Raw genomic sequence first — 50,054 nt, 5'->3', positions numbered from 1 at the left:
AACCGGCATCCCTGCCGGTTTACCCCCCAAATCCCTGTCGAATTCCGGCCAGCGTGTTTGACGGGGCGCCTGAGATCAAAAGCAAGATCAACAGCGGCTCGCTTTGCATCGTGGTTACCGTGGTTGCTACAGTGTTGTGCAGATAATTATGCCCATCGGAGCAAGCCCCCTCCCACATTGAAATGCGATCAACTGTGGGAGGGGGCTTGCCCCCGATGAGGCCCTGCCAGCCTGCACAAAATCCCCAGCCATAAAAAAGCCCCGAACCAGTCGGGGCTTTTTCATTTATTGCTGATGCTTAGCGCGGGAACGCAGGCGGGTTGACCCCAGCCATGTCTTCCATCACGCGAACCACCTGGCAGCTGTAGCCGAACTCGTTGTCGTACCACACGTACAGGACAACGCGGTTGTCTTGGCTGATGGTCGCTTCCGCGTCCACCACACCGGCGTGGCGCGAGCCAACGAAGTCGGTGGAAACCACTTCCTGGGAATTAACGAAGTCGATTTGCTTGTGCAGATCGGAGTGCAGCGCCATGTAGCGCAGGTACTCGTTCATCTCTTCGCGGGTGGCGGCTTTCTCAAGGTTCAGGTTGAGGATGGCCATCGACACGTTCGGCGTCGGTACACGGATCGCGTTACCGGTCAGCTTGCCGGCCAGCTCAGGCAGGGCCTTGGCAGCAGCGGTGGCAGCACCGGTCTCGGTGATCACCATGTTCAACGCGGCGCTACGACCACGACGATCGCCCTTGTGGAAATTGTCGATCAGGTTCTGGTCGTTGGTGTACGAGTGAACGGTTTCGACGTGGCCGTTGACGATGCCGAACTTGTCATTCACTGCCTTCAGCACCGGCACGATGGCGTTGGTGGTGCAGGAAGCGGCGGAGACGATCTTGTCGTCAGCAGTGATTTCAGCGTGGTTGATGCCGTGAACGATGTTCTTCAGCTTGCCTTTGCCAGGCGCGGTGAGGACAACGCGATCGACACCCGGGCAGGCCAAGTGCTGGCCCAGGCCTTCGGCGTCACGCCATACGCCGGTGTTATCCACCAGCAAGGCGTCCTTGATGCCGTACTGGGTGTAATCCACCTCGGACGGGTTCTTCGCGTAGATCACCTGGATCAGGTTACCGTTGGCGGTAATGGTGTTGTTTTCTTCGTCGATGACGATGGTGCCGTTGAACGGACCGTGTACCGAATCGCGGCGCAGCAGGCTGGCACGCTTGGTCAGGTCGTTCTCGGCGCCTTTGCGCACCACGATGGCACGCAGGCGTAGGCCGTCGCCGCCACCGGTTTTTTCGATCAGGATGCGCGCCAGCAGGCGGCCGATACGACCGAAGCCGTACAGCACGACGTCGGTGCCTTTACGGGCCGCGGCGTTTTGCTGGCCGACCACATCGGCCATCTCTTCACGCACGAACTGCTCGGCGGTACGGCCGGCGCCTTCTTTGCGGAATTTGTAGGCCAGCTTGCCCAGGTCTACCGAGGCCGCGCCGAGCTTGAGCTCGCTCATGGCTTTGAGCAGTGGGAATGTTTCGTGGACGGAGAGTTCGCTGTCGTCGGCGGAACGGTGACGCGCAAAGCGGTGGGCTTTGAGAATCGCGATGACAGACTGGTTGATCAGGCTGCGGCCATAGATCGAGCTCACCACATTGTTATTGCGGTACAGCTGACCGATAAGCGGGATCATCGCTTCTGCGAGTGCTTCACGGTCGATCCATTCACCAAGACACTGGTCGGGCTTCTGAGTCACGGGAACCTTCCACATGTAGGGGCTGAAAAAAGGGGCTACATTATGCCGCCCGACCGTCCTCGGAGCAATGCGCGTCCTACAACAAAAACCCCTTGCCAAAAAATACCGCCGCGCTGCAGCCCAGTAAATACGCGGGTTCCAGAAAGCCAATCATTGGGGACGCAGACCAACTTGTCCGTAACCCTCCTAAACAATCGCGCATTTCGGCACTACATATTGAGTCAAAACACGCCATTGTTTGTCTTAGCCACTACATTTCCTACAAACCGTAATAGGCTCAGTCAGAAACTGACAGGCGGCACCTTGGGCCGTTACAATTACCGACTTTGTCGCAACGCTTGGAGCTCAACCTTCCGTGCCCGTTCTGCGTCTACCGCTTCTCCCTGCCGCGGCAGGTAAACAGCACTGGGGCAACCTGCCCGGTGCCGCCCTGAGCCTGGCCATCGCCGAGGCTGCCAGCGCAGCCAAGCGCTTTACCCTGCTGCTCACCGCCGACAGCCAAAGCGCCGAACGGTTGGAGCAGGAGCTGAGCTTCTTCGCCCCCGATTTGCCGGTGCTGCATTTCCCCGACTGGGAAACCCTGCCCTACGACCTGTTCTCGCCGCACCAGGACATCATTTCCCAGCGCATCGCCAGCCTGTACCGCCTGCCGGAACTGGCCCACGGCGTGCTGGTGGTGCCGATCACCACTGCGTTGCATCGCCTGGCGCCGACCAAGTTCCTGCTGGGCAGCAGCCTGGTCCTGGATATTGGCCAGAAGCTCGACGTCGAGCAGATGCGCACACGCCTGGAAGCCAGCGGCTACCGCTGCGTCGACACCGTGTACGAACACGGTGAGTTCGCAGTGCGCGGGGCCCTGATCGACCTGTTCCCGATGGGCAGCAAACTGCCGTACCGCATCGACCTGTTCGATGACGAGATCGAGACCCTGCGCACCTTCGATCCGGAAAACCAGCGATCCATCGACAAAGTCGACTCGATCAAGCTGCTGCCTGCGCGGGAATTTCCATTACAGAAAGATGCGGTCACGCGCTTCAAGGCGCGCTTCCGTGAGCGCTTCGACGTCGACTTCCGTCGCTGTCCGATCTTCCAGGACTTGAGCAGTGGGATTACACCGGCCGGTATCGAGTACTACCTGCCGCTGTTCTTCGACGAAACCTCCACCCTGTTCGACTACCTGCCACAGGACACCCAAGTGTTCTCGCTGCCGGGTATCGAGCAAGCAGCGGAAAACTTCTGGAACGACGTGCGTAACCGTTACGAAGAACGCCGCGTCGATCCCTCCCGTCCGTTATTACCGCCCGCCGAGCTGTTCCTGCCGGTGGAAGACTGCTTTGCCCGTCTTAAAAACTGGCCCCGCGTGGTCGCCAGCCAACAGGATGTGGACGCCGGCAGCGGCCGCGAGCGCTTCCCGGCGGGCACACTGCCGGACCTGGCAATCCAGGCCAAAGCCACACAACCGCTGGAAGCGCTGTCCAACTTCCTCGGCGACTTCCCTGGCCGCGTGCTGTTTACCGCCGAGTCCGCCGGGCGCCGTGAAGTGCTGCTGGAGCTGCTCGAACGCCTGAAGCTGCGACCGAAAACCGTCGACAGCTGGCCGGACTTCGTCAAGAGCAAAGAACGCTTGGCGATCACCATCGCGCCGCTGGATGAAGGCCTGCTGCTGGACGACCCGGCCCTGGCGCTGATCGCCGAGAGCCCGCTGTTCGGGCAGCGCGTGATGCAACGCCGTCGCCGCGAAAAACGCGCAGACGCCAACAACGACGCGGTGATCAAGAACCTCACCGAACTGCGCGAAGGCGCGCCGGTGGTGCATATCGACCACGGCGTCGGACGCTACCTGGGCCTGCAGACCCTGGAGATCGATAACCAGGCCGCCGAATTCCTCACCATGGAATACGCCGAGGGCGCCAAGCTCTACGTGCCGGTGGCCAGCCTGCACCTGATCGCCCGTTACACCGGCAGCGACGATGCCCTGGCACCGCTGCACCGCCTGGGCTCCGAGACTTGGCAGAAAGCCAAGCGCAAAGCCGCCGAACAGGTGCGCGACGTCGCCGCCGAACTGCTCGACATCTATGCACGCCGCGCCGCACGCGAAGGTTATGCGTTCGCCGACCCGAAAGCCGACTACGCGACCTTCAGCGCCGGTTTCGCCTTTGAAGAAACTCCCGACCAGCAAACCACCATCGAAGCGGTGCGCGCCGACATGCTCGCGCCCAAGCCGATGGACCGCCTGGTATGCGGCGACGTCGGCTTCGGCAAGACCGAAGTGGCGATGCGCGCGGCTTTCATTGCAGTGCATGGCGGCAAGCAAGTGGCGATCCTGGTGCCCACCACCCTGCTCGCCCAGCAGCACTACAACAGCTTCCGCGACCGCTTTGCCGACTGGCCGGTGACCGTGGAAGTGATGAGCCGCTTCAAGTCGGCCAAGGAAGTGAATGCAGCCATCGCCGATTTGGCCGAAGGCAAGATCGACATCGTGATCGGCACGCACAAGCTGCTGTCGGACGATGTGAAGATCAAGAACCTGGGCCTGGTAATCATCGACGAAGAACACCGTTTTGGCGTGCGCCAGAAGGAACAACTCAAGGCCCTGCGCAGCGAGGTCGACATTCTGACCCTCACTGCCACGCCGATTCCGCGCACGCTGAACATGGCGGTGTCGGGCATGCGCGACCTGTCGATCATCGCCACGCCACCGGCGCGTCGCTTGTCGGTGCGCACCTTCGTGATGGAGCAAAACAAAAGCACGGTGAAAGAAGCGCTGCTGCGAGAACTGCTGCGCGGCGGGCAGGTGTACTACCTGCACAACGACGTGAAGACCATCGAGAAGTGCGCCGCCGACCTCGCCGAACTGGTACCGGAAGCGCGCATTGCCATCGGCCACGGACAGATGCGCGAGCGCGATCTCGAACAGGTGATGAGCGACTTCTACCACAAGCGCTTCAACGTGTTGATCGCCTCTACCATCATCGAGACCGGCATCGACGTGCCGAGCGCCAACACCATCATCATCGAGCGCGCCGACAAGTTTGGCCTGGCGCAGCTGCACCAGTTGCGCGGCCGGGTCGGGCGCAGTCACCACCAGGCGTATGCGTATTTGCTCACGCCACCGCGCCAGCAGATCACTTCCGACGCGGAAAAGCGCCTGGAAGCCATCGCCAACACCCAGGACCTGGGCGCCGGTTTTGTGCTGGCCACCAACGACCTGGAAATCCGTGGTGCCGGCGAACTGCTGGGCGACGGCCAGAGCGGGCAGATCCAGGCGGTCGGTTTCACCCTGTATATGGAAATGCTTGAACGCGCGGTGAAAGCGATCCGCAAGGGTGAGCAACCGAATCTTGATCAACCGCTGGGCGGTGGCCCGGAAATCAACCTGCGCTTGCCGGCGCTGATCCCCGAAGACTACCTGCCGGACGTGCATGCGCGGCTGATCCTGTACAAACGCATCGCCTCGGCCACCGACGAAGAAGGCCTCAAGGACCTGCAAGTGGAGATGATCGACCGCTTCGGCCTGCTGCCGGAACCGACCAAGAACCTGGTGCGCCTGACCCTACTCAAATTGCAGGCCGAGCAGCTGGGGATCAAGAAGGTCGATGCCGGGCCGCAGGGTGGGCGCATCGAGTTCGAAGCGCAGACGCCGGTGGACCCGTTGGTGCTGATCAGGCTGATCCAGGGCCAGCCCAACCGCTACAAGTTCGAAGGGGCTACGCTGTTCAAGTTCATGGTGCCGATGGAACGTGCCGAAGAACGCTTTAATACATTGGAGGCGTTGTTCGAACGCCTCATCCCGAAATCTGCTTGAAGGACGCCCCAATGCGCCTGTTCCGCATTTTGAGCCTGTTGTTGGTGGTCGTGGCACCTACGGCGTTTGCCGACAGCCCGTACCAGGTGGAAATGATCCTGGTGCGCCAGAACGCCGAGCCGGTGATCAACAGCCGCGCCGCGCCGGAAAACTGGGATGCTGGCGCAGCGCGTCTGGGCGATAAACTGAGCCCGCCGCGCTTGTCCAACATTGTCGATAAGTTGCGTGCCGACTCCTCCTACACGGTGCTGTTGCACAAGGCGTGGGAACAGAACCTGGGGGAGCAGCCGGCCAAAGTCGCAATCTCTGACGGCCAGGAGCAGTTTGGTCAGTTTCCTATCGAGGGTGTTTTGAGCCTGCAACTGGGTCGCTTCACGGACATCGACGCGGACTTTTGGATCAACACGTTCGACAGTAATGGCAGCGTGATCGCCAGCGAACACTTCGCCCAGAAGGACGTGCGCACCAAGAACAACCAGCTCAACTACCTGGACGGCGGCCACTTGGCGCTGTTGATCAAGATCACCTCGTTGACCGCCAAGCCACCCAGCGCACCACCGCCCGATATCCAGGACTGATCCAGCGCCATGCCCCTGACGTCGTCGCTGACCAAACCCCTGGCCCCTTCATGGGCCAATCGCTTCAAAGAGCAAAGTCTGGAGCGCGGGCGCCGTTATGCCCTGGAGAACCGGGTGCGCATCGTCGAATGCGGCGACAGCACCATCGTCGCCAGTTGCGAAGGCTCGGGCGGCAACGTTTATCGGCAGACCATCTCACTGCGCGAGTCGGCCAAGGGCACGCTGATCCTGGTGGACAGCCGCTGTACCTGCCCGGTGCACACCAACTGCAAACACATCGCGGCGGTGCTGCTCAAAGTCCAGGAAACTCTGGCCTACCCGGCCGCTGCACAGGATGCCGAGCTGCTGGAAAAACTCCAGGCTGTACTGGAAAACCGCGTGGCGTTGCCGCAGGTGGTCATGGAGGATGTAGTGCCCGTGCCGCGCTTGTGGCTGGCCAGTGTCGAGTTCAGTGCCTTTGAACCGCGCAATGGCAAGATGCAGCGCTACATCCAGCACCGTGCGGCGCTGTCGTTCAACTACTTGGGCAACTATGTCAGCGGGCAGAAAAACGCCGACATCATCGTGCGCCAGGACACCCAGAGCCTGCGGATCAAGCGGCATCCGGAGCTGGAACAGCCGTACCGCGAACAACTGCGCCTGCTCGGCTTCAAGATCGCCACACGCCAGAGCAAAGCCTTGCCGGAAAGCGCTGGCGAGTTGTTCGAGATGGTCAATGACAGCGCGTGGCTCAACTTCACCCTCAACGCATCACCCACCTTACGGGCCGAGGGCTGGGAGCTGCAGATCGATGAGGACTTCGGCTTCGACCTGAGCACCGTCGATGACTGGTACGCCACCGTCGATGACGGGCCGGAGCGCGATTGGTTCGACTTGGAGCTGGGCATTATCGTCAACGGCGAGCGGCTGAGCCTGCTGCCGATCCTGCTGAACCTGATGCGTTCCCACACCGAGATCCTCAACCCGGAAAAACTCGCACGCCGTCGCGATGAAGAACTGATCCTGGTAAACATTCCCGGCCTGCCCAACGGCGGCCATGGCCCGCTGCAAGTGGCGCTGCCTTACGGCCGGCTGAAACCGGTGCTGGCGACCCTCGGCGAGTTCTACTTGCAGGAAGCCGGCACCACCACGCTGCGCCTGGCCAAGGCCGATGCGATTCGCTTGAACCCGCTCGAAGACCTGCCGCTGCAATGGGAAGGTGGCGAGAAGATACGCAACTTCGCCCAGCGCCTGCGGGATATCAAGGATTTCACCTGCGTAGCGCCGGAAGGGTTGAACGCGACGTTACGCCCGTACCAGCTGGAAGGCTTGAGCTGGATGCAGTCACTGCGCCAGCTCGATGTAGGCGGGATACTTGCGGATGACATGGGCCTGGGTAAAACCCTGCAAACCTTGGCGCATATTCTCACTGAAAAAATCGCCGGGCGCCTGGATCGGCCCTGCATGGTGGTGATGCCCACCAGCTTGATTCCCAATTGGCTCGATGAGGCGGCGCACTTCACCCCACAGCTCAAGGTACTGGCGCTGTATGGCGCGACACGTAAGAAACATTTTGCCAACCTGAACGACTACGACCTGCTGCTGACCACCTACGCGCTGCTGCCCAAGGACATCGAACAGCTCGCGGCGCTGCCCCTGCATGTGCTGATCCTGGATGAAGCGCAGTACATCAAGAACCCTTCCAGCAAAGCGGCCCAGGCGGCGCGCGAGTTGAATGCGCGGCAACGCTTGTGCCTCAGCGGCACGCCACTGGAAAACCACTTGGGTGAGCTGTGGTCGTTGTTTCATTTCCTCCTGCCGGGCTGGCTGGGCGACGTGAAAAGCTTCAACCGCGATTACCGCGTGCCCATCGAAAAGCGCGCCAGCGATGTACGATTGCAGCACCTCAACGGCCGGATAAAACCCTTCCTGCTGCGCCGCACCAAGGAACAGGTGGCCACGGAGTTGCCGCCCAAGACCGAGATCATCCACTGGGTCGACCTCAATGAGGCCCAGCGCGACGTGTACGAAACCATGCGCCTGGCCATGGACAAGAAGGTGCGTGACGAGATCACCCGCAAGGGTGTGGCACGCAGCCAAATCATCATTCTTGAGGCGCTGCTGAAGCTGCGCCAGGTGTGCTGCGACCTGCGCCTGGTCAACGACGCCACCCTGCCCGCCCGTGGCAGCAGCTCGGGCAAGCTCGACAGTTTGATGACGATGCTCGAGGAGCTGTTTGAAGAAGGCCGGCGGATCCTGCTGTTTTCCCAGTTCACCTCGATGCTGAGCCTGATCGAAGTCGAGCTTAAAAAGCGCGGCGTTGCCTACGCCTTGTTGACCGGCCAGACCCGCGATCGGCGCACGCCGGTGAAGGACTTCCAGAGCGGCAAGCTGCAGATTTTTCTGATCAGCCTGAAGGCCGGCGGTGTAGGCCTGAACCTGACGGAAGCCGACACGGTGATCCACTACGACCCATGGTGGAACCCGGCCACGGAGAACCAGGCCACCGACCGCGCGTATCGCATCGGGCAGGAGAAGCCGGTGTTCGTGTACAAGATGATTGCCCGAGGCACGGTGGAGGAGAAAATCCAGCACCTGCAGAAGGAAAAGTCCGATCTGGCAGCGGGCGTGCTGGATGGGCGTACTACCGGAGACTGGCAGCTGGGCAACGAGGATATTGAAGCGCTGTTTGCGCCGTTGCCCCACAAACAGGAAAAGCGCTGACTGTCAGATCGCTATCGCAGGCAAGCCAGCTCCCACAGGTGACCGCGTTTCTTCAAGATAACTGCGGTCGAATGTGGGAGCTGGCTTGCCTGCGATGGGCGCACCGCGGTTTTCAGCCGATCAACTGCGCTTCACGCAGCGCGGTAACTGCCGCCAACCAACGCGGATCCTGCTTGTAGTCCGTCGACGCAATCGCCTGTCCGCGCATGCGTGCGATTCGGGCCGATGGTTTGACCTTCATGCGCTGGGCGGCGGTCAACGCCAACTCGGCAGCCGCGCGATCATTGCACACCAGGCCCATGTCGCAACCCGCCGTCAGCGCCGCTTCGATACGGCTGGCGGCGTCGCCCACCACATGGGCCCCCGCCATCGACAAGTCATCGCTGAAAATCACCCCATCGAACTGCAACTCGCCGCGCAGGATGTCCTGCAACCAGCGGCGCGAGAAACCTGCAGGTTGGTTATCAACCTGCGGGTAGATGACGTGAGCGGGCATCACCGCCGCCAGTTGCTTGCTCAAGCGTGCGAAAGGCACCAGGTCATTGGCGCGAATCTGCTCCAGGCTGCGTTCGTCATTGGGAATCGCGACGTGGGAATCGGCCTCGGCCCAACCATGGCCCGGAAAGTGTTTACCGGTCGCGGCCATGCCCGCGCTGTTCATCCCACGGATAAAGGCACCGGCGAGCACGGCGGCGCGCTCGGGGTCGCCCTCGAAGGATCGGGTGCCGACCACGGCGCTGCGTTGATAGTCCAGATCGAGGACGGGGGCGAAACTCAGGTCCAGGCCCACGGCCAGCATTTCAGTCGCCATGATCCAGCCGCATTGCTCGGCCAGGCGTTCAGCATTGGGCTTGTCCGCCAGCGCACGCATGGCCGGCAGGCGCACAAAACCCTGGCGCAGGCGCTGTACGCGACCGCCTTCCTGGTCAACCGCCAGCAACAGGTCCGGGCGCACGGCACGAATCGCCGCGCTCAACTCCCGCACCTGGCGTGGATGCTCGATATTGCGCGCAAAAATGATCAGGCCGCCCACTTCAGGCTGGCGCAACAGGTGGCGATCCTCGGCCGTCAGCCAGGTACCGGCAACGTCGACCATCAAAGAACCTTGCAGGGCAGCAGTCATAAACCTTCCTTATAGAACGCACACAACCCGTTGCTCTCACCAGGCACAGTGAGAACAACGGGTTGCGAGTAAATAGCTGAATTCGGCATGGGCCGCTAGCTTAGCGGATGCAAGCGGCTGCGCACACCCGGGCGGGTCAAACCTTGGCGGGGGCCGGCGCGGATTTGCTGCGTGGGCGCAGCTGGGCGGCGGCCATGTCCGGGTCGCTCACGCCGGTTTCGGCGCGCATGCCGGCGGCAAGGAACGGCACCATCAGGCGCATGACCTGCTCGATAGAGGTATTCACACCGAAATCGGTTTCGGCAATGGCCCGCAACGCCTTGATCCCGGACATGCTGAACGCGGCAGCCCCCAACATGAAGTGCACACGCCAGAACAGCTCGATCGGCGGAATACGCGGGGCGGCTTCGTTGACCAGCAACATGTAGCGGCGGAAAACCTTGCCGTACATGTCTTCCAAGTAACGCCGCAGGTGGCCCTGGCTTTGACTGAACGCCAAGCCCAACAGGCGCATGAAGATCGACAGGTCGTTGCCGCTGCGGGGCTGAACCACCAGGGCTTGTTCAACGAGGATTTCCAACAGCTCTTCCAAGGTGGGNTTGGATAAGCGCTTTTTTCGAGCCGAAATGGTAATTCACTGCCGCGAGGTTGACGCCAGCCTTGCTGGTAATCAGCCGCAATGAAGTTTCAGCGAATCCTTTTTCCGCGAACAATTGCTCGGCAGCATCGAGAATGCGTTCAACGGTTTCCGACTGGGCCATGGCTACTCCGCCTGACAAACACTTGTTTGAAACATACGTTTCAGGTTGTGTCTTGTCAAGCCTGCGGGTTCGCTTTCCGGCCGGGCAGTCATGTATTTCATCGCTATTTAATCACATCCCTGGCGGTCTGTAGGCAGCGCTATCCCTGCCTTGTAGGAGGTATCCCCTATGACCGTCCAGCGGAGTGGCCAAAAAGGATGATTGCCAAGCGCAGTTCACTGTATATAATCCCAGTCACTGTATAAAAAGACAGAGCGATCAACATGCTAAAACTGACGCCACGCCAAGCTGAGATTCTGGCTTTTATCAAGCGCTGCCTCGATGACAACGGCTACCCGCCGACACGAGCGGAAATTGCGCTGGAACTGGGGTTCAAGTCCCCCAACGCCGCCGAAGAACACCTCAAGGCCCTCGCGCGCAAAGGCGCCATCGAGATGACCCCCGGTGCCTCGCGCGGCATTCGCATCCCTGGCTTCGAAGCCAAGGCCGACGAATCGACCCTGCCGATCATCGGCCGTGTCGCTGCCGGTGCGCCGATCCTGGCGCAGCAGCACGTCGAGGAATCCTGCAACATCAACCCGACCTTCTTCCATCCTCGCGCCGACTACCTGTTGCGGGTCCATGGCATGAGCATGAAGGACGTGGGCATCTTCGACGGTGACCTGCTGGCCGTCCACACCACCCGCGAAGCCCGTAATGGCCAGATCGTCGTCGCCCGTATCGGCGACGAAGTCACCGTCAAACGCTTCAAGCGTGAAGGCAGCAAGGTCTGGCTGTTGGCCGAGAACCCTGAGTTCGCTCCGATTGAAGTGAACCTGAAAGATCAGGACCTGGTGATCGAAGGCTTGAGCGTCGGCGTCATTCGCCGCTAAAGGAGGCATCATGCAGCTCGTGCACACCCCACAACACACACAACTGTCGCTGTTCGAGGCCTTCATGGCCCAACCCCTTGCGCCCATCCTCAAGGAAACGATCGAGGCGCCCTGGAGCGCCGAGCCTGAGGCGTTCAGTGAATTGTCGTTGCGCGGTGCAGCTGGGAGCTGCCTGAGCCTGTTGGCGCCGATCCTTCGCGAATTGAGCGAAGAGCAGGACGCCCGCTGGCTGACGCTGATCGCCCCGCCCGCCAGCCTGACCCAGGCCTGGCTGCGGGACGCGGGCCTCAACCGCGAACGCATCCTGCTGCTGCAACCGCGCGGCGCGCAAAGCGCCCAGCAGTTGACCTGCGAAGCCTTGCGCCTGGGCCGTAGCCACACCGTGGTGAGCTGGCTGAACCCTCTGAATGCTGCGGCCAAGCAACAGCTGATCAGCGCCGCGCGCACGGGCGATGCTCAGAGCTTGAATATTCGATTGGGATAAAAGTACGGACTTTGCGTGGGGTGTGCAGGCTTACTGTGGTTTGCAGGCTTGTTATGCTGACCGGGCTTACTGTGGTTTGCAGGCTTCTTATAGTGAGCAGGTTTGTTGTGGTGAGCGGGCTTGCCCCGCGCTGGACTGCGATGCAGTCCTAAATCGATTTAATGCGGTACATCAGGTATTCCGCGGTGCTTGGTTTTGGGGCCGCTTCGCAGCCCAGCGCGGGGCAAGCCCGCTCACCACAACAGCCCAGCTCACCACGACAAGCCCAGCCCACAACCACAAGCCCACTCACCACAACAGCCCCGCTGGCCAAAACTTGCACGCTCGTCACAGACCTCAGTGAAGAACGCGTGGCCCGTCTTCTTTCTCCGGCTCGCCTTCTGCAAGGCGACCTGCCATCTGCACACCCACGCTCAACATGGCTTTTGCCACTTCCACGTGCTGGCCCTGCAGGAACACTTTGGCGTCCTCGGAAAAATCCAGAATAACCAGAGAACCTTCGTCCTCAGCCCGGCGCAGCTCGATTCGGCCGTCGGGCAACTCAACAATTTCCAGAAAGGACGTCGGCATAAAAGTCTGTTCTCCACGAAAGGCCGGGATTATATCAGTCATCTGCCCGGCTTCGTTGAGGTTCTGAAGAGGTTTCTTTACGGCTTGATGAACGGCGCCATATGAATCCGACCAACGTTCAGCACTCGTTTAAACCTTCACGAAAGCGCAACGCCATCTTTTTCAGCTCCTGACGCCAGCCTTCCAACTCTTCGCGACTCAGAGGCTTGGGCTCTTCCTCTTCCAACGCAACCGCCACGATCAAGGGCTGGGTCACATCGCCCTTGGGCACATGGGGAACACGGGGCGGCTGAAACATATCCGCATGGGCCTTAAGCAGACGCGCGACCCAGCTGTCAGGGCTCTGGGCCATTTCCACCAACTCGGCCAGCTCAGGGATCGCCATGCTTTCCAGCACTTCACGATTCATGATCATTTCCGCACGGGGCGAACCGGCCTGGGGCAAGCGGTAGAACCCGGCGATCTCATGACACAAGCCCAGTAACGCACCATACAGGTGGAACAACGCGGCTTCACGCCCAGCCTGAACCAGCGCAATCGCGTTCATCTCCTTCCCTTCCTCGGCACGGCCAAGGGCTTCCAGGGACAAACCCGCGAAGTAAATTTTTTGATTGGTACGGGTATAGAGTTCGTTGGCCATGACGGCAATCTCCACAACGAATAAGCGTGATGCTGGCTGAACAGTGTCACGGATCGGCCGAGTGCACTGCAAGGGCAAAAAAAGGCCGCCTGTGCAGGCGGCCTTTGTCATTGGCAGATTAACCGATCAAGCGCCCTGGCGCTTATCCTCGACCTTCCACTTGCCGCCGTCGTAGAACGCTTTCCAGCCGGTAGGCTTACCGTCCACTTCGGTCTGCACGTACTGTTCCTTGGTCTTGCGGCTGTAGCGGATCACGGCTGGACGACCATCCGGGTCCTTCTTCGGCGCTTCACACAGGAAGTGGTACTTCGGATCGATCTCATCCTTGTGCGGCACGATCTCCAGCACCAGCGGTGCACGGGTCTCGCGGTTTTTCGGGAACTGGCTGGCCGCCAGGAACAACCCCGAAGCGCCGTCACGCAGGATGTAGGTGTCGTTGACCTTCTCGCACTTGAGTTCGGGCATCTTCACCGGGTCCATCTTGGGCGGCGCCGCGTCACCGCTTTTCAGCAGTTTGCGGGTGTTCTTGCACGTCGGGTTGGTGCAGCCGAAGAACTTGCCGAAACGACCGGTCTTGAGCTGCATCTCGCTGCCGCACTTGTCGCATTCCAGGCTCGGACCTTCATAGCCCTTGATGCGGTAGGTGCCTTCTTCGATCTCGTAGCCGTTGCAATCCGGGTTGTTACCGCAGATGTGCAGCTTGTGCTTCTCGTCCAGCAGGTAGGCGTCCATCGCCGTGCTGCAGATCGGGCAACGGTGCTTGCCACGCAATACCAGCGACTCGGATTCACCCTCATCGTCAGCCGCGATTTCATCGCCCGGCACCAGGTTGACGGTGGCCTTGCAGCGCTCTTTCGGCGGCAGGCTGTAGCCCGAGCAACCGAGGAAAACGCCGGTGGACGCCGTACGAATCTGCATAGGGCGGCCGCAGGTCAGGCACGGGATGTCGGTCATCACCGGCTGGTTGGCACGCATGCCGCTCTCAGGGCTTTCGGCCACTTCGAGTTTCTTCTTGAAGTCGCCGTAGAACTCGTCCAGCACGTTTTTCCAGTCGCGCTCGCCCTGGGCGACGTCATCGAGGTTCTCTTCCATACCGGCGGTAAAGCCGTAGTCCATCAGGTTGGAGAAGCTCTCGGACAGGCGCTCGGTGACGATGTCGCCCATCTTTTCCGAATAGAAACGACGGTTGTGCAACGCCACGTAGCCGCGATCCTGGATGGTGGAGATGATCGCCGCGTAGGTCGAAGGACGACCGATACCGCGTTTTTCCATCTCTTTTACCAGACTGGCTTCCGAGTAACGCGCCGGTGGCTTGGTGAAGTGCTGGGACGGGTCGAGCTTGATCAGCTTCAACGTGTCGCCCTGGGCCATGTCCGGCAGCACATCGTCATCGCCTGGCTTGGCGATCTGCGGCATCACGCGGGTGTAACCGTCGAACTTGAGGATACGGCCCTTGGCGCGCAGCTCGAAGTCGCCAGCACCCACGCTCACGGTGGTGGACAGGTATTGCGCCGGCAGCATCTGGCAGGCCAGGAACTGGCGCCAGATCAGCTCGTAGAGGCGCTCGGCGTCGCGCTCCATGCCACTGAGCTTGCTTGGCTCGGTGTTGGCGTCCGAAGGACGAATCGCTTCGTGAGCCTCCTGTGCGCCTTCCTTGCTGCTGTAGACGTTCGGCTTCTCCGGCAGGTATTTCTTGCCGAACTCGCTTTCAATGTAAGTACGCGCCATCGCGACCGCGTCCACCGACAGGTTGGTGGAGTCGGTACGCATATAGGTGATGTAGCCGGCTTCGTACAGACGCTGGGCCATCATCATGGTTTTCTTCACCCCGAAGCCCAGGCGGTTGCTCGCGGCCTGTTGCAGGGTGGAGGTGATGAACGGTGCCGATGGCTTGCTGCTGGTGGGTTTGTCTTCACGCTTGAAGATGCTGTAGCTGGACGCCTTGAGCTTTTCCAGCGCAGCCATGGCCTGGGCTTCGTTCAGCGGCTTGAAGGCCTCACCTTTCTCGCGGGCCACTTCAAAGCGCACATTGGCGCCCTTGGCGGTGCCGAGGTCGGCGTGGACTTCCCAATACTCTTCGGGGTTGAACGCACGGATCTCGCGCTCACGCTCCACCACCAGCTTTACCGCGACCGATTGCACACGGCCGGCGGACAGGCCACGGGCGATCTTGGCCCACAACAGTGGCGAGACCATGTAACCCACGACGCGGTCGAGGAAGCGACGCGCTTGCTGTGCGTTGACACGGTCGATGTCCAGTTCGCCCGGCTTGGAGAAGGCTTCCTGGATGGCTTTCTTGGTGATTTCGTTGAACACCACACGCTTGTAGCGGCTGTCGTCGCCGCCAATGGCTTCCCGCAGGTGCCAGGCAATGGCTTCCCCTTCGCGGTCCAAGTCCGTTGCGAGATAGATGGTGTCGGCATCTTTGGCGAGCCGGCGCAGCTCTTCGATGACCTTTTCCTTGCCCGGAAGGATTTCGTACTTGGCCTTCCAGCCATGATCCGGGTCCACACCCATGCGTGAGACCAGCTGCTTGCGCGCTTTCTCTTTAGGCGTGAGTACCGGACCTTCGCCCGCGGCGGCCTTGCCGCGCTTGGCGGCAGGCTCCTTGCTGGCGCTAGCCGAACCGCTGGTGGGCAGGTCTCGGATATGGCCGATACTCGACTTCACCACGTACTCGTTGCCCAAGTACTTGTTGATGGTCTTGGCCTTAGCCGGGGATTCCACAATGACCAGCGATTTGCCCATGGATCGGAAAATTCCTGAATTCGAGAAGTGAAAGGCAGTTGGCGCCTGACGCGGCAACGCTATATATAGTGGCAACAAGGTGAGGTCAAGCGCAGTATTCTGCGCGGCCTGCCGTTATTGCCCTGAAAAAAGACTGGGTTCGGCCTGCACCAAAGCAAAGCGTGGGACCTGTTCGCCGTCAACTTCGACGGTCTCCAGGAACATGCTCAATGGGCGCACCCAAAAGCCGTAATCGCCATACAGTGCTTGGTAGAACACCACTTCTTCTTCGGTCTCGGAGTGCCGCGCCACACTGAAAACGCGGTACTGCGGACCTTTATAATGCTGGTAGAGCCCTGGTTCGACTTTCATGCTCTGGCCCTCTTACAAAATTTGTTAAAAAAAAAATACAAAACCGCCAAAAAACAAAAACCGGGGCACTGGGCCCCGGCTTCCGTCAACCCAACGCTTAGATGCGTTCGAAGACGGTGGAAATGCCTTGGCCGAGACCAATGCACATGGTGGCTACCCCGAGGTTGCCGCCATTTTGCTTCATCACGTTAAGCAAAGTGCCGGAGATACGCGCACCGGAGCAACCAAATGGGTGGCCCAGGGCAATCGCGCCGCCGTGCAGGTTAACCTTCTCATTCATCTTGTCGAGCACTTTCAAATCTTTCAGCACGGGCAGGGCCTGTGCGGCGAAAGCTTCATTGAGCTCGAAGAAGTCGATATCCGAGATGGTCAGGCCCGCGCGCTTCAAGGCTTTTTGTGTGGCCGGTACTGGACCATAGCCCATGATCGCCGGGTCCACACCCGCCACTGCCATCGAACGGATCACGGCCAGCGGTTGGATACCCAGGTCCTGGGCACGCTGCGCCGACATCACGATCATGCACGAGGCACCGTCGGTGATTTGCGACGAAGTACCGGCGGTCACGGTGCCGCCCTTTGGATTGAACGCCGGCTTAAGAGCCGCCAGGCTTTCCAGGGTGGTATCCGGACGAATGGTTTCGTCGTAATCGAACAGTTTGAGGAAACCGTTCTCGTCATAACCGTTCATCGGGATGATTTCATCCTTGAACTTGCCTTCCACGGTCGCCTTGTGGGCGAGTTGGTGCGAGCGCAGGCCGAACGCATCCTGGGCTTCACGGGTAATGCCGTGCATTTTGCCGAGCATTTCCGCGGTCAGGCCCATCATGCCCGAGGCTTTTGCCGCGTACAGCGACATGTGCGGGTTAGGATCGACGCCGTGCATCATGCTGACGTGGCCCATGTGCTCCACACCGCCGACCACGAACACATCACCGTTGCCGGTCATGATTGCCTGGGCGGCAGTGTGCAGCGCGCTCATCGACGAACCGCACAGGCGGCTCACGGTCTGGCCGGCGGCGGTGTGCGGGATCTGAGTCATCAGCGACGCCATGCGCGCGATGTTCCAGCCCTGCTCCAGGGTCTGGTTGACGCAGCCCCAGATCACGTCTTCGACTTCGTTCGGGTCGACCTTGACGTTGCGCTCCAGCAACTTGCTGATCAGGTGTGCCGACATGTCTTCGGCACGGGTGTTGCGGTGCATGCCGCCCTTGGAGCGGCCCATCGGTGTGCGACCGAAGTCGACAATCACCACGTCTCTTGGATTCAAGCTCATAAATATTCTCGCTCTAGTCGTCTGGGCGCTTAACCGAAGAAGCTCTGGCCATTCTTGGCCATTTCACGCAGCTTCGCGGTCGGGTGGTACAGCGGGCCCAAATCAGCGTATTTGTCAGCCAGGGCAACGAACTCAGCCACACCGATCGAATCGATGTAACGCAGCGCACCACCACGGAATGGAGGGAAACCAATACCGTACACCAGGCCCATATCGGCTTCGGCGGCGGTCTCGACGATGCCGTCTTCCAGGCAACGCACGGTTTCCAGGCACAGGGCGATCATCATCCAGTTGATGATGTCTTCGTCGGACACCTCACGCTGTTCGTAGATGACCGGAGCCAGCACTTCGTGCACCGACGGGTCGGCCACTTTCTTCTGCTTGCCCTTCTTGTCGGCCTCGTAGGCGTAGAAACCCTTGCCGTTCTTCTGGCCCAGGCGCTTGGCCTCGTACAGCGCGTCGATCGCCGAACGGCGGTCGTCTTTCATGCGGTCCGGGAAGCCTTCAGCCATCACGTCGCGGCCGTGGTGGCCGGTGTCGATGCCGACCACGTCCATCAGGTACGCCGGGCCCATCGGCCAGCCGAATTTTTCCATGACCTTGTCGATGCGCACGAAGTCCACACCGGCGCTGACCAGCTTGGCGAAGCCGCCGAAGTACGGGAACAGCACGCGATTGACCAGGAAGCCCGGGCAGTCATTGACCACGATCGGGTTCTTGCCCATTTTCTTGGCGTAGGCAACGGTGGTGGCCACGGCTAGCTCACTGGACTTCTCGCCACGGATCACTTCGACCAGCGGCATCATGTGCACCGGGTTGAAGAAGTGCATGCCGACGAAGTTTTCCGGACGCTTGAGGGCCTTGGCCAGCAGCGAGATGGAAATGGTCGAGGTGTTGGAGGCCAGGATAGTGTCGTCTTTGACCTGGGCTTCGACTTCGGCCAGCACGGCCTGCTTGACCTTCGGGTTCTCGACTACGGCTTCAACCACCAGGTCGACATGCCCGAAATCACCGTAGGACAGCGTAGGACGAATGCCGTTAAGCACTTCAGCCATCTTCGCTGCGGTCATGCGACCTTTATCCACACGACCCACCAGCAGCTTGGCGGCTTCTGCCAGGCCTTGCTCGATACCGTGCTCGTTGATGTCTTTCATCAGGATCGGCGTGCCCTTGGACGCCGACTGATAGGCGATACCGCCGCCCATGATACCGGCGCCGAGTACGGCAGCCTGTTTCACGTCGCGGGCGATCTCGTCGTAGGCCTTGGCCTTTTTCTTCAGCTCCTGATCGTTCAGGAACAGGCCGATCAGGCTCTGGGCCGCCGAGGTTTTCGCCAGTTTGACGAAACCTGCCGCTTCCACTTCCAGGGCTTTGTCGCGACCGAAGTTCGCGGCTTTCTGGATGGTCTTGATCGCTTCAACCGGCGCCGGGTAGTTCGGCCCGGCCTGGCCAGCCACGAAACCCTTGGCGGTTTCGAACGACATCATTTGTTCGATGGCGTTGAGCTTGAGTTTTTCCAGCTTCGGCTGACGCTTGGCCTTGTAGTCAAATTCGCCGCTGATGGCGCCTTTGATCAGGTTCAGTGCGGCTTCGGCGAGTTTGTCCGGGGCAACCACAGCATCGACGGCACCGACTTTCAGCGCGTCTTCGGCACGGTTTTCCTTGCCGGCGGCGATCCACTCGATGGCGTTGTCGGCACCGATCAGGCGCGGCAGGCGCACGGTGCCGCCAAACCCTGGGTAGATGCCCAACTTGACTTCAGGCAGGCCGATCTTGGCCGTGGCCGACATGACGCGGAAGTCTGCCGCCAGGCACATTTCCAGGCCGCCGCCCAACGCGATGCCGTTGATCGCGGCGACGGTCGGTACGTTGAGGTCTTCGAAATCGCTGAAAATCTTGTTGGCTTCGAGGTTGCCAGCCACCAGCTCGGCATCGGGCAGCTTGAAGTTGTCGACGAATTCGGTGATGTCAGCGCCGACGATGAACACGTCCTTGCCGCTGGAGACGATCACGCCTTTGATCGATGCATCAGCCTTGATGGTGTCTACGGCCTGACGCAGTTCGTTCAGGGTTAGACGGTTGAACTTGTTGACGGACTCACCCTTGAGGTCGAATTTCAGTTCGACGATGCCACTTTCAAGAGCCTTAACCGTGATGGCTTTACCTTCGTAAATCATCAACTGATCTCCACGATATGGAAGCTGAACAGTACACATTGGACGCTGGCCTCTGGTTGGACACTGACAGTTGCGTCAATGCTCATGCCATTCCGCCAGGCACACCCGCCAATGCGATAGTCGGGATTCTGTATGAGTCGTCTGACAGACAAACGCTCAATTCATACGCCCGTTTGATTTGGGTACGCCACCTTCATCCAATTCCGGGCAATTGTCAATCGCTCGAAAGGCTAGGAAAAACGCGACTTTCCAGTCATTTCAGAACCCCAACGGCAAGCACTCGCCCCGTCAATATTCAAATATTCACGAAATCAATAACAGAAAATATGAGTAAAAAGGCTGTACAGAACGGGATCTGCCGCTAGGCTAGCGACAACCCTAACGCGCCTGGATGAACATCCGACGCGGGAACCCTCGATTTACCGGCCTGCCTGGCCAACTCCAGCCCGATGATGATGTCGGGCTTTTTATTGCGTGGCCGTTAAGCGAGCGCCTTGAGCAACGCATCGATATCTTTCAACACACTGGCCTCGCCCTTCTCGCCCCAATACAAGGCGATCATTTGCTTGTCAGCCTCGACTTTGTAGACGTTGGCCGGCAGCGTTGCAAAATGCGGCAACAACTTCTCATCGACGCACACTTCGCGCCACTGATTGACCCACACCCCCGGCTCCAACTGCCAGTAACTCCAGATCGCCGGGGTGCTGCCACGCCGTGGCCGGCAGTACTGCGCGCAAGGGCTCGGCGGCTCCTGCTTGAGCCAGTGCGGCCACTCCTGAGGGGCCAACTGCATGGCCAGGCCGATGCGGCGCGCTTCCATCCGCAGGGCCATGCGCCCGCTCTGATGGCGCGACGGGCGCAGCCATGCCAGAGGGCTCAGAACCACCACAAGGATTGACACCACTATCCAGACCGTCATATGTGTACTCCCGAATTTCTAGATGAGCGGATTTGACCTGACGCAACCCGATCCGCTTGAAAGCAGCCATACTGAACTTATTGCAGTCCCCTGGAGGAACGCCTCATGCCCTACCAACATATTCTGGTCGCTGTCGATCTGACCGAAGAGTGCGATCCAGTGATCAAGCGCGCGCAGGAATCTGCAATCGCCAATGGTGCCAAACTGTCGCTGGTGCATATCGTCGAGCCCATGGCCATGGCCTTTGGTGGTGACGTGCCGATGGACCTTTCCCAGTTGCAGCAACAACAATTCGACCAGGCCAAAGAGCGCCTCGACCGTTTGATTCTGAAATACCCGCACTTGAAAAAGGACGACTGCCACCTGACATACGGCCAACCGCGCCAGGAAATCCACCACTTGGCCAAGGAAGAGGCTTGCGACCTGATCGTGGTCGGCAGCCATGGCCGTCACGGCTTGGCGCTGCTACTGGGCTCTACCGCCAATGATGTATTGCACGGTGCGCCGTGCGACGTGCTGGCGGTGAAGCTGGTCAAATCCTCGTAAGCCCCTTGAAGATCAAATGTGGGTGGGGGCTTGCTCCCGATAACGGTGTTTCAGTCACCCGATGCATCAACTGACACACTGTTATCGGGAGCAAGCCCCCTCCCCCATTTTGGACTGCATTTCATATGAAAAACCCGGTGTTCATGCCAATGAACACCGGGTTTTTTAATGCACTGCAATCAATCAGGCATCCAGCTCGGCCCAACGCTCAACCAACACTTCCAGCTCGTGGTTCAACGTCTCCAGGGAGGCAATCACCTTGGCAGTTTCGGCCGCCGGGCGCAGGTAGAAACCTGCGTCAGCCATTTCCGCTTCGACCGCAGCGATCTGCTGTTCCTTGGCGTCGATATCGCCCGGCAAGGCCTCCAGCTCACGCTGCAGCTTGTAGCTGAGTTTCTTCTTGGTCGCTGGTGCAGCTTCCTGGACCGGAGCAGCAGCTTCCACGGGGGCAACCACAGCGGAGGTCAGATCGGCCTTGCCGGACTTGCTCTCAGTCACGCCCAGCAAACGCGGCGAGCCGCCCTGGCGCAGCCAGTCCTGGTAACCGCCGACGTATTCACGCACCTTGCCTTCACCTTCGAAGACCAGGGTGCTGGTGACCACGTTGTCGAGGAATGCCCGGTCGTGACTGACCATCAGCACGGTGCCGTTGAAGGTCAGCAGCACTTCTTCCAACAGCTCGAGGGTTTCCACATCGAGGTCGTTGGTCGGTTCGTCGAGTACCAGCAGGTTGGCCGGTTTGCTGAACAGCTTGGCAAGCAGCAGGCGCGCACGCTCACCACCGGACAAGGCTTTAACCGGCGTACGCGCACGTTGAGGGCTGAACAGGAAGTCGCCCAGGTAGCTGAGCACGTGGCGGCTCTGGCCGTCGATGTCGATAAAGTCGCGGCCTTCGGCGACGTTGTCGATCACGGTTTTCTCCAGGTCCAACTGGTGGCGCAGTTGGTCGAAGTAGGCCACGTCGATGCGCGTGCCCTCTTCCACGGTGCCGCTGGTCGGCTGCAGACCATTGAGCATCAGCTTGAGCAAGGTGGTCTTGCCGGTACCGTTGGCGCCGAGCAGACCGATACGGTCGCCGCGCGCCAGGACCATCGAGAAGTCCTTGATCAGGAACGGGCCGCCCGGGTGCGCGAAGCTCACGTTCTCGAGGACCATCACCTGCTTGCCCGACTTGTCGGCGGTGTCCAGCTGGATGTTGGCCTTGCCGGTGCGCTCACGACGCTCGCTGCGCTCAACGCGCAGGGCTTTCAGTGCACGTACACGGCCTTCGTTACGGGTGCGGCGCGCCTTGATGCCTTGGCGGATCCAGACTTCTTCCTGAGCCAGTTTCTTGTCGAACAACGCGTTGGCGGTCTCTTCAGCGGACAGTGCGGCCTCTTTATGCACCAGGAAGCTGGCGTAGTCGCCGTTCCAGTCGATCAGGCCGCCGCGGTCCAGTTCGAGGATGCGCGTGGCCAAGCTCTGCAGGAAAGCACGGTCGTGCGTGATAAACAGCACGGCGCCCTGGAAATCCTTGATGGCTTCTTCCAGCCAGGCGATGGCGCCGATGTCCAAGTGGTTGGTGGGTTCGTCGAGCAACAGCAGGTCGGGTTCGGAGACCAGCGCCTGGGCCAGCAGCACACGGCGACGCCAGCCGCCGGACAATTCGGCGAGGGTCTTGTCGGCCGGCAGTTGCAGGCGGCTCAAGGTGCTGTCGACCAGTTGCTGCAGGCGCCAGCCATCACGGGCTTCGAGGTCTTGCTGGACGTGCATCAGCTTGTCCAGGTCTTCTTCGGTGACACAGTTCTGCGCCAGGTGATGGTATTGCGCGAGCAACTCGCCCACGCCATCCAGGCCTTCGGCAACCACGTCGAACACAGTCCGTCCGTCGGCCACCGGCAATTCTTGCGGCAATTCGCCAATCTTGAGGCCCGGAGCGCGCCATACGGAGCCTTCATCGGGCTTCTGGTCGCCCTTGACCAGCTTCATCATGCTGGACTTGCCGGTGCCATTGCGGCCGATGATGCACACCCGCTCACCACGGGCGATCTGCCAGGACACCTTGTCCAACAACGGCATAGCGCCGAAAGCAAGGGACACATCGCTGAATTTGAGCAGGGTCATACGCTTCTCCAAAAACTGGGCGCGCATTCTACCTGAGTTGACGGTGGGATGCGGCCGGCATTTTCGCTGCCGACACGTTCTGTAGGACATTTCCAACGAACTTGAACGAACCGCCCGGCAAAGCTTTCAACGGCTGCGGGCAAAAGGCTAAGCTAGGGGCAATCAGTGTCGGCGGTGCCGGTGCTAGTCGTGATTTCTCTGCACGGACGTCTCATGCGCAGTCGCCTTTTCAACTTTTTATCTTGTCTGCTTCTTTCCGCCACCGCCGTTCAATCCGCCCAGGCCGTGGACCTCACCACCCAACGTCAATATTACGATGAAGCCAAACGGGCCCTGGCCAAGGGCGATACCGGCCCGTACATGCAATACAGCCAGGCCCTGGCCGACTACCCGCTGACGCCGTACCTGGCCTACGACGAACTGACCGCCCGCCTGAAAACCGCGAGCAACCAGGAAATCGAGCAGTTCCTTGCCAAAAACGGCGACCTGCCCCAGGCCAACTGGATGAAACTGCGCTGGTTGCGCTGGCTGGCCGAACGCGGCGACTGGCAGACCTTTGAAAAGTACTACGACGCCAAACTCAATTTCGTCGAACTGGACTGCCTGCACGGCCAGTTCCAGCTCACGCACAATCTGAAAGCCGAAGGCTACAAGACCGCCGAAAAACTCTGGATGACCGGCAAGTCCCAACCGGCGGCCTGCGATGTCACCTTCGGCCAATGGGCGGCTGACGGCCAACTCACCGAACAGAAAATCTGGGATCGCGCCAAACTCGCCGCCGAAGCGCGCAACTACGCGCTGGCCAACAGCCTGGTGAAAACCCTGTCCACCCTCGGCGCCCAAGGTCGCTTGATGGTCGACGTGGCGCAAAAGCCGGACATGCTCAGCGACCCGTCACGTTTCCTGCCGGCGACCGAGGCCATGTCCGACGCCGTGGGCCTGGGCTTGCGCCGCCTGGCACGCCAGGATCCGGACAAGGCCATGGCCCTGCTCGATGGCTACGCCAGCAGCATGCACTTCTCGCGTGACGAAAAAGTGTCGATCGCCCGCGAAATCGGCCTGACCCTGGCCAAGCGCTACGACCCGCGCGCCCTCGAGGTGATGACCAAGTACGACCCCGAATTGCGCGATAACACCGTCTCGGAATGGCGCCTGCGCCTGTTGTTGCGCCTGGCGCGCTGGGAAGATGCCTACCAACTGACCCGCAAGCTCCCACAAGACCTGGCCACCACCAACCGCTGGCGCTACTGGCAAGCCCGCAGTCTCGAACTGGCCGAGCCTAAGAACCCGCAAGCGCTGGTCCTGTACAAGCACCTGGCGCAAGAACGCGACTTCTATGGTTTCCTCGCGGCGGATCGCTCAAAGGCGCCGTACCAACTAAAGAACAAGCCCCTGCTGATGAGCCAGGCGCTGGTCAACAAAGTACGCAACACCCCCGGCGTACGGCGTGCGCTGGAGTTCTACGCGCGTGGCCAGATCGTGGATGGCCGCCGTGAGTGGTACCACGTCAGCCGTCACTTCAACCGCGACGAGATGGTCGCCCAGGCCAAGCTGGCCTACGACATGAAGTGGTACTTCCCCGCCATCCGCACCATCAGCCAGGCGCAATACTGGGACGACCTGGACATCCGCTTCCCGATGGCCCACCGCGACACCCTGGTGCGGGAAGCCAAGGTGCGCGGCCTGCACTCCAGCTGGATATTCGCGATCACCCGCCAGGAAAGCGCCTTCATGGACGACGCCCGCTCCGGCGTGGGCGCCAGCGGCCTGATGCAACTGATGCCCGGCACCGCCAAGGAAACCGCGCGCAAGTTCAGTATCCCCCTGGCCTCCCCGGCCCAGGTGCTGGACCCGGACAAAAACATCCAGCTCGGCGCCGCCTACCTGAGCCAGGTGCACAGCCAGTTCAACGGCAACCGCGTGCTCGCCTCCGCCGCCTACAACGCCGGCCCCGGCCGTGTGCGCCAGTGGCTGCGCGGCGCGGATCACCTGAGTTTCGACGTATGGGTGGAAAGCATCCCGTTCGACGAAACCCGCCAGTATGTGCAGAACGTGCTGTCTTATTCGGTGATCTACGGGCAGAAGCTCAACTCACCCCAGCCGTTGGTGGATTGGCATGAGCGGTATTTTGATGATCAGTAAGGTCTAGGCAGAGGCTGCCACACTGTTGGCGATTCCTGCCGGATGTCGAGCGGGCTTGCAAAACGGGGGTGACCCTGGATTTTTGTGGTGAGCGGGCTTGCCCCGCGCTGGAGGGCGGAGCACTCCCAATCCAGTGGCCGCATGTAGGTGACTGATAAACCGCATCGTCCGTGTTAGGGCTGCTACGCAGCCCAGCGCGGGGCAAGCCCGCTCACTACATCAGACGCCTAGTCCTCGCTTTCATCAGCACCATCACTGAACTGCAACGCCGCCAACCGCGCATACAGCGGATTGCTCGCAATCAACTGTTGATGCGTACCCACCGCCACCAGCTTGCCCTGGTCCATCACCGCAATGCGGTCAGCGTTCTTCACCGTGGCCAATCGATGGGCGATCACCAGCGTGGTGCGACCCTGCATCAATTGCGGCAGTGCTTGCTGGATCAGGTGTTCACTCTGGGCATCGAGGGCGCTGGTGGCTTCGTCGAGCAGCAGGATCGGCGCGTCCACCAGCAGCGCACGGGCGATGGCCAAGCGCTGACGTTGGCCGCCGGAGAGGCCCATGCCGCCGTCGCCGAGGTGGGTCTGGTAGCCGTCGGGCATTTGCAGGATGAAGTCATGAGCATGAGCAATGCGCGCGGCGGCTTCGACCTGTTCGGTGGTGGCCGTCGGGTTGCCGTAGCGGATGTTCTCTTCGACGCTGCCGAAAAACAGCGCCGGGCTCTGGGAGACCAAGGCGAAGTGGCGGCGCAGGTCCATGGGGTCGAGTTCGGTCAGCGGGTGGCCTTCGAGCAGGATGCGGCCTTGCTGGGGGTCGTAGAAGCGCAGCAGCAGGTCGAAAATGGTCGATTTACCGGCGCCGGATGGGCCTACAAGCGCCAGGGTTTCCCCGGGGTTGATGGTCAAATTCAAGCCGTCGATGGCGTAGCTGTCGGGACGTGAAGGGTAGGAAAAGCGCAGGTCTTGCAGTTCCATGCGGCCGCTGACCCGCTCCGGCAGTTGGACGGAGCCGTCGGCGGGCGCCTGGATGTCATTGCTCGACTGCAACAACTCGCCAATGCGCTCGGCGGCACCGGCAGCGCGTTGCAGTTCGCCGAGCACTTCGCTCAGGGTGCCGACCGCGCTGCCGACGATCAGGCTGTAGAACACAAACGCCGCCAGCTCACCGCCGGAAATCCGCCCGCTGATGACGTCCATGCCACCCACCCACAGCATCACCCCCACGGCGCCCAGCACCAGCATGATCACCAGGGTAATCAACCAGGCACGCTGGGTGATGCGTTTGCGCGCAGTGGTAAAGGCGTCTTCCACCGTTACGGCGAAGCGTTGTTCGTCCTGCACCTGGTGGTTGTACGCCTGCACGGTCTTGATCTGACCGAGGGTCTCGGACACATAACTGCCCACGTCGGCGATGCGGTCCTGGCTTTGGCGCGACAGGCTGCGCACGCGCCGGCCGAAAATCAGGATCGGCGCCAGCACCAGCGGCAGCGCCACCACCACGATACTGGTGAGCTTGGGGTTGGTGACAAACAGCAGCACGATGCCACCGATGACCATCAACGCATTGCGCAGGAACAGCGACAGCGACGAGCCGATCACCGATTGCAGCAAGGTGGTGTCGGTGGTCAGCCGCGACTGGATTTCCGAACTGCGGTTGTTCTCGTAGAAGCCCGGGTGCAGGTAAATAAGATGGTTGAACACTTGCCGACGGATATCGGCCACCACCCGCTCGCCGATCCACGACACCAGGTAAAACCGCGCAAACGTGCCCACCGCCAAGCCCAGCACCAGCACCATGAATAGGCCGATGGACTGGTTGAGCAGGTGCGGCGACTGGGTCATGAAACCCTGGTCCACCAGCAGGCGGATGCCCTGCCCCATGGACAAAGTAATACCGGCGGTAACGATGAGCGCCAACAGGGCGCCGAGTGCGTGCCAGCGGTAAGGCGCAATGAAGCGGCTGGCCAGGCGGATCGCACGGCGTTGACGGACTGAGAACATGGAGGGCATCACCTGCGCAGGGGAGATAAGTATCTACACCCAACATTGGGGGAACTTGGGCAAATAGCAATGAGTCAGGTTAATTATGCCCGCCGACGCTGATCCCTAGAGGCTATCGGTCTAACCCCTGGCTGGAAATTTGTATCGGTTTCTGGTGGACTGGGTGTTCGAACCGGTGATCCCGCAGGGAGTTGTAACAGCGTGGTCACGCGGGGGTCTTAAAGTGGGTACACAACCTGATGAGGAGACAGGCCATGACCTTGCAAAATAGCAGCGATGCCAAGATTGAAGTGATCCGCCAACCGCAGCAGTTGCCTTGCTCGTACATCGACGCTCAGGGCCGTGAAGTGCAGATCACCGAAGAGATGATCCAGCAAGCCTGCAGCGAACTGGAAGAAAAATTGGTCAAGCCTGCCCAGCAAGGCTGAAACGCCACGCTCTTTCAAACCCGGCCCAGGTGGCCGGGTTTTTTATTGGCGTTTAAATTGCCTGTGCGCCCAATGCGGACACGATACTGGCCAGGGCCGTCGACTCCCCATTGATCCGCACCTTCAAACCCTCGATCTCGCGGCGTGCGGGATAATGCTTGCGCAGCAGGTCAAACGCCTTGCGCTGCTCTTCCACCGTTCCCACAAGGCTACGACGGAAATCCGCATCATCGCGACGCGGGTCGTACACGCTGCGGCACAGGGTCGCCAATGCCCAGGCCGGGTCAGTCGATGCATTCAAGTGCACCTCGGCCAACCACGGTGGCGGCAGCAGATCACTCAACAGGATGCTCGGCGCCTGACCCAGGTGCGCACAGAACGCCTGATAGATCTGCGCCGTGCCGCGCTGTCGGCCCTCAAGGCTGTAGCCGGCGATATGCGGCGTGGCCAGCACGCACAAATCAGCCAGGTCGACGTCCACTTCGGGTTCGCCTTCCCACACGTCCAGCACCGCTTGCAGGTCTTCACGCGCCAGCAACACCTCACGCAGCGCGGCGTTGTCCACCACCGGGCCACGGCTGGCGTTGATCAGCCAGGTGCCGGGCTTGAGCTGCTCGAGGCGCTGGCGGTCGAACAGGTGCCAGGTTGAACCGTTGCCGGACTTGGTCAGCGGCGTGTGCAGGCTGATCACGTCGCATTGCTCGATGATCTGCGCCAGGCTGACGTAGTCGCCGTCCTCGGCGATCTGCCGTGGCGGGTCGCACACCAGCACATTCCAGCCCAGGCCCTTGAGCACCTTGACCAGCCGCCCGCCCACTTCACCCGCGCCCACCACACCGTAAGTACGCTGGTTGAGATCGGCGCCTTCGATCTCGGCCAGGGTCTGCAGGCTGCCCAGCACATAGTCCACCACGCCACGCGCGTTGCAGCCGGGGGCGCTGGACCACTGGATGCCGGCCTGCTTGAAGTAATCGAGGTCCAGATGGTCGGTGCCAATGGTGCAGGTGCCGACGAAGCGAACCTTGCTGCCCTCCAGCAATGCACGGTTGACGTTGGTCACCGAGCGCACCAGCAACACATCAGCCTGCTCGACCGTAGCGCGGTCGAGGGAACGGCCGGGCACGCGGCGAATCTCGCCAAATCCTTGGAAAAATGCATCGAGCAGCGGAATATTTTCGTCGGCAACAATCAGCATGGCAGGCTCCTTTGGCGGACCCGCAGTGTACAGGGATCGCAGCCCTCGCTTACAAATCGCTAACACAGGTTTTTTCCTGACCGATGCGTCAAGGCGTAGAATCCGCCGTCCTTGCGCTGCCTTCTACTGGACACCTGTACGTGAACACTGCCACCGCCACCCTCACCCGCCCCGCCCGCATCAGCCGGGAAGTGCGCGGCCTGTTGACGCTCGCCTTGCCGATCATCATCGGCCAGCTGGCCACTACGGCGATGAGCTTTGTCGATGCGGTCATGGCCGGGCGCGTCAGCCCCCAGGACCTGGCGGCCGTAGGCCTGGGCAATTCGATCTGGATCCCGGTGTACCTGCTGATGACCGGCACGCTGCTGGCCACTACGCCGAAAGTCGCCCAGCGCTACGGTGCTGGCCAGTTCAGCGAGATCGGGCCGCTGGTGCGACAGTCCTTGTGGCTGGCCGTGGTGGTCGGTATTACGGGCGCGCTGCTGTTGCTCTGCGCCGAACCGATCCTGCGTGCGATGAAGGTCGAGCCCGACCTGATCGCGCCGTCCATGGGCTACCTGCATGGCATTGCCGCCGGTATGCCGGCCATTGCGCTGTATTACGTGTTGCGCTGTTTCAGCGACGGCCTGGGCCGCACACGGCCGAGCATGGTGATGGGCCTGTGTGGCCTGGCGCTGAACATTCCGCTGAACTACATCTTCATCTACGGTCACCTCGGCCTGCCAGCCATGGGTGGCGTGGGGTGTGGCTGGGCCACGGCCATTGCGATGTGGGTGATGATGCTCGGCCTGGCCGGCTGGACCCGCTGGGGCCCGGCCTACCAGAGCAGCGAATTGTTCAAGCGCTTCGACTGGCCGCAATGGGCGGTGATCAAGCGTGTACTGGGGATTGGCCTACCGATTGGCATCGCGATTTTTGCCGAATCGAGCATTTTCGCGGTAATCGCCTTGCTGCTCGGTAGCCTGGGGGCCACGGTGGTGTCCGGCCATCAGATCGCCCTGAACGTCAGCTCGCTGGTGTTCATGATCCCCTACTCCTTGAGCATGGCCGTCACCGTGCGCGTCGGCCAGGCCCTGGGCCGTGGCGAACCGCGTGAAGCGCGTTTCGCCGCCGGTGTCGGCATGGGCACTGCGCTGGCGTATGCCTGCTTGTCTTGCAGCCTGATGCTGGTGTTTCGCGAGCAGATTGCGGCGATCTACACCCCGGACCCGGTGGTGATTCACTTGGCGTCGATGTTGATCGTGTTCTCAGCGCTGTTCCAGTTCTCCGACTCGATCCAGGTCACGGCGGCGGGCGCATTGCGTGGCTACCAGGACACGCGCGTGACCATGGTGCTGACCTTGTTCGCGTATTGGGGCGTGGGCCTGCCGGTGGGTTATGCCTTGGGCCTGACCGACTGGCTGGGCGAACCCAGCGGCCCGAGCGGTTTATGGCAAGGGCTGATCGTAGGCCTGAGCTGCGCGGCGGGGATGTTGCTGGTGCGCCTGGCGCGCAGTGCACGCCGGCGCATTCGCGCAGACAAGGCGTTGGGTTAAACGGAGTTCTTGCGGATCCAGTACAGGTACGTACCGGCCTGCTCCTGCTGATCCACCAGTTCGTGGTCCAGGAACACGCAGAACTTGGGAATATCGCGGCGCGTGGACGGGTCGGTCGCGATCACCTTGAGCAAACCACCGGGCGGCAGGTCGCGGATGTGCTGGTGCAGCATCATGACCGGTTCCGGGCAGTTGAGGCCGGTGGCGTCGAGGGTGCCGTCTACAGGCATTTCTTCTGGATGACTCATACTTCACTCCTGAAACAGACCCGCTCTACTGTGGGAGCGGGCTTGCCCGCGATGACGGGGGCACATTCAACATAGATATCGACCGTTATACCGCTATCGCAGGCCAGCCAGCGCCCACATTTGAGCGGTGATCGCCCTAGACTCAGCGGGCCTTGGTTTTCTTTGCTGTTTCCAGCCGACGCAAATGGCAAGTCACTTCCTCACGGTCGTGATACAGCTGCTTGCAGCCAATCTCCACACGAATACCACGCGCCTTGAAGCCCTCTTCGATACGCTCCAGCAAGCGTTTCACTTCGGCGTAACGCTGTTTCATCGGCAACTTGAGGTTCACCACCGCCTCGCGGCAATGCCCCTCGCCGATCCAGGTTTCCAGCAGCGCGGCGTTACGCGCCGGTTTCTCGACGATATCGCAGACCATCCAGTCCACCGGCTGCTTGGGCACGAAGGTGAAGCCGTCGGCCATCAAGTGTTGGACCAGGCCGGTGTCCATCAGGCTTTCGGCCATGGGGCCGTTGTCGATGGCGGTTACCAGCATGCCACGGTTGACCAGTTGCCAGGTCCAACCCCCCGGCGCTGCGCCGAGGTCGACGCCGGTCATGTCGCCGTGCAGGCGCTCGTCCCACTGGTCGCGGGGAATGAAGTGGTGCCAGGCCTCTTCCAGCTTGAGGGTAGAACGGCTGGGCGCATCCCGTGGGAATTTCAGGCGCGGGATGCCCATCGGCCACATGGCCGAGTTGTTCGACTCGGCCAGCCCCATGAACACTTCGCGGCCGCTCTTGAAGGTCAGCAGCAGGCGCGGCTTGCTCGGGTCATCGACCAACTTGCCGGCGTTCAGCAAGGCTTTGCGCAGGTGCACTTCGAACTTCTTGCAGAAGTTCGACAGTTCCTTGCCATCGTTGGTGTCCACCATCTCCAGCCACAGGCTGCCGCACACCGGGAATTCGCGCAGGTGGGCGAGGATCACGCTGATGCGGTCGGTTTCCGGCAGGTCGATGAATACCCCGCGCGCCCATTGCCGCGGGAAGATCAGCTCGGCAAAACGCTGGCCGTGCATCAGGCGCTGGGCGCCGTCTTCTTCGGTGCAGACAAATTCGGCGCAGGCGCTGCCGGTCTTGGCCTTGGCGTAGCCGGAAACGTTCAGGCGCGCGGCGTGCTCCGCGATCTCGGAACAGACTTCGCCTTCAAAACCTGGGCGGCAGTGCATAAAAAGGGTGTTCATTGAATCTCCTGGCAACTGGCTTGCGCTATCGCAAAGCCTGTCATGAAAACGCGCGCATGATAGCTGAGTTCGGAACCTTGGTTCTGTCCATAGAGTCCAGTAATTAGCCAGCTACTGAAAACAGGGCTAGTTTGAAAGCTCTGCTCGTCCCGTCAGGTCCGTAGCCGTGCGGACCATAAGGAGTCATGTAATGTCATCCCTTGATAGCCTGAGAACCCTTAAAACCCTGCAAATCGACGACAAGACCTATCACTACTTCAGCTTGCCCGAAGCCGCCAAGAGCCTGGGTGACCTGGATAAACTGCCGATGTCCCTCAAGGTGCTGCTGGAAAACCTGCTGCGCTGGGAAGACAACAAGACCGTCACCGGCGCCGACCTCAAGGCCATCGCCGCCTGGCTCAAAGAGCGCCAGTCCGACCGCGAGATCCAGTACCGCCCGGCCCGGGTATTGATGCAAGACTTTACCGGCGTTCCCGCCGTGGTCGACCTGGCCGCCATGCGCGCCGCCGTGGCCAAGGCCGGGGGCGACCCGCAGCGCATCAACCCGCTCTCCCCCGTGGACTTGGTGATCGACCACTCGGTGATGGTCGACAAATTCGGCAACGCCGATGCCTTCGAGCAAAACGTCGACATCGAGATGCAGCGCAACGGCGAACGCTACGCCTTCCTGCGCTGGGGCCAGAGCGCCTTCGACAACTTCAGCGTGGTGCCGCCGGGCACCGGCATTTGCCACCAGGTCAACCTCGAATACCTCGGCCGCACGGTCTGGACCAAAGACGAAGACGGCCGCACCTATGCCTTCCCGGACACCTTGGTCGGCACCGACTCCCACACCACCATGATCAACGGCCTCGGCGTACTCGGCTGGGGCGTGGGCGGTATCGAGGCGGAGGCGGCGATGCTCGGCCAGCCGGTGTCGATGCTGATCCCGGAAGTGATCGGCTTCAAGCTCACCGGCAAATTGAAAGAAGGCATCACCGCCACCGACCTGGTGCTGACCGTGACCCAGATGCTGCGTAAAAAAGGCGTGGTGGGTAAGTTCGTCGAATTCTACGGCGACGGCCTCGCGGACCTGCCGCTGGCCGACCGTGCCACCATCGCCAACATGGCCCCGGAATATGGCGCCACCTGCGGCTTTTTCCCAGTGGATGAAGTGACGTTGGACTACCTGCGCCTGTCCGGCCGTCCGGCAGAAACCGTGAAGTTGGTAGAGGCTTACACCAAGGCCCAAGGCCTGTGGCGCAACGCCGGCCAAGAACCGGTGTTCACCGACAGCCTGGCCCTCGACATGGGCAGTGTCGAAGCCAGCCTGGCCGGGCCGAAACGCCCGCAGGACCGTGTGTCCCTGCCGAATGTCGGCCAAGCGTTCAGCGACTTTCTCGACCTGCAATTCAAACCCGCCAACAAGGAGGAAGGTCGCCTCGAAAGCGAAGGCGGCGGCGGGGTTGCCGTGGGCAATGCCGACCTGGTGGGCGAAACCGACTACGAATACGACGGCCAGACCTATCGCCTGAAAAACGGCGCGGTGGTGATCGCCGCGATCACCTCCTGCACCAACACCTCCAACCCCAGCGTGATGATGGCGGCCGGGCTGGTGGCGAAAAAGGCCGTGGAAAAGGGCCTGACCCGCAAGCCCTGGGTGAAAACCTCATTGGCACCCGGCTCCAAAGTGGTCACCGACTACTACAAGGCAGCGGGCCTCACCCAGTACCTGGACAAACTTGGCTTCGACCTCGTGGGTTATGGCTGCACCACCTGTATCGGCAACTCAGGGCCGTTGCCCGAGCCGATCGAAAAGGCCATCCAGAAAGCCGACCTTGCCGTGGCGTCGGTGCTGTCCGGCAACCGCAACTTCGAAGGCCGCGTGCACCCGCTGGTGAAAACCAACTGGCTGGCTTCTCCGCCGCTGGTGGTGGCTTACGCTCTGGCGGGCACCGTACGCATCGATATCAGCAGCGAGCCGCTGGGTAACGATCAGGACGGCAACCCGGTTTACCTCAAGGACATCTGGCCTAGCAGCAAAGAGATCGCCGACGCGGTGGCCCAAGTCAGCACCGGCATGTTCCACAAGGAATACGCCGAGGTGTTTGCCGGTGACGAACAGTGGCAAGCCATTGAAGTGCCGCAAGCCGCCACCTACGTGTGGCAGAAGGACTCCACCTACATCCAGCACCCGCCGTTCTTCGATGACATCGCAGGTCCCTTGCCAGTCATCAAGGACGTCCGAGGCGCCAACGTGCTGGCCCTGCTGGGCGATTCGGTCACCACCGACCACATCTCCCCCGCCGGCAATATCAAGACCGACAGCCCCGCCGGCCGCTACCTGCGCGAGCAAGGCGTGGAGCCACGCGACTTCAACTCCTACGGCTCGCGCCGTGGTAACCATGAAGTGATGATGCGCGGCACCTTTGCCAATATCCGTATCCGCAATGAAATGCTCGGCGGCGAAGAAGGTGGTAATACGCTGTACATCCCCACCGGGGAGAAAATGCCGATCTACGATGCGGCGATGAAATACCAGGCTTCGGGCACGCCGCTGGTGGTGATTGCCGGCCAGGAATACGGCACCGGTTCCAGCCGTGACTGGGCGGCCAAGGGCACCAACTTGCTGGGCGTCAAGGCGGTGATTGCCGAGAGTTTCGAGCGGATTCACCGCTCCAACCTGGTAGGCATGGGCGTGCTGCCGTTGCAATTCAAGCTGGATCAGAACCGCACGTCGCTCAAGCTGACCGGCAAGGAGAGGATCGACATTCTCGGCCTGACCGACGTAGAGATCACCCCGCGCATGAACCTGACGCTGGTGATTACACGGGAGGATGGCAGCAGCGAGAAAGTCGAGGTGCTGTGCCGGATCGATACGCTGAATGAAGTGGAGTACTTCAAGGCGGGCGGGATTCTGCACTATGTGCTGCGCCAACTGATCGCATCTTAAGAGCACCGCAAAACCAATGTGGGAGGGGGCAAGCCCCCTCCCACATTTTGACCGCGTTTAACCTTTCAGATCAGCCGAACAGCCACTTCCACAGCAGTACCAAGACAACTACAGCCAGCACCGGCCGCGCAATGCGGTAGGCCTTCGGGTGCTTGCGCTTCCACTGCTTGACCACACCACTGAACTTGTCGCTGAAGGTCTTGCTCCAGGCGTACGCCTGGTTGATCCCGCCAACGCGCTCGTCATCCAGGTTCTGCGGTGCCGTCGCGCGGCCCAATTGCTTGCTGACCCAACGGTTGATACGGGTCATCACGCGATTGCTCAGCGGCCGTTCAATGTCACAGAACAGAATCACACGGGTCTGCTCGGTTTCGTTCTTGACCCAGTGCACGTAGGTCTCGTCGAACATCACGTCCTCACCGTCGCGCCAGGCGTACACCTGGCCGTCGACGAAAATGCGACAGTCGTCGGAGTTCGGCGTGGACAGGCCCAGGTGGTACCGCAGGGAACCGGCAAACGGATCGCGATGCGGGTTCAGGTGGCTGCCGCCCGGCAACAGCGCGAACATCGCGCCCTTGACGTTGGGAATGCTGCTCACCAGCGCGACGGTTTTCGGGCACAGGGCCTCGGCCGATGGCAGGGGTTTGTCGTACCACTTGAGGTAGAAACGCTTCCAGCCCTTCTTGAAGAACGAACCGAAGCCGGCATCGTTGTTCTTTTCCGCCGCGCGGATGTAACCCTCGTCGAACAGGTGCATGGCCTCTTCGCGGATCACTTCCCAGTTGTCCTTGAGCACATCCAGTTCCGGGAACTTGCTGCGGTCCAAGTACGGCTTGGACGGCACGGCCGAAAACAGGTACATCAAGGCGTTATACGGGGCGAACAGCGCCGAATGGTTGACGAACTGGCGCAACATCGGCAAACGCGCCTTGCCGCGCAGGTGCACATACAGCGTGCTGCCGATAAACAACGCCAGTACCGACAGCTTGGCGGCCAAAGAAAAGGTCATGCAGCAACTCCTGGAAATAATCGCCTGGCCAACAGCAGACGTAGCAGCCGGCCATGATAAACAGTTGGGCCATTATGCAGAAGGCCTAGCTTAGCAACGCTGATTCACATCAACCGATGACTGTGGTGAGCGGCTTTGTTGTAGTGAGCGGGCTTGTCGAATCGTCGCACCGCCCGCGCTGGGCTGCGAAGCGGCCCCAATAAGGCCACCGCATTTCTCCAGCGATAAACGCGGTGACGGGTGTAAGGGCTGCTTCGCAGCCCAGCGCGGGGCAAGCCCGCTCACCACAACAAGCCCACTCACCACAACAGGCCCACTCACCACAGTCAGCCTAATCACCACAGGACATGCATCAAGCCTGGTTTTCTTGTTCGGTAAACAAATCGCTGAACAGCATGCTGGACAGGTAGCGCTCACCGGAGTCCGGCAGGATCACCACGATGGTCTTGCCTTGCATTTCCGGCTTCTCGGCCAGGCGCACCGCCACGGCCATGGCGGCGCCGCAGGAAATACCGCACAAAATCCCCTCTTCCTGCATCAGGCGCAGGGCCATGGCCTTGGATTCGTCGTCGGTCACCAATTCAACGCGGTCGATTATCGACAAGTCCAGGTTCTTCGGCACGAAACCGGCGCCAATGCCCTGGATCTTGTGCGGGCTGGNCTCTCCGCCCGCCAGCGCCTGGGTGATCACCGGCGAGACAACCGGCTCGACGGCCACCGACAGGATCGGCTTGCCCGCGATGTTCTTGATATAGCGCGATACGCCGGTAATGGTACCGCCCGTCCCCACGCCCGCGACCAGCACGTCCACGGCGCCATCGGTGTCGTTCCAGATTTCCGGGCCGGTGGTTTTCTCGTGGATCGCCGGGTTGGCCGGGTTTTCGAACTGGCCCGGCATAAAGTAGATCGCCGGGTCGCCAGCCACAATTTCAGCGGCCTTGGCGATGGCACCGGGCATGCCCTTGGCCGGCTCGGTCAGCACCAGCTCGGCGCCGAGGGCCTTGAGGACCTTGCGCCGCTCGATGCTCATGGACGCCGGCATGGTCAACAGCAGCTTGTAGCCACGGGCGGCAGCGACAAACGCCAGGCCGATGCCGGTGTTGCCGGAAGTGGGTTCGACAATGGTCATGCCGGGCTTGAGTTTGCCGGTGCTTTCGGCATCCCAGATCATGTTTGCGCCAATGCGGCACTTCACCGAGTAGCCCGGGTTGCGCCCTTCGATCTTGGCCAGGATGGTCACGCCGCGCGGTGCGATGCGGTTGATCTGCACCAGGGGCGTGTTACCGATGGAGTGCGCGTTGTCTGCAAAGATACGGCTCATAACGGGTCCTATTGCTCGATTTCCGGAAGGCCCCAAGGGTATGCCTCAGGCTCGGAGGCGTCCAGTCGGCGGAACGTTGCGGCGCTCCCGGCAGTCCATGCCCTATACGGACAGAGGACCCTCCCCATGAAACGTCGCTACAGTTGGCCGCTATGGACCGTCGCCGGGCTGGTGGTGGTGCTGGTTGCCGTGAACATTGCGCTGCCCTACCTGGTGCGCAATTACCTGAATGAAAAGCTCGCCGACATGGGCGATTACCGCGGCCAGGTGGCCGATGTGGACCTGGCCCTATGGCGCGGCGCCTACCGGATCAACGGCCTGCAAATCGTCAAAGTGGACGGCAAGGTGCCCGTCCCGTTCGTCAAGGCGCCGCTGATCGAGTTCGCCGTGAGCTGGCATTCGCTGTGGTACGACCATGCGGTGGTGGCCGAGGGGCACTTTGTAAGACCGGAGATCAACTTCGTCGACGGCGGGGCCAACAAACAGGCGTCCCAGACCGGTAAAGGCACCGACTGGCAGGAACAGCTGAGCAAACTGCTGCCGATCACCTTGAACGAGGTGCGTATCGAAGAGGGCAAGATCGCCTTTCATAACTTCAGTTCCAAGCCCCAGGTCAACATCAACGCCACGGACGTCAACGCGAGCTTCTTCAACCTGACCAATGTGGTCGACGTCAAAGGCAAGCGTGACGCGCGCTTTGAAGGCAAGGCGTTGCTGCAAGGCCAGGCGCCGCTGGAGGCCACCGCCACCTTTGACCCATTGAGCGACTTCGAAGAGTTCGAATTCCGTTTCCGCGCCAAAGACTTGCAGTTAAAGCGCATGAATGACTTCGCCTCGGCCTACGGCAAGTTCGATTTCAAGGCCGGCACGGGCGACGTGGTCATTGAAGCCCAAGCCGAAAAAGGCCAGTTGACCGGCTACATCAAGCCGTTGCTGCGGGATGTAGAAGTGTTCGACTGGAAACAAGACGTGGAAAACAAAGACAAGAACATCTTCCGCTCCATCTGGGAGGCCGTGGTCGGCGCCAGTGAGACCGTGCTGAAAAACCAGAGCAAGAACCAGTTCGCCACCCGCGTGGAGCTCAGTGGCAGCGTGCATCAGCAAAATGTCAGCGCGTTCTCGGCGTTTTTGGCGATTTTGCGCAACGGGTTTATCCAGGCCTTCAATGCGCGTTATGAACAACCCAAGCCCTCGGCGGATTGAAGGTGACCGGTCATTCAGAGACTGAATAATCCGCCTGCGTTCACAGTCGCCGGGGCCGCGCGGTATAGTCCGGGCATTGATGAATTCGAGGAATGACTGATGAAGTTCGAAGGCACCCAGGCCTACGTTGCCACCGATGACCTGAAACTGGCCGTCAACGCCGCCATCACCCTGGAGCGGCCACTGCTGGTCAAGGGCGAGCCCGGCACCGGCAAGACCATGCTCGCCGAGCAACTGGCCGAATCCTTCGGCGCCAGGCTGATCACCTGGCACATCAAGTCCACCACCAAGGCGCATCAGGGCCTGTACGAGTACGACGCGGTCAGCCGCCTGCGCGACTCGCAGCTGGGCGTGGACAAGGTGCACGACGTGCGCAATTACCTGAAGAAGGGCAAGCTCTGGGAAGCCTTCGAGTCCGAGGAGCGGGTGATCCTGCTGATCGATGAAATCGACAAGGCCGACATCGAGTTCCCCAATGACCTGCTGCAAGAACTCGACAAGATGGAGTTCTACGTCTACGAAATCGACGAGACCATCAAGGCCAAGAAACGCCCGATCATCATCATTACCTCTAACAACGAAAAAGAGCTGCCGGACGCGTTCCTGCGCCGCTGCTTTTTCCACTATATCGCCTTCCCCGACCGCGCCACCCTGCAAAAGATCGTGGATGTGCACTACCCCGACATCAAGAAAGACCTGGTCAGCGAAGCCCTCGACGTGTTCTTCGACGTACGCAAGGTGCCGGGCCTGAAGAAAAAGCCCTCCACTTCCGAACTGGTCGACTGGCTCAAGCTGCTGATGGCCGACAATATCGGCGAAGCCGTGCTGCGCGAGCGCGACCCGACCAAGGCCATCCCGCCGCTGGCCGGTGCCTTGGTGAAGAACGAGCAAGACGTGCAGTTGCTGGAGCGTCTGGCGTTCATGAGCCGTCGCGGTAATCGCTGATGTTGCTCAACCTGTTCAATGAAATGCGGGCCGCCAAGGTGCCGGTGTCGGTGCGCGAGCTGCTCGACTTGATCAACGCGCTCAAGCAACGCGTGACCTTCGCCGACATGGACGAGTTCTACTACTTGTCCCGGGCGATCCTGGTCAAGGACGAGCGGCACTACGACAAGTTCGACCGGGCCTTCGGCGCCTACTTCAACGGCCTGGAAAAACTCGACGACCACTTGCAGGCGCTGATTCCCGAGGACTGGCTGCGCAAAGAGTTCGAACGCTCGCTGACCGATGAGGAGCGCGCGCAGATCCAGTCCCTCGGCGGCCTGGACAAGCTGATCGAGGAATTCAAGAAACGCCTGGAAGAACAGAAGGAACGTCACGCCGGCGGTAACAAGTGGATTGGCACTGGCGGCACCAGCCCGTTTGGCTCCGGGGGTTACAACCCGGAAGGCATCCGCGTCGGCGATGCCGGCAAGCGCCAGGGCAAGGCCGTGAAGGTCTGGGACCAGCGCGAGTACAAGAACCTCGACGATCAGGTCGAACTGGGCACGCGCAATATCAAGATCGCCCTGCGCCGCCTGCGCAAGTTTGCGCGCCAGGGTGCGGCGGAAGAGCTGGATATCGACGGCACCATCGACCACACCGCCCGCGACGCCGGTTTGCTGAATATCCAGATGCGCCCGGAGCGGCGCAACACCATCAAGCTGCTGTTGCTGTTCGATATCGGCGGCTCGATGGATGCCCACGTGAAGATCTGCGAAGAGCTGTTCTCGGCGTGCAAGACCGAGTTCAAGCACCTGGAGTACTTCTACTTCCATAACTTTGTGTACGAGTCGGTGTGGAAGAACAACCAGCGCCGCACCTCGGAACGCACCTCGACCCAGGACCTGCTGCACAAGTACGGCGCCGACTACAAAGTGATCTTTATCGGCGATGCGTCGATGGCGCCGTATGAAATCACCCAGGCGGGCGGCAGTGTCGAGCACTGGAACGAAGAGCCGGGGTATGTGTGGATGCAGCGCTTCATGGCCAAGTACAAGAAGCTGATCTGGATTAACCCGTACCCGAAGGACACGTGGGGGTATACGGCGTCGACGGGGATTGTGCGGGAGTTGGTGGAGGATCAGATGTATCCGCTGACATTGCGCGGGCTGGAAGAAGGGATGCGCTTTCTCTCCAAATAAACGCCGCCCGCAATAATGCAGGAAATCTAATGTGGGAGGGGGCAAGCCCCCTCCCACATTTTAAATGCGGTGTTATGCAAATCGGCGCAAATACTCGATGTGCTGCCGATGCGCCGTCTCCTGCACCACTGGCGTCAACCTGACCTTCTCCCCCGGCAAGCACTGCGCCAGCCGTGCCAGCGACAACGGCGTCAACGCCCCCAGGCGCGGATAGCCGCCAATGGTCTGCCGGTCATTGAGCAACACAATCGGCTGCCCATCCGGCGGCACCTGGATCGCGCCCAACGGAATCCCCTCGGAAATCAGCGAAGGCCCTTGGTACTGCAACGGCGTGCCCAGCAAGCGCATGCCCATGCGGTCGGCGCGGCTGTCGAGGACCCATTCGGTGTTGAACGCATCGAACAGGCTCTGGCCGCTGAACTGGCCGATCTGTGCGCCGACGATCACGTCCAGGGGCGCCTTGGCCGGCAACGTCTGCGCGCTCAGCACTTTCATCGCACCGCCGGTACCGGAATAAGCCAAACGCCCGCCTTCGGCCAGCGCCTTGCCGAAACCGTCCAGCCCGCCCAATTCCTCACGCACAACGGTGGCGCAACTGCCGAGCACCTCCGGCGCATCAAACCCGCCGGGCGCCGCCAGGTAGGCACGCGCGCCGCTGAACGGCTGGGTGAAACGCAGGCGTTGGCCCTTTTGCAGGATAAAACTGCGGCCGGGGCTGATGGCGCGTTCGTCGATATAGGCGCCCAGGTCAGCACCGGCCAGGGCCAGCAGGCAATACTCCTCGGCCTGCACGGTAAAGCCGCCCAAGGTGATTTCCACCACTGGCGCGTCCAGCGCGTTGCCCAGCAGCCAGTTGGCCCAGGACATCGACACCCAATCCAGCGCCCCGCCCTGGGTCACGCCCAAATGGCGCACACCAAAGCGACCGGCGTCCTGCAACAGGCACAGCGGCGTGCTGGCCTCGATGATCAAGCAGCTCATGCCTGCGCCTCCAACGGCGTGTCGTCGCCACCCAATGTGAGGAATTCAGCGCGGTCGACCGCCTCAAAGCGCACGGTGTCGCCCGGTTGCATCAGGCTGTAGCCCTCACGCTCGCGGTCGAAGAGTTTGGCCGGCGTGCGCCCGATCAGGTTCCAGCCACCTGGCGACACCACCGGGTAGGCGGCGGTTTGCCGTTCGGCGATGCCGACGCTGCCGGCCGCCACGCGTTTGCGAGGGGTGTTGAGGCGCGGGGTGGCAAGAATTTCATCCACCAGGCCCATAAAGGCAAAGCCGGGGGCGAAGCCGAGGGCAAACACCTGGTATTCGTGGGCACTGTGACGGCGAATCACGTCGTCGATGGCCAGGCCGCTGCGCTGGCTGAGCAAGGTCAATTCCGGGCCGACGCTCAGGTCGTACCACACCGGCAGCACATGACACTGGCCGCTGCCCTGGGCCTGCGGCTGCAGGTCGGTGAGGGCCAGGTCGATCAGCTCCCGTGCCTGGGCCGGACTCACTGCGCTGAGGTCGTAATGCACCATCAAGGTGGTGTAGGACGGCACCAAGTCGACCAAGGCGGCGCCAAAACCGCTGCGCAAGCGTTGGGTCGCCGCCAGCATCCACGGCATGTTGGTTTCGGCGATTGCATCAAACAGGCGCACCATCAGGCAGTCGATGGCCACCACTTCAATCCGTGGCTTCATGCTGGCTTCAATGCCTCGCGGATGCGCTGCACCGCCGCGACCGAGCTGGCGTTGTCACCGTGTACGCACAGCGTATTGGCCTGCAGCACCAGTGGGCTGCCGTCGCTGGCGATCAGCGCTTCGCCGCGGGAAATGGTCAGGGCTTGCTGCACGATGGTGTCGGAATCGTGGTGCACGGCACCGGGTAGTTGACGCGAGACCAGGTGCCCCTTGTTGTCGTAGGCGCGGTCGGCGAAGGCTTCGAACCACAGGGTTACACCGTATTCGTCGCCCAGGGCCTGGGCCGCGCTGTTGTCGCGGGTGGCGAGCAGCATCAGCGGCAGTTCGCCGTAGGCCGCCACGGCCTGGATCACCGCGCGCAATTGGGCCGGGTTGGCCATCATGTCGTTGTACATCGCGCCGTGGGGTTTGACGTAGCTGACACACCCACCTTGGGCCCGGCAAATACCGTCGAGCGCACCTATCTGATAGTGCAACAGGTCCTGGATTTCCTGGGGGGTGTAGGCCATGGAGCGGCGACCGAAACCTTGCAGGTCCTGATACGCCGGGTGCGCGCCGACTTGCACGCCATGCTTGAGCGCCAGGCTGACGGTCTTGCGCATGATGCTCGGGTCGCCGGCGTGAAAGCCACAGGCCACGTTGGCGCAATCAATGAACGGCATGACCTCGGCGTCCAGACCCATGGTCCAGTTACCAAAGCTTTCGCCGATGTCGCAATTCAGTAAAAGTCGGCTCACGGTCTGTCGCTCCTGTAGGCTTTATTTTTTTGTAGTGTGGGATTTTTTACACAGAACTCGCAACTTGTCCTGACACCCCAACGGCGCTTATCGTGGAATGGCTCGATTTTTGGCGCTGGCCCGGTACGGCGTCCAACTAATAAAAACCGATCCATGCATAAGAAAAAGTTGATCCCATGAATTTGAAGTTCCTCGAAACCTTCGTCTGGGTGGCCAAGCTCAAGAGTTTCCGCCTGACCGCCGAGAAGTTGTTCACCACCCAGGCGTCGATCTCCAGCCGCATCGCGGTGCTGGAAAGCGAGCTGGGGGTGAAGCTGTTTCTGCGCGATTCGCGTGGCGTGAGCCTGACCCCGGAAGGCTTGAAGGTGCTCGACTACGCCGAGCAGATGATGGTGACCATGCAGGGCTTGAAGCAGTCCCTGGAGACCACCAGCAGTAAGGTCGGGCGCATTCGGATCGGCGCCATGGACACGGTGATCCACACCTGGCTCAGCCCACTGGTGGCGGAACTGATGGACCATTTCCCGTTGGTGGAAATCGAATTGGTCGCCGATACCGCGCTTAACCTCAGCGATCAGCTGCAAAAAGGCTTCCTCGACCTGATCCTGCAAACCGACCTGCTGCGCCTCGAAACCGTGCGCAGCCTGGAACTGGCCAGCCACCCCATGGCGTGGATCGTCGCCAGCCAGTCGATCTACAACCGTGACTACGCCTCCCTGGCCGAACTGGCCCAGGAGCGCATCATCACGTATTCGAAAAACTCCCACCCGCACCAGGACGTTATCAGCCTGATGCAGGCCAACGGCGTGGCCGCGCCACGGATGAACTGTGTGAATTCGGTGTCGGCGATTACGCGGTTGTTGCGCGATGGTTTTGGCATTGGCGCGCTGCCGCCGGTGCTGGTGCGCGAAGAACTGGCGCGCGGGGAGTTGGTGATGTTGCCGATGGCGCAGAAACTGCCGAATTTGCAGGTGGTGGTGTCGTGGCGCGTGGGGGTGGAATTGGTGGAGGAGATTGTGGGGTTGTGCCAGAAGGTGGTGACGCGGTATGCCGAGGAGGTCGGTGCAGAGCGGATGGTGCTGAGTACACAACCTCACTGAAGACACTGGATAAAACTGTGGGAGGGGGCTTGCCCCCGATGGCGGTGGTTCAATCACTGATCTATTGACTGACACTCCCCTATCGGGGGCAAGCCCCCTCCCACATTTGCCCCGAGTTGAACCTTTAGAGGCCCTTGAGGTCTCGCTCTTCGATCGGCCGGCTCTGGCGCAGGCGCTTGCCGCCCAGTACCACCCAATCGATCAGGCGGAACAGGCACTCGATGCCGAACGACAACAGCATCGCCCCGCCCAATCCCCAGCCCATGGCTTCGGGGGTCAGCAGAATCTGATAGCTGTAGCCCTTCCAGGTTTCCTGGCGAATATCGGGGTCGGCCGCCACCGCCACTTGCAGGGCGCGGATGTACCACGGGCCTTGCATGGCCTGGAATTGCTTGTCCAACGCCACCTGGCGGTCAAGCATCGCGCCGAGGCTGTTGGCGTCGCTCTGGAACACCGGGTCGTCACTGGCACGGTAGTGCGCCACCAACGCCTTCAAGTCACCGTTGAAGAACTGCCGTGCGGTGGTTTCAAACCCGCTGAGGCCGGTCTGGGCCTCGATCAAGTGGGCTTCGACGCGCTTGGCGTAGTCGTTGATAAACCCGGGCACTTGCACGCCGACCAACAGGCCAATGGCAAACAGCACCAATCGCAGATAACTGAGCAACATGGGCGATATCCTTACTCGGTGATGCCCTGGCTGACGCATTCACCGCGTCGCCACAGGCTCCATTGGCCCGGTTCGTAGCGGGTCCAGTTTTCGTTGTCGGTCAAAGGCTCGGTGGCGATCACCGTCACCACATCATTAGGCGTGGTTTCGGCCTGAAAATCGACGATCACGTCGACATCTTTCAGGCGTGCAGGGCCGAAGGGTGCGCGGCGGGTGATCTGCGCCAATTTGGTCGAACAGTAGCAAAACAGCCAGTCGCCATCACTGAGCAGGCAGTTGAACACGCCTTTGCTGCGGTATTCGGAGCAGGCGGCGATCAGGTCCGGCAGCACCTGTTCAAGGTCCACCGGTTCAGGGAAGGCCTCGCGCACGCGGTTAAGGAGGTCGCAGAAGGCCGCTTCGCTGTCGGTGTCGCCCACCGGGCGGTAAAAGGTGGCGCGGGGCTTGAAGTCCGCCAGCTGGCCGTTGTGTGCGAAGCACCAGTTGCGGCCCCACAGTTCGCGCACGAACGGGTGGGTATTGGCCAGGCTGACCTTGCCGACATTCGCCTGGCGGATATGGCCAATCACCACTTCACTTTTGATAGGGTAACGCTGCACCAGCAGCGCGACTTCGGATTCACTGCTGGCAGCCGGGTCCTGGAACAGACGCAGGCCACGGCCCTCGTAAAACGCGATGCCCCAACCGTCACGGTGGGGGCCGGTGCGCCCACCGCGTTGCATCAGCCCGGTAAAGCTGAACACGATGTCGGTGGGGACGTTGGCACTCATGCCCAATAATTCACACATGCCAGGGCTCTCGCTGCAGGGCGGACGACGTTAAAGGCGCGGTTCTACGCGCATACCGCTCACAGGTGCAGGACGGCGGAAAGGCACGTCGTCTTCATCTTCATCCGGTTCGGCGGCCAGGGCCGCATCGGCGGCGGCCTTGCGCTCACGGCGGGCGTTGGCGGCGCGCTCGATGGGCCAGCGGATCAGCACAAATACGATGTACACGCCAAAGGCGATCATGGTGTACATGAACAGATCGGAGATGGCCCGCCAGGCGTTGTTGCCGACCTTGAGCACCAGGTCCAGGGCGGTGATGGCCACGGCCGGGGCGAACTGAGTCTTGACCGGGTCGACGATGGTCGGGCTGAACAACAGCACCGCCATCAGCAATTGCAGCGGCTCGCGCAGCCAGCGCCAGATCCAGCGGGTCATGCGCCACCACACCAACAGGCAGCCCAAAGCGGCGAAGGCGTAAAGGCCCCAAGCGGTCAGATAGTCGTTCTCGGTCATGGTGTCCATGGCAAGGTAGGCAAACAGGCGGCTATGATAACGGCTTTTGCGTGTCGCGGCTGCAATGCCTGCCACCGTCCGCCAGATAGAGAATAATCCATGCCTATATCGCTCCCCCCGATTGCCCGCAAGGCCCCAGGCCCAGATCCGTACGCCTGGCTGCAGGAGCGTGACAGCGCTGAGGTGCTCGACTACCTCAAGGCCGAAAACGCCTGGCAGGAAGCCCTGCTCGCCGACCAGCAGGCGCTGCGCGAAACCCTGTTCGAGGAGATCAAGGGCCGCATTCTCGAAACCGATCTGTCCCTGCCCTCGCCGTGGGGCCCGTATCTCTACTACACCCGCACCACCGCCGGTGACGAGTACGCCCGTCACTACCGCTGCCGTCGCCCGGCCGACGACAGCAACCAGGTGGATGACAGCAGCGAGGAGTTGTTGCTGGACCCGAACGTGCTGGCCAATGGCGGTTTCTTCTCCCTCGGCGCGTTCAGCATCAGCCCCGACCACCAGCGCTTGGCCTACAGCCTCGACACCAGCGGTGAAGAGATCTACACCCTGTACGTGAAGGAATTGGCGACCGGCAAGGTCAGCGAACTGGAATTCCAGGGCTGCGACGGCAGCATGACCTGGGCCAACGACAGCCTGACGCTGTTCTTCGGCGAACTGGACGACACCCACCGTCCGCACAAACTGTATCGCTACCGCCTGGATGGCACGGCCGCGCAGGAAGTGTTCCATGAGCCGGACGGCCGATTTTTCCTGCATTGCTACCGTTCCAGCTCCGAGCGCCAGTTGCTGCTGTCGCTGGGCAGCAAGACCACCAGCGAGGTCTGGGCGCTGGACGCCAACCAGCCGCACCTGGACTTCACCTGCCTGGCGCCGCGGGTCGAGGACCACGAATACGATGTCGACCACGGCCAGCTGAATGGCGCGTGGACCTGGTTTATCCGCAGCAACCGGGAGGGCATCAACTACGCACTGTTCGTGGCAACCGACATCGGCGACGTGCCGACCGAGGATGAGTGGCAAAACCTCATCCCCCACAGCGACGAGGTGATGCTCGACGGCGTGAGCCTGAATACCAGCGCCATGACCCTGAGCCTGCGCATGGGTGGCCTGCCGGTGATCGAAGTACACCCGGAAGGCCTGCCGGCCTATCGCGTGGAATTGCCTGACGCCGCCTACAGCCTCTACGTACAGAACAGCCTGGAGTTTTCCAGCAACAAGATCCGTCTGCGCTACGAAGCGTTGAACCGACCGGCCCAGGTCCGCCAACTGGAACTGGCCAGCGGTGCGCAGCAGGTGCTCAAGGAAACGCCGGTACTGGGCGTGTTCAACGCCGATGACTATGTGAGCCAACGCCTGTGGGCCACCTCGGCGGATGGCACCCAAGTGCCGATCAGCCTGGTGGTCAAGCGCGACCACCTCGGCAAACCTGTGCCTTTGTACCTGTACGGCTACGGCGCCTACGGTTCAAGCCTCGACCCGTGGTTCTCCCATGCACGCTTGAGCCTGCTGGACCGTGGCGTGGCCTTCGCCATTGCACATGTGCGCGGCGGTGGCGAGCTGGGCGAAGCCTGGTACCGCGCGGGCAAGCAGGAACACAAGCAGAACACCTTCAGCGACTTTATCGCCTGCGCCGAACACCTGATCGCCCAGGGCCTGACCACCTCCACGCAACTGGCGATCAGCGGCGGCAGTGCCGGCGGCCTGCTGATCGGCGCGGTACTCAACCAGCGCCCGGCGCTGTTCCAGGCGGCGATTGCCGAAGTGCCGTTCGTCGATGTGCTCAACACCATGCTCGACCCGGAACTGCCCCTGACCATCACCGAGTACGACGAGTGGGGTAACCCGCAGGAGCCCGAGGTGTATGCACGCATCAAGGCCTACGCGCCGTACGAAAATGTCAGCCCCCAGGCCTACCCGCACATGCTGGTGATCGCCGGCTACAACGACAGCCGCGTGCAATATTGGGAAGCCGCCAAGTGGGTCGCCAAGTTGCGTGACACCAAGACCGACGACAACCTGCTGTTGCTCAAGACCGAACTGGGCGCCGGCCACGGTGGCATGAGCGGTCGTTACCAGGGATTACGTGACGTAGCGCTCGAATATGGATTTGTGTTCAAGGCGCTGGGGCTGGTTTAAGGAACTTAGCCGGGCAGTTCTGTCTGAACACAGGACCGCCCTACATGATTGATGGACCAAGATTGCAGCCATGGCACTACCGACACATATGAATACCGAGATCCGTGACATGCTCATGGACTGCGGCCTGTTCGACCCGCTGTTGCCGGAGGATTTTCACATCGCCGCCGGCTACTTCAATATCAGCAGCATTGCCCGTGACGAGGTGATTTTTCTCGAGGGCGATGCCGGCACGTTCATGTGCATCCTCCACAGCGGCCAGGTGGCGGTGCAGAAAACCCACCACGATGGCCAGCGCCTGACGATCGCCACCCTGCGCAGTGGCCGGGCTTTTGGCGAAATGGCGGTACTCGACGGCGAACGACGCTCGGCCAGTTGCGTGGCGGCGAGTGATTGTGTGCTGTTGAACCTGGGTAAGGACGCTCTGGAAAAGATGCTCAACGAAGCGCCCAGGGTGGCCGCCAAGATCATCCGCGCGATCGCTATTGCCCTGTCCAAACGCCTGCGCATGGCCGACGGCCAATTACTCTCGCAACAGTTTTAACCGCCGGGCGTCTTCGGTTTGCTGTCGTTTTGCTGCAGGCCGGGCACGGTCTGGTCCTTCGGCGGCGTTGGCAGCACGATGGGCACCAAGGGTGGCGAACCGTTCGTCTTGGGCACGGCAGGCGGGGTCACTTGCGGGTACAGCGTCGGCGTCGGGGTGCCCGGTGCGCCTGGCGTTGGGGCTGGCGCGACCGGTACGGTTTGCAACTCCTGAGCCTGCGCCGCACCCAAGGCGAGCGCGCTCAACACAATGACCGTTAGAATGCTGCACTTCATCGATGGCTCCATGGCCTGACCGGAATGTCGTAAGGCTACTCCCAACCGCGCAAGAATGCCCTTCCCAATGAGATTTCCATGAAACGTTTCGTTCTGCTGGACACCACCCCGATCCCCGACAACGGCGGTGCCTTGTGCCTGTTCGAATACGGTGAAGATTTCGTCATCAAGATCCAGGGCGGTGACGGCGGCCAATTGATGAACACGCGCATGCACGGCTCCGAAGACGCACTGGCGGAAATCCCCTGCCGCAAAGTCGCCGGCCGCCCCGGTTCGCGGGTGTTGATTGGTGGCTTGGGCATGGGGTTTACCCTGGCCTCGGCACTCAAGCATTTAGGCAAGACCGCCGAAGTAGTCGTCGCCGAGCTGGTGCCCGGCGTCGTGGAATGGAACCGCGGGCCGCTGGGAGAAAAATCCGGCCGCCCGTTGCTGGACCCACGCACGGTGATCCGCCTGGAAGACGTGGCCAAGGTGCTGCAAGCCGAGCCCCAGGGCTTTGACGCAATCATGCTGGATGTGGACAACGGCCCCGAAGGCCTCACCCAAAAAGCCAACAGCTGGCTCTACTCCGCCGGCGGCCTGGCGGCATGCGCCAAAGCCCTGCGCCCCAAAGGCGTACTGGCCGTGTGGTCGGCCAGCGCCGATAAACTGTTCAGCGACAAACTGCGCAAAGCCGGATTCAAGGCCGAAGAAGTGCAAGTGTTTGCCCACGGCAACAAGGGCACGCGGCATACCATCTGGATTGCCGAGAAGCTCAAAGGCTGAACGCGCTGTAGGAGCCCCCCAAAGCTAACCCCCGGTGTCAGGGTAGTTGTCGTGTCCTCCGCTTTTTAAAAGTATTCCGGGGGCGGCAAGAGTAAGGTCATGCCTTT

At 61.2% G+C, this 50,054-nt stretch carries 40 protein-coding genes and 1 pseudogene; 17 read left to right on the top strand and 24 right to left on the bottom strand.

From position 1 onward, the window contains the following. Positions 1–298 precede the first annotated feature (298 nt). Positions 299–1,762 carry a glyceraldehyde-3-phosphate dehydrogenase gene (locus tag AO064_RS02695; RefSeq protein ID WP_012722855.1) on the bottom strand — a complete coding sequence of 488 codons (1,464 nt, stop codon included), beginning with the start codon at positions 1,760–1,762 and terminating at the stop codon, positions 299–301. 340 nt (positions 1,763–2,102) lie between these two features. Between AO064_RS02695 and mfd the strand changes: the two genes are divergently transcribed. The 3 genes from mfd to AO064_RS02680 are packed head-to-tail and all read left to right on the top strand — an operon-like array spanning position 2,103 to position 8,833. Continuing rightward, on the top strand, positions 2,103–5,552 hold the full coding sequence (gene mfd / locus AO064_RS02690) for a transcription-repair coupling factor (protein ID WP_012722854.1): 3,450 nt from the start codon (positions 2,103–2,105) through the stop codon (positions 5,550–5,552). An 11-nt stretch (positions 5,553–5,563) separates the two neighbouring features. Then, positions 5,564–6,130: a CsiV family protein gene (locus tag AO064_RS02685; RefSeq protein WP_064052300.1), complete on the top strand. Its 567-nt coding sequence runs from the start codon at positions 5,564–5,566 to the stop codon at positions 6,128–6,130. Positions 6,131–6,139: 9 nt separating this feature from the next. After that, positions 6,140–8,833 carry a DEAD/DEAH box helicase gene (locus tag AO064_RS02680; protein WP_064052299.1) on the top strand — a complete coding sequence of 898 codons (2,694 nt, stop codon included), beginning with the start codon at positions 6,140–6,142 and terminating at the stop codon, positions 8,831–8,833. Positions 8,834–8,945: 112 nt separating this feature from the next. Here the strand turns inward: AO064_RS02680 and nagZ are convergent, their stop codons facing one another. After that, the gene (nagZ, locus tag AO064_RS02675; RefSeq protein ID WP_064052298.1) at positions 8,946–9,956 is read right to left on the bottom strand and encodes a beta-N-acetylhexosaminidase; all 1,011 of its coding nucleotides are present in this window, start codon (positions 9,954–9,956) and stop codon (positions 8,946–8,948) included. 136 nt (positions 9,957–10,092) lie between these two features. Then, positions 10,093–10,717 (bottom strand): annotated as a pseudogene (locus AO064_RS02670) (TetR/AcrR family transcriptional regulator). Positions 10,718–10,980: 263 nt separating this feature from the next. Here AO064_RS02670 and lexA point away from each other — a divergent pair. Next, complete coding sequence (gene lexA / locus AO064_RS02665) at positions 10,981–11,589, top strand: transcriptional repressor LexA (RefSeq protein WP_003172575.1); 609 nt, start codon at positions 10,981–10,983, stop codon at positions 11,587–11,589. 10 nt (positions 11,590–11,599) lie between these two features. Next, entirely contained in the window at positions 11,600–12,073 is a 474-nt protein-coding gene (gene sulA, locus AO064_RS02660; RefSeq protein ID WP_012722849.1) for an SOS-induced cell division inhibitor SulA, read from the top strand. Between the two features lie 336 nt (positions 12,074–12,409). Here the strand turns inward: sulA and AO064_RS02655 are convergent, their stop codons facing one another. From AO064_RS02655 to AO064_RS02625, 7 genes are all read right to left on the bottom strand, one after another. Next, a complete protein-coding gene (locus tag AO064_RS02655) occupies positions 12,410–12,643 on the bottom strand; it encodes a hypothetical protein (RefSeq protein WP_010212068.1) in 234 nt (77 codons plus the stop codon). Between the two features lie 118 nt (positions 12,644–12,761). Beyond that, positions 12,762–13,283 carry a DUF6586 family protein gene (locus tag AO064_RS02650; protein WP_012722847.1) on the bottom strand — a complete coding sequence of 174 codons (522 nt, stop codon included), beginning with the start codon at positions 13,281–13,283 and terminating at the stop codon, positions 12,762–12,764. A gap of 126 nt (positions 13,284–13,409) precedes the next feature. Further along, complete coding sequence (topA, locus tag AO064_RS02645) at positions 13,410–16,031, bottom strand: type I DNA topoisomerase (RefSeq protein WP_064052297.1); 2,622 nt, start codon at positions 16,029–16,031, stop codon at positions 13,410–13,412. Positions 16,032–16,145: 114 nt separating this feature from the next. Further along, complete coding sequence (locus AO064_RS02640; protein WP_010212074.1) at positions 16,146–16,382, bottom strand: DUF1653 domain-containing protein; 237 nt, start codon at positions 16,380–16,382, stop codon at positions 16,146–16,148. 97 nt (positions 16,383–16,479) lie between these two features. Beyond that, a complete protein-coding gene (fadA, locus tag AO064_RS02635; RefSeq protein ID WP_012722845.1) occupies positions 16,480–17,655 on the bottom strand; it encodes an acetyl-CoA C-acyltransferase FadA in 1,176 nt (391 codons plus the stop codon). A 29-nt stretch (positions 17,656–17,684) separates the two neighbouring features. Then, positions 17,685–19,832, bottom strand: coding sequence for a fatty acid oxidation complex subunit alpha FadB (fadB, locus tag AO064_RS02630; RefSeq protein WP_012722844.1), 2,148 nt, complete (start codon positions 19,830–19,832; stop codon positions 17,685–17,687). Positions 19,833–20,313: 481 nt separating this feature from the next. After that, complete coding sequence (locus AO064_RS02625) at positions 20,314–20,751, bottom strand: hypothetical protein (protein WP_046035153.1); 438 nt, start codon at positions 20,749–20,751, stop codon at positions 20,314–20,316. A 105-nt stretch (positions 20,752–20,856) separates the two neighbouring features. Here AO064_RS02625 and AO064_RS02620 point away from each other — a divergent pair, with 105 nt between their 5' ends. Beyond that, positions 20,857–21,297, top strand: coding sequence for a universal stress protein (locus tag AO064_RS02620; RefSeq protein WP_064052296.1), 441 nt, complete (start codon positions 20,857–20,859; stop codon positions 21,295–21,297). Between the two features lie 183 nt (positions 21,298–21,480). Here AO064_RS02620 and AO064_RS02615 read toward each other — a convergent pair whose 3' ends face one another. Then, positions 21,481–23,400 carry an ATP-binding cassette domain-containing protein gene (locus AO064_RS02615; RefSeq protein WP_064052295.1) on the bottom strand — a complete coding sequence of 640 codons (1,920 nt, stop codon included), beginning with the start codon at positions 23,398–23,400 and terminating at the stop codon, positions 21,481–21,483. Between the two features lie 213 nt (positions 23,401–23,613). Here AO064_RS02615 and AO064_RS02610 point away from each other — a divergent pair, with 213 nt between their 5' ends. Next, positions 23,614–25,542, top strand: coding sequence for a transglycosylase SLT domain-containing protein (locus AO064_RS02610; RefSeq protein ID WP_064052294.1), 1,929 nt, complete (start codon positions 23,614–23,616; stop codon positions 25,540–25,542). Between the two features lie 227 nt (positions 25,543–25,769). Here AO064_RS02610 and AO064_RS02605 read toward each other — a convergent pair whose 3' ends face one another. Continuing rightward, positions 25,770–27,551 carry an ABC transporter ATP-binding protein/permease gene (locus AO064_RS02605; protein ID WP_167355304.1) on the bottom strand — a complete coding sequence of 594 codons (1,782 nt, stop codon included), beginning with the start codon at positions 27,549–27,551 and terminating at the stop codon, positions 25,770–25,772. A 245-nt stretch (positions 27,552–27,796) separates the two neighbouring features. Here AO064_RS02605 and AO064_RS30865 point away from each other — a divergent pair, with 245 nt between their 5' ends. Then, entirely contained in the window at positions 27,797–27,970 is a 174-nt protein-coding gene (locus AO064_RS30865; protein WP_043204960.1) for a PA1571 family protein, read from the top strand. Positions 27,971–28,022: 52 nt separating this feature from the next. Here AO064_RS30865 and pdxB read toward each other — a convergent pair whose 3' ends face one another. After that, positions 28,023–29,165, bottom strand: a complete 1,143-nt coding sequence (pdxB, locus tag AO064_RS02600) for a 4-phosphoerythronate dehydrogenase PdxB (protein WP_012722837.1) — start codon at positions 29,163–29,165, stop codon at positions 28,023–28,025. A 140-nt stretch (positions 29,166–29,305) separates the two neighbouring features. Here pdxB and AO064_RS02595 point away from each other — a divergent pair, with 140 nt between their 5' ends. Further along, complete coding sequence (locus AO064_RS02595) at positions 29,306–30,700, top strand: MATE family efflux transporter (RefSeq protein WP_012722836.1); 1,395 nt, start codon at positions 29,306–29,308, stop codon at positions 30,698–30,700. Here AO064_RS02595 and tusA read toward each other — a convergent pair. Both tusA and rlmM read right to left on the bottom strand, forming a co-directional pair. Beyond that, positions 30,697–30,930, bottom strand: a complete 234-nt coding sequence (gene tusA, locus AO064_RS02590; RefSeq protein ID WP_320400769.1) for a sulfurtransferase TusA — start codon at positions 30,928–30,930, stop codon at positions 30,697–30,699. The two genes, AO064_RS02595 and tusA, sit on opposite strands and share 4 nt — an antisense overlap. A gap of 160 nt (positions 30,931–31,090) precedes the next feature. After that, positions 31,091–32,167 carry a 23S rRNA (cytidine(2498)-2'-O)-methyltransferase RlmM gene (rlmM, locus tag AO064_RS02585; RefSeq protein ID WP_012722834.1) on the bottom strand — a complete coding sequence of 359 codons (1,077 nt, stop codon included), beginning with the start codon at positions 32,165–32,167 and terminating at the stop codon, positions 31,091–31,093. Between the two features lie 190 nt (positions 32,168–32,357). Between rlmM and acnA the strand changes: the two genes are divergently transcribed. Continuing rightward, entirely contained in the window at positions 32,358–35,099 is a 2,742-nt protein-coding gene (gene acnA, locus AO064_RS02580) for an aconitate hydratase AcnA (protein WP_064052292.1), read from the top strand. Positions 35,100–35,169: 70 nt separating this feature from the next. Here acnA and AO064_RS02575 read toward each other — a convergent pair whose 3' ends face one another. Next, positions 35,170–36,108, bottom strand: coding sequence for an aspartyl/asparaginyl beta-hydroxylase domain-containing protein (locus AO064_RS02575; protein ID WP_012722832.1), 939 nt, complete (start codon positions 36,106–36,108; stop codon positions 35,170–35,172). A gap of 352 nt (positions 36,109–36,460) precedes the next feature. Beyond that, a complete protein-coding gene (gene cysK / locus AO064_RS02570) occupies positions 36,461–37,429 on the bottom strand; it encodes a cysteine synthase A (RefSeq protein WP_064052291.1) in 969 nt (322 codons plus the stop codon). 126 nt (positions 37,430–37,555) lie between these two features. Between cysK and AO064_RS02565 the strand changes: the two genes are divergently transcribed. The 3 genes from AO064_RS02565 to AO064_RS02555 all read left to right on the top strand — a co-directional run bounded on the left by AO064_RS02565 (position 37,556) and on the right by AO064_RS02555 (position 40,755). Continuing rightward, a complete protein-coding gene (locus AO064_RS02565) occupies positions 37,556–38,632 on the top strand; it encodes a DUF748 domain-containing protein (RefSeq protein ID WP_012722830.1) in 1,077 nt (358 codons plus the stop codon). 99 nt (positions 38,633–38,731) lie between these two features. After that, entirely contained in the window at positions 38,732–39,577 is an 846-nt protein-coding gene (locus AO064_RS02560) for an AAA family ATPase (RefSeq protein ID WP_012722829.1), read from the top strand. Next, a complete protein-coding gene (locus tag AO064_RS02555; RefSeq protein WP_012722828.1) occupies positions 39,577–40,755 on the top strand; it encodes a vWA domain-containing protein in 1,179 nt (392 codons plus the stop codon). The genes AO064_RS02560 and AO064_RS02555 overlap by 1 nt, the downstream gene beginning before the upstream one ends. 72 nt (positions 40,756–40,827) lie before the next feature. On the opposite strand, the gene AO064_RS02550 is transcribed toward AO064_RS02555, so the two are convergent. The 3 genes from AO064_RS02550 to AO064_RS02540 are packed head-to-tail and all read right to left on the bottom strand — an operon-like array spanning position 40,828 to position 43,174. Continuing rightward, positions 40,828–41,736, bottom strand: a complete 909-nt coding sequence (locus AO064_RS02550; protein ID WP_064052290.1) for a 5-oxoprolinase subunit C family protein — start codon at positions 41,734–41,736, stop codon at positions 40,828–40,830. Continuing rightward, positions 41,733–42,437: a 5-oxoprolinase subunit B family protein gene (locus AO064_RS02545; protein ID WP_064052289.1), complete on the bottom strand. Its 705-nt coding sequence runs from the start codon at positions 42,435–42,437 to the stop codon at positions 41,733–41,735. The genes AO064_RS02550 and AO064_RS02545 overlap by 4 nt, the downstream gene beginning before the upstream one ends. Beyond that, positions 42,434–43,174 (bottom strand): 5-oxoprolinase subunit PxpA, encoded by a 741-nt coding sequence (locus tag AO064_RS02540; protein ID WP_012722825.1) that lies wholly within the window; start codon positions 43,172–43,174, stop codon positions 42,434–42,436. Before AO064_RS02540 ends, AO064_RS02545 begins: the two co-directional genes overlap by 4 nt. 176 nt (positions 43,175–43,350) lie before the next feature. Here AO064_RS02540 and AO064_RS02535 point away from each other — a divergent pair, with 176 nt between their 5' ends. Then, on the top strand, positions 43,351–44,274 hold the full coding sequence (locus AO064_RS02535; protein WP_064052288.1) for a LysR family transcriptional regulator: 924 nt from the start codon (positions 43,351–43,353) through the stop codon (positions 44,272–44,274). A 124-nt stretch (positions 44,275–44,398) separates the two neighbouring features. Here the strand turns inward: AO064_RS02535 and AO064_RS02530 are convergent, their stop codons facing one another. From AO064_RS02530 to AO064_RS02520, 3 genes are read right to left on the bottom strand one after another with little or no spacing between them, the layout of a single operon-like run. Further along, positions 44,399–44,941 carry a DUF2937 family protein gene (locus AO064_RS02530; protein WP_012722823.1) on the bottom strand — a complete coding sequence of 181 codons (543 nt, stop codon included), beginning with the start codon at positions 44,939–44,941 and terminating at the stop codon, positions 44,399–44,401. Positions 44,942–44,952: 11 nt separating this feature from the next. Continuing rightward, complete coding sequence (locus AO064_RS02525) at positions 44,953–45,729, bottom strand: class II glutamine amidotransferase (RefSeq protein WP_012722822.1); 777 nt, start codon at positions 45,727–45,729, stop codon at positions 44,953–44,955. 30 nt (positions 45,730–45,759) lie between these two features. Beyond that, positions 45,760–46,296 carry a hypothetical protein gene (locus AO064_RS02520; RefSeq protein ID WP_043204959.1) on the bottom strand — a complete coding sequence of 179 codons (537 nt, stop codon included), beginning with the start codon at positions 46,294–46,296 and terminating at the stop codon, positions 45,760–45,762. Positions 46,297–46,320: 24 nt separating this feature from the next. Between AO064_RS02520 and AO064_RS02515 the strand changes: the two genes are divergently transcribed. Together AO064_RS02515 and AO064_RS02510 are read left to right on the top strand one after the other, a co-directional pair. Next, a complete protein-coding gene (locus AO064_RS02515; RefSeq protein ID WP_064052287.1) occupies positions 46,321–48,363 on the top strand; it encodes a S9 family peptidase in 2,043 nt (680 codons plus the stop codon). A gap of 70 nt (positions 48,364–48,433) precedes the next feature. Further along, complete coding sequence (locus AO064_RS02510; RefSeq protein WP_012722819.1) at positions 48,434–48,907, top strand: cyclic nucleotide-binding domain-containing protein; 474 nt, start codon at positions 48,434–48,436, stop codon at positions 48,905–48,907. Here AO064_RS02510 and AO064_RS02505 read toward each other — a convergent pair. Next, positions 48,904–49,182, bottom strand: coding sequence for a hypothetical protein (locus AO064_RS02505; protein WP_025858461.1), 279 nt, complete (start codon positions 49,180–49,182; stop codon positions 48,904–48,906). The two genes, AO064_RS02510 and AO064_RS02505, sit on opposite strands and share 4 nt — an antisense overlap. Before the next feature lie 78 nt (positions 49,183–49,260). Here AO064_RS02505 and AO064_RS02500 point away from each other — a divergent pair, with 78 nt between their 5' ends. Next, on the top strand, positions 49,261–49,947 hold the full coding sequence (locus tag AO064_RS02500; protein ID WP_046035159.1) for a spermidine synthase: 687 nt from the start codon (positions 49,261–49,263) through the stop codon (positions 49,945–49,947). Positions 49,948–50,054 lie beyond the last annotated feature (107 nt).

The sequence above is a fragment of the Pseudomonas marginalis genome (assembly GCF_001645105.1).
In the GTDB taxonomy this organism is placed as follows: domain Bacteria; phylum Pseudomonadota; class Gammaproteobacteria; order Pseudomonadales; family Pseudomonadaceae; genus Aquipseudomonas; species Aquipseudomonas petroselini.
This window is presented reverse-complemented; position numbering and strand designations above follow the sequence as displayed.

Excerpts from the sequence above, each read along its gene's own strand:
- AO064_RS02695 (WP_012722855.1), bottom strand. The coding sequence starts at position 1,762 with ATGTGGAAGGTTCCCGTGACTCAGAAGCCCGACCAGTGTCTTGGTGAA.
- AO064_RS02685 (WP_064052300.1), top strand. The coding sequence starts at position 5,564 with ATGCGCCTGTTCCGCATTTTGAGCCTGTTGTTGGTGGTCGTGGCACCT.
- AO064_RS02680 (WP_064052299.1), top strand. The coding sequence starts at position 6,140 with ATGCCCCTGACGTCGTCGCTGACCAAACCCCTGGCCCCTTCATGGGCC.
- nagZ (WP_064052298.1), bottom strand. The coding sequence starts at position 9,956 with ATGACTGCTGCCCTGCAAGGTTCTTTGATGGTCGACGTTGCCGGTACC.
- lexA (WP_003172575.1), top strand. The coding sequence starts at position 10,981 with ATGCTAAAACTGACGCCACGCCAAGCTGAGATTCTGGCTTTTATCAAG.
- sulA (WP_012722849.1), top strand. The coding sequence starts at position 11,600 with ATGCAGCTCGTGCACACCCCACAACACACACAACTGTCGCTGTTCGAG.
- AO064_RS02655 (WP_010212068.1), bottom strand. The coding sequence starts at position 12,643 with ATGCCGACGTCCTTTCTGGAAATTGTTGAGTTGCCCGACGGCCGAATC.
- AO064_RS02650 (WP_012722847.1), bottom strand. The coding sequence starts at position 13,283 with ATGGCCAACGAACTCTATACCCGTACCAATCAAAAAATTTACTTCGCG.
- topA (WP_064052297.1), bottom strand. The coding sequence starts at position 16,031 with ATGGGCAAATCGCTGGTCATTGTGGAATCCCCGGCTAAGGCCAAGACC.
- AO064_RS02640 (WP_010212074.1), bottom strand. The coding sequence starts at position 16,382 with ATGAAAGTCGAACCAGGGCTCTACCAGCATTATAAAGGTCCGCAGTAC.
- fadA (WP_012722845.1), bottom strand. The coding sequence starts at position 17,655 with ATGAGCTTGAATCCAAGAGACGTGGTGATTGTCGACTTCGGTCGCACA.
- fadB (WP_012722844.1), bottom strand. The coding sequence starts at position 19,832 with ATGATTTACGAAGGTAAAGCCATCACGGTTAAGGCTCTTGAAAGTGGC.
- AO064_RS02625 (WP_046035153.1), bottom strand. The coding sequence starts at position 20,751 with ATGACGGTCTGGATAGTGGTGTCAATCCTTGTGGTGGTTCTGAGCCCT.
- AO064_RS02620 (WP_064052296.1), top strand. The coding sequence starts at position 20,857 with ATGCCCTACCAACATATTCTGGTCGCTGTCGATCTGACCGAAGAGTGC.
- AO064_RS02615 (WP_064052295.1), bottom strand. The coding sequence starts at position 23,400 with ATGACCCTGCTCAAATTCAGCGATGTGTCCCTTGCTTTCGGCGCTATG.
- AO064_RS02610 (WP_064052294.1), top strand. The coding sequence starts at position 23,614 with ATGCGCAGTCGCCTTTTCAACTTTTTATCTTGTCTGCTTCTTTCCGCC.
- AO064_RS02605 (WP_167355304.1), bottom strand. The coding sequence starts at position 27,551 with ATGCCCTCCATGTTCTCAGTCCGTCAACGCCGTGCGATCCGCCTGGCC.
- AO064_RS30865 (WP_043204960.1), top strand. The coding sequence starts at position 27,797 with ATGACCTTGCAAAATAGCAGCGATGCCAAGATTGAAGTGATCCGCCAA.
- pdxB (WP_012722837.1), bottom strand. The coding sequence starts at position 29,165 with ATGCTGATTGTTGCCGACGAAAATATTCCGCTGCTCGATGCATTTTTC.
- tusA (WP_320400769.1), bottom strand. The coding sequence starts at position 30,930 with ATGCCTGTAGACGGCACCCTCGACGCCACCGGCCTCAACTGCCCGGAA.
- rlmM (WP_012722834.1), bottom strand. The coding sequence starts at position 32,167 with ATGAACACCCTTTTTATGCACTGCCGCCCAGGTTTTGAAGGCGAAGTC.
- acnA (WP_064052292.1), top strand. The coding sequence starts at position 32,358 with ATGTCATCCCTTGATAGCCTGAGAACCCTTAAAACCCTGCAAATCGAC.
- AO064_RS02575 (WP_012722832.1), bottom strand. The coding sequence starts at position 36,108 with ATGACCTTTTCTTTGGCCGCCAAGCTGTCGGTACTGGCGTTGTTTATC.
- AO064_RS02565 (WP_012722830.1), top strand. The coding sequence starts at position 37,556 with ATGAAACGTCGCTACAGTTGGCCGCTATGGACCGTCGCCGGGCTGGTG.
- AO064_RS02560 (WP_012722829.1), top strand. The coding sequence starts at position 38,732 with ATGAAGTTCGAAGGCACCCAGGCCTACGTTGCCACCGATGACCTGAAA.
- AO064_RS02555 (WP_012722828.1), top strand. The coding sequence starts at position 39,577 with ATGTTGCTCAACCTGTTCAATGAAATGCGGGCCGCCAAGGTGCCGGTG.
- AO064_RS02550 (WP_064052290.1), bottom strand. The coding sequence starts at position 41,736 with ATGAGCTGCTTGATCATCGAGGCCAGCACGCCGCTGTGCCTGTTGCAG.
- AO064_RS02545 (WP_064052289.1), bottom strand. The coding sequence starts at position 42,437 with ATGAAGCCACGGATTGAAGTGGTGGCCATCGACTGCCTGATGGTGCGC.
- AO064_RS02535 (WP_064052288.1), top strand. The coding sequence starts at position 43,351 with ATGAATTTGAAGTTCCTCGAAACCTTCGTCTGGGTGGCCAAGCTCAAG.
- AO064_RS02530 (WP_012722823.1), bottom strand. The coding sequence starts at position 44,941 with ATGTTGCTCAGTTATCTGCGATTGGTGCTGTTTGCCATTGGCCTGTTG.
- AO064_RS02525 (WP_012722822.1), bottom strand. The coding sequence starts at position 45,729 with ATGTGTGAATTATTGGGCATGAGTGCCAACGTCCCCACCGACATCGTG.
- AO064_RS02515 (WP_064052287.1), top strand. The coding sequence starts at position 46,321 with ATGCCTATATCGCTCCCCCCGATTGCCCGCAAGGCCCCAGGCCCAGAT.
- AO064_RS02510 (WP_012722819.1), top strand. The coding sequence starts at position 48,434 with ATGGCACTACCGACACATATGAATACCGAGATCCGTGACATGCTCATG.
- AO064_RS02505 (WP_025858461.1), bottom strand. The coding sequence starts at position 49,182 with ATGAAGTGCAGCATTCTAACGGTCATTGTGTTGAGCGCGCTCGCCTTG.
- AO064_RS02500 (WP_046035159.1), top strand. The coding sequence starts at position 49,261 with ATGAAACGTTTCGTTCTGCTGGACACCACCCCGATCCCCGACAACGGC.